Annotated in this window: 56 protein-coding genes and 1 pseudogene (1 of these 57 only partly in view); 21 read left to right on the plus strand and 36 right to left on the minus strand. The window is 69.0% G+C overall.

The genetic code is table 11. The features are described from left to right. The 3 genes and pseudogenes from A5713_RS22460 to A5713_RS22470 all read right to left on the minus strand — a co-directional run. Nucleotides 1–353, minus strand: a pseudogene (locus A5713_RS22460) (hypothetical protein); the annotation flags it as partial. 225 nt (nt 354–578) lie between these two features. Then, complete coding sequence (gene guaA / locus A5713_RS22465; protein ID WP_231980621.1) at nt 579–2,138, minus strand: glutamine-hydrolyzing GMP synthase; 1,560 nt, start codon at nt 2,136–2,138, stop codon at nt 579–581. 10 nt (nt 2,139–2,148) lie between these two features. Continuing rightward, nucleotides 2,149–2,826, minus strand: coding sequence for a helix-turn-helix domain-containing protein (locus A5713_RS22470; protein WP_067928070.1), 678 nt, complete (start codon nt 2,824–2,826; stop codon nt 2,149–2,151). A gap of 78 nt (nt 2,827–2,904) precedes the next feature. On the opposite strand from A5713_RS22470, the gene A5713_RS22475 reads away from it, so the two are divergent. From A5713_RS22475 to A5713_RS22495, 5 genes are all read left to right on the plus strand, one after another. Further along, the gene (locus A5713_RS22475) at nt 2,905–4,440 is read left to right on the plus strand and encodes an MFS transporter (protein ID WP_068098421.1); all 1,536 of its coding nucleotides are present in this window, start codon (nt 2,905–2,907) and stop codon (nt 4,438–4,440) included. Next, complete coding sequence (locus tag A5713_RS22480) at nt 4,437–5,507, plus strand: NmrA family NAD(P)-binding protein (RefSeq protein ID WP_068098422.1); 1,071 nt, start codon at nt 4,437–4,439, stop codon at nt 5,505–5,507. The genes A5713_RS22475 and A5713_RS22480 overlap by 4 nt, the downstream gene beginning before the upstream one ends. Beyond that, on the plus strand, nt 5,504–6,316 hold the full coding sequence (locus A5713_RS22485; RefSeq protein WP_068098423.1) for a class I SAM-dependent methyltransferase: 813 nt from the start codon (nt 5,504–5,506) through the stop codon (nt 6,314–6,316). The genes A5713_RS22480 and A5713_RS22485 overlap by 4 nt, the downstream gene beginning before the upstream one ends. Before the next feature lie 78 nt (nt 6,317–6,394). Then, nucleotides 6,395–7,135 (plus strand): beta-phosphoglucomutase family hydrolase, encoded by a 741-nt coding sequence (locus A5713_RS22490; protein WP_068098424.1) that lies wholly within the window; start codon nt 6,395–6,397, stop codon nt 7,133–7,135. Continuing rightward, nucleotides 7,132–9,498: a glycoside hydrolase family 65 protein gene (locus A5713_RS22495; RefSeq protein ID WP_068098425.1), complete on the plus strand. Its 2,367-nt coding sequence runs from the start codon at nt 7,132–7,134 to the stop codon at nt 9,496–9,498. The genes A5713_RS22490 and A5713_RS22495 overlap by 4 nt, the downstream gene beginning before the upstream one ends. A 3-nt stretch (nt 9,499–9,501) precedes the next feature. Here A5713_RS22495 and A5713_RS22500 read toward each other — a convergent pair whose 3' ends face one another. Next, a complete protein-coding gene (locus A5713_RS22500) occupies nt 9,502–10,068 on the minus strand; it encodes a TetR/AcrR family transcriptional regulator (protein WP_068098426.1) in 567 nt (188 codons plus the stop codon). Between the two features lie 60 nt (nt 10,069–10,128). Here A5713_RS22500 and A5713_RS22505 point away from each other — a divergent pair, with 60 nt between their 5' ends. After that, complete coding sequence (locus tag A5713_RS22505; protein WP_068098457.1) at nt 10,129–11,022, plus strand: TauD/TfdA family dioxygenase; 894 nt, start codon at nt 10,129–10,131, stop codon at nt 11,020–11,022. A 112-nt stretch (nt 11,023–11,134) separates the two neighbouring features. Here A5713_RS22505 and A5713_RS22510 read toward each other — a convergent pair whose 3' ends face one another. From A5713_RS22510 to guaB, 3 genes are read right to left on the minus strand one after another with little or no spacing between them, the layout of a single operon-like run. Beyond that, complete coding sequence (locus A5713_RS22510; RefSeq protein ID WP_068098427.1) at nt 11,135–12,871, minus strand: GMC oxidoreductase; 1,737 nt, start codon at nt 12,869–12,871, stop codon at nt 11,135–11,137. A 52-nt stretch (nt 12,872–12,923) separates the two neighbouring features. After that, nucleotides 12,924–14,051, minus strand: coding sequence for a GuaB3 family IMP dehydrogenase-related protein (locus A5713_RS22515; RefSeq protein WP_067928094.1), 1,128 nt, complete (start codon nt 14,049–14,051; stop codon nt 12,924–12,926). A 7-nt stretch (nt 14,052–14,058) separates the two neighbouring features. Further along, complete coding sequence (gene guaB / locus A5713_RS22520) at nt 14,059–15,657, minus strand: IMP dehydrogenase (RefSeq protein ID WP_067928096.1); 1,599 nt, start codon at nt 15,655–15,657, stop codon at nt 14,059–14,061. 173 nt (nt 15,658–15,830) lie between these two features. Here guaB and A5713_RS22525 point away from each other — a divergent pair, with 173 nt between their 5' ends. Then, nucleotides 15,831–16,238 (plus strand): DUF5319 domain-containing protein, encoded by a 408-nt coding sequence (locus A5713_RS22525; RefSeq protein WP_046186907.1) that lies wholly within the window; start codon nt 15,831–15,833, stop codon nt 16,236–16,238. A gap of 14 nt (nt 16,239–16,252) precedes the next feature. On the opposite strand, the gene A5713_RS22530 is transcribed toward A5713_RS22525, so the two are convergent. From A5713_RS22530 to A5713_RS22540, 3 genes are all read right to left on the minus strand, one after another. Next, complete coding sequence (locus A5713_RS22530; RefSeq protein ID WP_197509463.1) at nt 16,253–17,017, minus strand: anti-sigma-D factor RsdA; 765 nt, start codon at nt 17,015–17,017, stop codon at nt 16,253–16,255. Beyond that, on the minus strand, nt 17,004–17,579 hold the full coding sequence (locus A5713_RS22535; RefSeq protein ID WP_066945594.1) for a sigma-70 family RNA polymerase sigma factor: 576 nt from the start codon (nt 17,577–17,579) through the stop codon (nt 17,004–17,006). The genes A5713_RS22530 and A5713_RS22535 overlap by 14 nt, the downstream gene beginning before the upstream one ends. Before the next feature lie 90 nt (nt 17,580–17,669). Then, complete coding sequence (locus A5713_RS22540) at nt 17,670–18,497, minus strand: hypothetical protein (protein ID WP_068098428.1); 828 nt, start codon at nt 18,495–18,497, stop codon at nt 17,670–17,672. Nucleotides 18,498–18,851: 354 nt separating this feature from the next. Between A5713_RS22540 and whiB3 the strand changes: the two genes are divergently transcribed. The 6 genes from whiB3 (at nt 18,852) to A5713_RS22570 (ending at nt 22,682) form a co-directional block, all read left to right on the plus strand. Next, nucleotides 18,852–19,160: a redox-responsive transcriptional regulator WhiB3 gene (gene whiB3 / locus A5713_RS22545; protein WP_067928104.1), complete on the plus strand. Its 309-nt coding sequence runs from the start codon at nt 18,852–18,854 to the stop codon at nt 19,158–19,160. A gap of 245 nt (nt 19,161–19,405) precedes the next feature. Beyond that, on the plus strand, nt 19,406–20,263 hold the full coding sequence (locus A5713_RS22550; protein ID WP_068098429.1) for a Rieske 2Fe-2S domain-containing protein: 858 nt from the start codon (nt 19,406–19,408) through the stop codon (nt 20,261–20,263). Continuing rightward, a complete protein-coding gene (locus A5713_RS22555; protein ID WP_068098430.1) occupies nt 20,260–20,739 on the plus strand; it encodes a hemerythrin domain-containing protein in 480 nt (159 codons plus the stop codon). Before A5713_RS22550 ends, A5713_RS22555 begins: the two co-directional genes overlap by 4 nt. A 37-nt stretch (nt 20,740–20,776) precedes the next feature. Continuing rightward, nucleotides 20,777–21,514: a superoxide dismutase family protein gene (locus A5713_RS22560; protein ID WP_068098431.1), complete on the plus strand. Its 738-nt coding sequence runs from the start codon at nt 20,777–20,779 to the stop codon at nt 21,512–21,514. A 64-nt stretch (nt 21,515–21,578) separates the two neighbouring features. After that, nucleotides 21,579–21,980: a hydrogenase gene (locus tag A5713_RS22565; RefSeq protein ID WP_067928112.1), complete on the plus strand. Its 402-nt coding sequence runs from the start codon at nt 21,579–21,581 to the stop codon at nt 21,978–21,980. A 51-nt stretch (nt 21,981–22,031) separates the two neighbouring features. Then, entirely contained in the window at nt 22,032–22,682 is a 651-nt protein-coding gene (locus A5713_RS22570) for a DUF1345 domain-containing protein (protein ID WP_068098458.1), read from the plus strand. 33 nt (nt 22,683–22,715) lie between these two features. Here A5713_RS22570 and A5713_RS22575 read toward each other — a convergent pair whose 3' ends face one another. The 3 genes from A5713_RS22575 to A5713_RS22585 form a co-directional block, all read right to left on the minus strand. After that, nucleotides 22,716–23,642: an LLM class F420-dependent oxidoreductase gene (locus A5713_RS22575; protein WP_068098459.1), complete on the minus strand. Its 927-nt coding sequence runs from the start codon at nt 23,640–23,642 to the stop codon at nt 22,716–22,718. 107 nt (nt 23,643–23,749) lie between these two features. Continuing rightward, a complete protein-coding gene (locus tag A5713_RS22580; RefSeq protein WP_142393460.1) occupies nt 23,750–24,064 on the minus strand; it encodes a hypothetical protein in 315 nt (104 codons plus the stop codon). Between the two features lie 249 nt (nt 24,065–24,313). After that, nucleotides 24,314–25,513 carry a cytochrome P450 gene (locus A5713_RS22585; RefSeq protein ID WP_068098432.1) on the minus strand — a complete coding sequence of 400 codons (1,200 nt, stop codon included), beginning with the start codon at nt 25,511–25,513 and terminating at the stop codon, nt 24,314–24,316. 299 nt (nt 25,514–25,812) lie between these two features. On the opposite strand from A5713_RS22585, the gene A5713_RS22590 reads away from it, so the two are divergent. Next, complete coding sequence (locus A5713_RS22590) at nt 25,813–26,496, plus strand: TetR/AcrR family transcriptional regulator (protein WP_068098460.1); 684 nt, start codon at nt 25,813–25,815, stop codon at nt 26,494–26,496. 161 nt (nt 26,497–26,657) lie between these two features. Here the strand turns inward: A5713_RS22590 and groL are convergent, their stop codons facing one another. The 8 genes from groL to alr all read right to left on the minus strand — a co-directional run bounded on the left by groL (nt 26,658) and on the right by alr (nt 33,769). Beyond that, a complete protein-coding gene (gene groL, locus A5713_RS22595; protein ID WP_068098433.1) occupies nt 26,658–28,280 on the minus strand; it encodes a chaperonin GroEL in 1,623 nt (540 codons plus the stop codon). Between the two features lie 88 nt (nt 28,281–28,368). After that, a complete protein-coding gene (groES, locus tag A5713_RS22600; protein WP_007167930.1) occupies nt 28,369–28,671 on the minus strand; it encodes a co-chaperone GroES in 303 nt (100 codons plus the stop codon). Nucleotides 28,672–28,871: 200 nt separating this feature from the next. Continuing rightward, nucleotides 28,872–29,903 carry a tRNA (adenosine(37)-N6)-threonylcarbamoyltransferase complex transferase subunit TsaD gene (gene tsaD, locus A5713_RS22605; RefSeq protein WP_068098434.1) on the minus strand — a complete coding sequence of 344 codons (1,032 nt, stop codon included), beginning with the start codon at nt 29,901–29,903 and terminating at the stop codon, nt 28,872–28,874. Then, complete coding sequence (gene rimI, locus A5713_RS22610; RefSeq protein ID WP_068098435.1) at nt 29,900–30,367, minus strand: ribosomal protein S18-alanine N-acetyltransferase; 468 nt, start codon at nt 30,365–30,367, stop codon at nt 29,900–29,902. Before rimI ends, tsaD begins: the two co-directional genes overlap by 4 nt. Then, entirely contained in the window at nt 30,364–30,987 is a 624-nt protein-coding gene (gene tsaB / locus A5713_RS22615) for a tRNA (adenosine(37)-N6)-threonylcarbamoyltransferase complex dimerization subunit type 1 TsaB (protein ID WP_068098462.1), read from the minus strand. Before tsaB ends, rimI begins: the two co-directional genes overlap by 4 nt. Beyond that, nucleotides 30,984–31,421, minus strand: a complete 438-nt coding sequence (tsaE, locus tag A5713_RS22620; protein ID WP_068098461.1) for a tRNA (adenosine(37)-N6)-threonylcarbamoyltransferase complex ATPase subunit type 1 TsaE — start codon at nt 31,419–31,421, stop codon at nt 30,984–30,986. Before tsaE ends, tsaB begins: the two co-directional genes overlap by 4 nt. A 76-nt stretch (nt 31,422–31,497) precedes the next feature. Next, on the minus strand, nt 31,498–32,553 hold the full coding sequence (locus A5713_RS22625; protein WP_197516450.1) for an alpha/beta fold hydrolase: 1,056 nt from the start codon (nt 32,551–32,553) through the stop codon (nt 31,498–31,500). Between the two features lie 49 nt (nt 32,554–32,602). Then, nucleotides 32,603–33,769, minus strand: a complete 1,167-nt coding sequence (gene alr, locus A5713_RS22630) for an alanine racemase (protein WP_197516451.1) — start codon at nt 33,767–33,769, stop codon at nt 32,603–32,605. Between the two features lie 534 nt (nt 33,770–34,303). On the opposite strand from alr, the gene A5713_RS28490 reads away from it, so the two are divergent. Then, a complete protein-coding gene (locus A5713_RS28490; RefSeq protein ID WP_156751994.1) occupies nt 34,304–34,879 on the plus strand; it encodes a hypothetical protein in 576 nt (191 codons plus the stop codon). Nucleotides 34,880–34,908: 29 nt separating this feature from the next. Here A5713_RS28490 and A5713_RS22635 read toward each other — a convergent pair whose 3' ends face one another. From A5713_RS22635 to glmS, 6 genes are all read right to left on the minus strand, one after another. After that, nucleotides 34,909–36,303, minus strand: coding sequence for a glutamate decarboxylase (locus A5713_RS22635; protein WP_068098438.1), 1,395 nt, complete (start codon nt 36,301–36,303; stop codon nt 34,909–34,911). A gap of 15 nt (nt 36,304–36,318) precedes the next feature. After that, nucleotides 36,319–37,740, minus strand: a complete 1,422-nt coding sequence (locus A5713_RS22640; protein WP_068098463.1) for a bifunctional ADP-dependent NAD(P)H-hydrate dehydratase/NAD(P)H-hydrate epimerase — start codon at nt 37,738–37,740, stop codon at nt 36,319–36,321. 45 nt (nt 37,741–37,785) lie between these two features. Further along, nucleotides 37,786–38,463, minus strand: a complete 678-nt coding sequence (locus A5713_RS22645; RefSeq protein WP_067926499.1) for a rhomboid-like protein — start codon at nt 38,461–38,463, stop codon at nt 37,786–37,788. A 91-nt stretch (nt 38,464–38,554) separates the two neighbouring features. Then, nucleotides 38,555–39,418 carry a DUF4436 domain-containing protein gene (locus tag A5713_RS22650; RefSeq protein ID WP_067926502.1) on the minus strand — a complete coding sequence of 288 codons (864 nt, stop codon included), beginning with the start codon at nt 39,416–39,418 and terminating at the stop codon, nt 38,555–38,557. A gap of 79 nt (nt 39,419–39,497) precedes the next feature. Beyond that, entirely contained in the window at nt 39,498–40,391 is an 894-nt protein-coding gene (locus A5713_RS22655; RefSeq protein ID WP_068098439.1) for a DUF4436 domain-containing protein, read from the minus strand. Between the two features lie 90 nt (nt 40,392–40,481). Continuing rightward, nucleotides 40,482–42,347, minus strand: coding sequence for a glutamine--fructose-6-phosphate transaminase (isomerizing) (gene glmS / locus A5713_RS22660; RefSeq protein ID WP_068098440.1), 1,866 nt, complete (start codon nt 42,345–42,347; stop codon nt 40,482–40,484). A gap of 83 nt (nt 42,348–42,430) precedes the next feature. On the opposite strand from glmS, the gene A5713_RS22665 reads away from it, so the two are divergent. The 4 genes from A5713_RS22665 (at nt 42,431) to A5713_RS22680 (ending at nt 45,299) form a co-directional block, all read left to right on the plus strand. Then, nucleotides 42,431–42,676, plus strand: coding sequence for a DUF2510 domain-containing protein (locus A5713_RS22665; protein WP_068098441.1), 246 nt, complete (start codon nt 42,431–42,433; stop codon nt 42,674–42,676). Nucleotides 42,677–43,128: 452 nt separating this feature from the next. Next, complete coding sequence (locus A5713_RS22670; RefSeq protein ID WP_068098442.1) at nt 43,129–43,350, plus strand: Rv1535 family protein; 222 nt, start codon at nt 43,129–43,131, stop codon at nt 43,348–43,350. A gap of 23 nt (nt 43,351–43,373) precedes the next feature. Beyond that, nucleotides 43,374–44,213 (plus strand): dienelactone hydrolase family protein, encoded by an 840-nt coding sequence (locus A5713_RS22675; RefSeq protein ID WP_068098443.1) that lies wholly within the window; start codon nt 43,374–43,376, stop codon nt 44,211–44,213. Nucleotides 44,214–44,255: 42 nt separating this feature from the next. After that, complete coding sequence (locus tag A5713_RS22680) at nt 44,256–45,299, plus strand: LLM class F420-dependent oxidoreductase (protein ID WP_068098444.1); 1,044 nt, start codon at nt 44,256–44,258, stop codon at nt 45,297–45,299. A 4-nt stretch (nt 45,300–45,303) separates the two neighbouring features. Here A5713_RS22680 and A5713_RS22685 read toward each other — a convergent pair whose 3' ends face one another. From A5713_RS22685 to eccCa, 9 genes are all read right to left on the minus strand, one after another. Then, nucleotides 45,304–46,641 carry a hypothetical protein gene (locus A5713_RS22685; RefSeq protein ID WP_068098445.1) on the minus strand — a complete coding sequence of 446 codons (1,338 nt, stop codon included), beginning with the start codon at nt 46,639–46,641 and terminating at the stop codon, nt 45,304–45,306. A gap of 2 nt (nt 46,642–46,643) precedes the next feature. Further along, a complete protein-coding gene (locus tag A5713_RS22690; RefSeq protein WP_067925467.1) occupies nt 46,644–46,973 on the minus strand; it encodes a hypothetical protein in 330 nt (109 codons plus the stop codon). A gap of 43 nt (nt 46,974–47,016) precedes the next feature. Next, nucleotides 47,017–48,354 (minus strand): phosphoglucosamine mutase, encoded by a 1,338-nt coding sequence (glmM, locus tag A5713_RS22695; protein WP_068098446.1) that lies wholly within the window; start codon nt 48,352–48,354, stop codon nt 47,017–47,019. Nucleotides 48,355–48,503: 149 nt separating this feature from the next. Next, nucleotides 48,504–48,971 carry a 30S ribosomal protein S9 gene (rpsI, locus tag A5713_RS22700; protein WP_369804512.1) on the minus strand — a complete coding sequence of 156 codons (468 nt, stop codon included), beginning with the start codon at nt 48,969–48,971 and terminating at the stop codon, nt 48,504–48,506. Between the two features lie 17 nt (nt 48,972–48,988). After that, nucleotides 48,989–49,432 carry a 50S ribosomal protein L13 gene (gene rplM / locus A5713_RS22705; protein WP_067918384.1) on the minus strand — a complete coding sequence of 148 codons (444 nt, stop codon included), beginning with the start codon at nt 49,430–49,432 and terminating at the stop codon, nt 48,989–48,991. A 233-nt stretch (nt 49,433–49,665) separates the two neighbouring features. Further along, nucleotides 49,666–49,962 (minus strand): WXG100 family type VII secretion target, encoded by a 297-nt coding sequence (locus A5713_RS22710; protein ID WP_067918385.1) that lies wholly within the window; start codon nt 49,960–49,962, stop codon nt 49,666–49,668. 16 nt (nt 49,963–49,978) lie between these two features. Then, complete coding sequence (locus A5713_RS22715; protein WP_067918393.1) at nt 49,979–50,296, minus strand: WXG100 family type VII secretion target; 318 nt, start codon at nt 50,294–50,296, stop codon at nt 49,979–49,981. A gap of 49 nt (nt 50,297–50,345) precedes the next feature. Next, nucleotides 50,346–51,566, minus strand: coding sequence for a type VII secretion-associated protein (locus tag A5713_RS22720; RefSeq protein WP_068098447.1), 1,221 nt, complete (start codon nt 51,564–51,566; stop codon nt 50,346–50,348). Next, entirely contained in the window at nt 51,563–55,252 is a 3,690-nt protein-coding gene (gene eccCa / locus A5713_RS22725) for a type VII secretion protein EccCa (RefSeq protein ID WP_068098448.1), read from the minus strand. The genes A5713_RS22720 and eccCa overlap by 4 nt, the downstream gene beginning before the upstream one ends. Before the next feature lie 92 nt (nt 55,253–55,344). On the opposite strand from eccCa, the gene eccD reads away from it, so the two are divergent. Continuing rightward, the gene (gene eccD / locus A5713_RS22730; protein WP_068098449.1) at nt 55,345–56,754 is read left to right on the plus strand and encodes a type VII secretion integral membrane protein EccD; all 1,410 of its coding nucleotides are present in this window, start codon (nt 55,345–55,347) and stop codon (nt 56,752–56,754) included. Next, on the plus strand, nt 56,706–56,988 hold the 5' portion of the coding sequence (mycP, locus tag A5713_RS22735) for a type VII secretion-associated serine protease mycosin (RefSeq protein WP_082973109.1). It continues 1,073 nt past the right edge of the window; the window shows 283 of its 1,356 coding nt (coding positions 1–283); its start codon is at nt 56,706–56,708; the stop codon falls past the right edge of the window. The genes eccD and mycP overlap by 49 nt, the downstream gene beginning before the upstream one ends.

The raw sequence follows: 56,988 nt of genomic DNA on the forward strand, positions 1-56,988 counted from the left end.
CTGAGGTCCGCACCCATCTCCGCGGCGGCCAGCAGCCCGAGGTCAGGCTGGCCGACGATTGCCGCGTTGCCGCCCGCCGCCGTCACCGCGGCCACCATGCCCAGCAGCAGCGACCGGGCACCCGAGAGCACCGCCACCGTCCCCCTGGGCAACGGCGCGGGAAGCGACTCCGCCAGCCACCCCGGCAGCGTCAGCTGGGCTTCCGACTCCGGCAGCAGGTCGTCGGCGCGGGCGGCGGGGCCGGATGCGGGCCCAGGCGCCTTGCCGGCGATCACGGCCATCCGCCGGCGCAGCGATTCCAGCTGCTCAGCACGTGTTTCCTGCCGGTGATCGGGCGCGAAAGCCGCAGTCATGTCAGCCTCCTAACACCGCTCCCACAACGACTATTTTCGAAAGTATGTTCGACTGAGGGAGAGTAAACACCCGCCCTCCGACAACCGTCAAGAAACGGAAGGGACGCTTTATGCGATCGGTACGGATGGGGTGAATGGGGCGCAAAATGCGGCGAGATTGCCGCTATGGCCGCGGTCGGGGCTACCCCACAACCGTGTCGGCAATCTCGCCGGCGGGCGCGAAGCCTACTCCCACTCGATGGTGCCGGGTGGTTTGCTAGTGATGTCCAGCACCACGCGGTTGACCTCGGCCACCTCGTTGGTGATGCGGGTCGAGATCCGCTCCAGCACCTCGTAGGGCACCCGGGTCCAGTCGGCGGTCATCGCGTCCTCGCTGGACACCGGCCGCAGCACGATCGGGTGTCCGTAGGTGCGGTTGTCGCCCTGCACACCGACCGAGCGGACGTCGGCCAGCAGCACCACCGGGCACTGCCAGATCAGCTTGTCCAAGCCGGCGGCGGTGAGTTCCTCGCGCGCGATCGAGTCGGCGCGACGCAGGGTCTCCAGCCGCGCCGAGGTGACCTCGCCGACGATCCTGATGCCCAGGCCGGGGCCCGGGAAGGGCTGGCGCGCAACGATTTCCTCCGGCAGGCCGAGCTCACGCCCGACCGCGCGCACCTCGTCCTTGAACAGCAGCCGCAGCGGCTCGACGAGCTTGAACTTCAGGTCGTCGGGCAGGCCGCCGACGTTGTGGTGGCTCTTGATGTTGGCGGTCCCGCTGCCCCCGCCGGATTCCACCACGTCCGGGTAAAGCGTGCCCTGCACCAGGAACTCGGCCTCAGACCCGGTGTCACTCAGGATGTCTCGCACCGCGCCCTCGAACGCGCGGATGAACTGGCGGCCGATGATCTTGCGCTTGCCCTCGGGATTGGTCACCCCCGACAGCGCCCGCAGGAAGGTGTCCGCGGCGTCGACGGTGACCAGGTTGGCGCCGGTGGCCGCCACGAAGTCGCGCTGCACCTGATCACGCTCGCCGGCGCGCAGCAGCCCGTGGTCGACGAAGACACAGGTCAGCCTGTCGCCGATGGCGCGCTGCACCAGCGCGGCGGCCACCGCCGAGTCCACGCCGCCGGACAGCCCGCAGATGGCGTGGCCGTCACCGATCTGTTCGCGCACCTGCTCGACGAGCGCGCTGGCGATGTTGGCCGGTGTCCACTCCCCGCCGAGCCCGGCGAAGTCGTGCAGGAAGCGGCTGAGCACCTGCTGCCCGTGCGGGGTGTGCATGACCTCGGGGTGATACTGCACCCCGGCCAGTCGACGGGCCCGGTTTTCGAAGGCGGCCACCGTCGCACCCGAGGTGCTGGCGACCACGTCGAACCCGTCCGGCGCGACCGTGACCGCGTCACCGTGGCTCATCCACACCGGCTGGACGCTCGGCAGCCCCGAATGCAGTTCGCCGCCAACCACTTTCAGCTCGGTGCGGCCGTACTCGCTGGTTCCGGTGTGGGCGACGGTCCCGCCCAGGGCCTGCGCCATGGCCTGGAACCCGTAGCAGATGCCGAACACGGGCACACCGAGGTCGAACACCGCCGGATCGAGCTGCGGGGCGCCCGGTTCGTACACGCTGGACGGTCCCCCGGACAGCACCAGCGCCGCCGGCTCGCGGGCCTTGATCTCGTCGATCGAGGCGGTGTGCGGGATGACCTCGGAGAATACCCGCGCCTCCCGGACGCGCCGGGCGATCAGCTGCGCATATTGGGCGCCGAAGTCGACCACCAACACGGGCCGGGGCGAGGGTGTTTCCACGGCAGCCAGCTTAGTGGCCGGCGCTGCCCCATGAGCGCGGGTCCTCGTCCAGCGCAAACGCCGTCCGCACCGCGTCGACGACGTCGGGGTCGCCAGTGAAGTCGATGCGCCGTAGCGCGGCCTTCCTCCTGGCCTCGTTATCCCCGAGGCGCGCGGTCAGAAGGTCCGCGGCGCGTGCGGTGATCGTCACCGAAGGCTCGCCTTTGGGGGCCGCGAAATAACCGCCCCGAAGGGCGAATTCGAATACCCGTCCGTCGATGTCGGCGTGGCAGGTCAACTCCAGGTCGGCGGCACCGGCCGGGTCGAATGGCAACAGGATGCCGGCGAGAAACCCGTTCAGCGGTGAAACGGGGCCACTGCCGACCGGCTCCAGCCGGTCCAGACCGAGCCAGGCGACACTCCGCAGCACCGGCAGGCACTTCTGCCACCCCAGGTCGCTGAGGCTGTAGACGGTGCGCCCGATCGGTGCCGGCAGTTCGGCGCGGTCCACGAGTCCCGCGTCCTGCAACTCCTTCAGCCGCTCGGCCAGCAGATTGGTTGCAATGCCGGGCAACTCGGCACGAAGGTCACCGTAGCGGCGGGGCCCCCCGACCAGCTCACGCAGGATGAGCAGCGTCCAGCGCTCGCCCAGGACATCGAGACCGAGCGCGATCGGGCAATTCTGGTTGTACGTCCTGCGGGGTGCCACGATGCCAAGCTACCACGCCAGACATGTTTTTCAACCATATACTTGATTTGTTTGTCTAGTAGCTTTAGCGTCTTGTCCATGCGCACCGAGCCCCTCTTCGTGAACCGCCCGATCCCCGCACTCGCAGTCATCTGCCTCGGGGTCTTCGTCATCAGCGTCGACGCCACCATCGTCAACGTCGCCCTGCCCACCCTGTCGCGAGACCTGGACGCCGACACCGCGCAGCTGCAATGGATCGTCGACGCGTACACCCTGGTCATGTCCGGCCTGCTGCTGTCGGTCGGCAGCCTGTCCGACCGATTCGGCAGGCGCGGCTGGCTGAACTGCGGCCTCGCCGTCTTCGCGATCACTTCCGCCGTTGCGGCGCATACCCATTCGGCTGAGCAGCTGATCGCGGCCCGCGCGGCCATGGGGGTTGGCGCGGCGGTGATCTTCCCGACCACGCTGGGTTTGATCACCAACATCTTCACCGACCCGGCCGCACGCGCCAAGGCGATCGGCCTCTGGGCGGCCATGGTCGGCGTCGGGGTGGCCGTCGGACCCATCACCGGCGGCTGGCTGCTCGAGCACTTCTGGTGGGGCGCGATTTTCATGGTGAACATCCCGATCGCCGCGCTGGCCATCGCCGGCGGCGTCCTGTTCGTGCCTACCTCCCGTGACCCGGCGGCGCCGCGCGTCGACCTGCCGGGCCTGCTGCTGTCCGCGGCCGGCATCACGGCGCTGGTCTACACCGTCATCGAGGCGCCCAGCTGGGGATGGACCAACGCGCGAAGCGCGGGCGGCTTCGCCCTGGCCACAACCATTCTCGTCGCCTTCGCGCTCTGGGAGCGGCGCAGCACCCATCCGATGCTGGACGTCTCGGTGTTCACCAACCGCCGGTTCTCCGGCGGCAGCCTGGCCGTGACGGCCGGCTTCCTCACCTTGTTCGGCTTCATCTTCGTCATCACCCAGTACTTCCAATTCATCAAGGACTACACCGCTTTTCAAAGCGGGGTGCGGCTGCTGCCGGTTGCCGCCTCGATCGCGTTGGCCAGCATCGCGGGCCCCCGGCTCGTCGCACGAGTCGGCACCACCGCCGTCGTCGCCTCCGGACTCACCGTGTTCGCCGCCGGGCTGGCCTGGGCATCGACGGCCGACTCGGCCACCCCCTACGGCCAGATCGCCGCGCAGATGCTGCTCCTCGGTGGCGGCCTCGGCATGACCTTCTCACCGGCCACCGAGGCGATCATGGGGTCGCTGCCCATCGACAAGGCCGGCGTCGGCTCCGCGGTCAACGACACCACACGGGAGCTCGGGGGCACGCTCGGCGTCGCCGTCTCCGGCAGCATCTTCGCGTCGGTGTACGCGGGCCACCTCCGCACCCCCGCCCTGGCGGGGCTGCCCGCCGACGCGATGCGCCACTCGATGGCGTTGGCGCACAGGGTGATCCAGCAGTTACCGGTACAACAGGCCGCCTACGTCCGCGGCGCCGTCGACCGCGCCTTCTTGGACGGCTTGCAGGTCAGCTCACTGGTGTGCGCCGGGATTGCGCTCGGCGCCGCGATCGTCGTCGGCTGGTTGTTGCCGGCCCGTCAAATGGAACCCGCCCGTCAACTGGAAAGGGAAATCGCATGAGTACCCGAGTATTGGTCACCGCAGCCACCGGCAGGATCGGCGGCGCGGTCGCCGCGCAACTTCTTGAACACGGCGTCACGACACGGGCCATCGTGCATCGTGAGGACGCGCGCAGCGCCCGATTGCGAGAACTGGGCGCCGAGGTCGTCGTCGCGAATATGTTCGACTTTCAACAGGTTACGGCCGCCCTGGACGGAGTGGACCGGCTGTTCTTCAATCCTCCTTACCATCCCCATGCGCTCGACAGCGCGGTCGCCTTCGCCGTCGGCGCCCAGCGCACCGGCGTAGAAGCGGTGGTGGCGCTCGGGCAGTGGCTGGCCAGCCCGGAGCACCCGTCACTGATGACCCGGCACGCCTGGCTCACGGACAAACTGTTCGGCCTGCTGCCGGACACCGCCCATGTCGCGGTCGATCCCGGCTACTTCGCCGACAACTATCTCCAGGTACTGCCGCTGGCCGCGGCGCTGGGAATCCTGCCGGTCCCAACCGGTAAGGGCCGCAACGCACCTCCCTCCAACGAAGACATCGCCCGGGTCGCGGTGGGTGCGCTGCTCGAGCCGCATCGCCACGACGGGCGCGCGTACCGCCCGACCGGACCGACGCTGCTGTCGGCGGCCGAGATCGCGGAGGCCGTCGGTGAGGCGTTGGGTCGGCGCGTGCGGCACATCGACATTCCGCCGTGGATGTTCATGCGCGCCGTGCGCGTCAACGCCAAGCGGCTCCGCGCCGACCGGTACTTCGAGTCCAGCCTGCGCTACTACCTGCCCGAGCACGCCCTGGGAACCTGGGAGGCGGGCGGGCCGACCACCCACGTCCGAGACGTGGCGGGCGTCGAGCCCGAGGATTTCCTCACCATCGCGCGCCGATACGTCTCCGGCCCGGAAACCCGGCGCACGGCGGGGAATCTCCTGCGCCAGGTCTGGGACTTCACGTTGACCGGGCTGGTGCCGATGCACCGACTGGACCGCTTCGACCGCCTGCAACAGCATCCGGTGCCCGCGCATCCGCGGCTATCCGGGCGGTCCTCCCTGTGGCAGACCGAGCACATGCAGGGAGTCAGCGCATGAACGACACCATCGAAAACCAGTACTCGACCGGCTTGTCCCGACCCAACATCGAACGGGCGTTGAGGTCCGCGGGCAAAGACCTCGACCGCCTGGCGCCCGCCGACCTGGTTCTGGTGGAGGACTTCCACACCATGGGCCGCTTCGCCACCAGCCGGCTGGTGGATCTGGCGGGCATCACCCGGGAAAGCCGGGTGCTCGACGCGGGCAGCGGGATCGGTGGCACCGCCCGCTACGTCGCCGACCGGTGCGGTTGCACGGTGACGGCCGTGGACCTCACCGACGAGTACTGCGAGACAAGCCGTTGGCTCAACCGCCTGGTCGGACTCGGCGACCGGATATCCGTCCGGCAGGCGGACGTCACCGAACTGCCCTTTGCTGCCGACACTTTTGACGTCGCCATCAGCCAGCACGTCCAGATGAACGTCGCGGACAAGGCCCGCCTGTACTCCGAAGCCCGCCGGGTACTGGTGGCCGGAGGCCGGATTACGCTGTGGGACTTGACGATTGGGAATCACGGCGAGCTGGACTATCCGCTGCCGTGGGCCGATCAACCCGAGCGCAGCCACCTGGTCACCCCCGACGGGTTACGCGCGGTCATCGAGTCCGCCGGGTTCGCCGTCGAGCACTGGGACGACCTCACCGACCAGGCGGCCGAGTTCATGCAAGCGTTGCTGGCCCAGCCCTCCAACCCGCTGGGTTTGCACGCCTTCGTCACCGACTTCGACCGCAAAGTCGAGAACCTGACCGCCGCGCTGGCGGACCGGCGCCTGCGAGCCATCCAGGGGGTCGCCACGGCCGCGCCCGGGTGACCGCTTGGCGACAGACATGTCGGCATGGTGGAGTGGGTATCGCTTGACTAGTCCCCTAAGACCAGGAAGCGAGTCCCCATGCTGGGTCTGCCCGAGAAGGTGCACGCCTGCCTGTTCGACCTCGACGGTGTGCTCACCGACACCGCCAGCGTGCACACCAAGGCCTGGAAGGCCATGTTCGACGACTACCTGTCGGAGCGGGCCAAGCGCACCGGGGAAGAATTCGTCCCCTTCGACGCGGCCGCCGACTACCGCAAATACGTGGACGGCAAGAAGCGCGAGGACGGGGTCCGGTCGTTCCTGCAGAGCCGCGGGATCGAGCTGCCCGACGGCAGCCCCGACGACCCGGGAGACGCCGAGACGATCTACGGCCTGGGCAACCGCAAGAACGAGATGTTCCAACAGGTCCTGCGCAAGGACGGCGTCGAGGTTTTCGAGGGATCGCGACGATACCTGGAGGCGGCCTCGGCGGCCGGCCTGGGCATCGCGGTGGTGTCCTCGAGCGCCAACACGCGCGACGTCCTCGAGATCACCGGTCTGGACCGGTTCATCCAGAAGCGGGTGGACGGCGTCACGCTGCGCGACGAGCACATCGCCGGCAAGCCGGCCCCCGACTCCTACCTGCGCGGCGCCGAGATGCTGGGCGTCGGCGCCGACGCCGCGGCCGTGTTCGAGGACGCGATCTCCGGCGTGCAGGCCGGTCACGCAGGAAACTTCGGCTACGTGGTGGGCGTCGATCGAGTGGGCCAGGCCGACGATCTGCGCCGCAACGGCGCCGACGTGGTGGTCACCGACCTCGCCGAGCTGCTGCAGTCATGATCGACGACGACGCCTTTCCCGTCGATCCCTGGCACGTCAGCGAGACCAGGCTCGACCTGAACCTGCTGGCCCAGTCCGAATCCCTGTTCACCCTGTCCAACGGGCACATCGGGCTGCGCGGCAACCTCGACGAGGGCGAGCCCTACGGCCTGCCCGGCACCTACCTGAACTCCTTCTACGAGATCCGGCCGCTGCCCTACGCCGAGGCCGGCTACGGCTACCCGGAAGCCGGGCAGACCATCGTCGACGTCACCAACGGCAAGATCATCCGCCTGCTGGTCGAGGACGAGCCGTTCGACGTCCGCTACGGCGAATTGATCTCGCACGAGCGAACTCTCGACCTGCGCGCCGGGACGATGACCCGCCGCGCGCATTGGCGCTCCCCCGCTGGCAAGGAGATCAGGCTGGTGTCCACCCGGCTGGTGTCGCTGGCCCAGCGCGGCGTGGCCGCCATCGAATACGTCGTGGAGGCGGTCGGCGAGTTCGTGCGCGTGACGGTGCAGTCCGAACTGGTCACCAACGAGGACCAGCCGCAGACCTCGGGCGACCCTCGGGTGTCGGCCATCCTGGAGAGCCCGCTGGTGGCCGTCGACCACGAAAACACCGAAACCGGAGCGCTTCTCATGCACCGCACCCGCAGCAGCGCCCTGATGATGTCGGCCGCGATGGACCACGAGATCGACGTGCCCGGCCGCGTCGAATTCAGCACCGATGCCCGCGACGACCTGGCGCGGACCACGGTGATCTGCGGGCTGCGCGCCGGGCAGAAGCTGCGCATCGTCAAGTACCTGGCGTACGGCTGGTCCAGCATGCGATCGCGCCCCGCGCTGCGCGACCAGGCCGCCGCCGCGATCCACAGCGCCCGTTACAGCGGATGGCAGGGCCTGCTGGACGCGCAACGGAAATACCTCGACGACTTCTGGGACAGCGCCGACGTCGAGGTCGAGGGCGACCCGGAATCGCAGCAAGCGGTGCGGTTCGGGCTTTTTCACCTGTTGCAGGCCAGCGCGCGCGCCGAGCGCCGCGCGATCCCGGCCAAGGGCCTCACCGGGACCGGATACGACGGTCACGCCTTCTGGGACACCGAAAGCTACGTGCTGCCGGTGCTCACCTACACCGCGCCGCACGCGGTGGCCGACGCCCTGCGGTGGCGGGCGTCCACCCTGGACCTGGCCAGGGAGCGGGCGGCCGAGCTCGGCCTCCAGGGCGCCAGCTTCCCGTGGCGGACCATCCGCGGGCAGGAGTGCTCGGCCTACTGGCCCGCCGGCACCGCGGCCTGGCACATCAACGCCGACATCGCCATGGCGTTCGAGCGCTACCGCATCGTCACCGGCGACGAAGAGCTCGAAAAGCATTGCGGGCTGGGGGTACTCGTCGAGACCGCCCGGCTCTGGGTCTCCCTCGGCCACCACGACCGGCACGGGGTGTGGCACCTCGACGGCGTCACCGGCCCCGACGAGTACACCGCGATCGTGCGCGACAACGTCTTCACCAACCTGATGGCCGCGCACAACCTGCGCACCGCCGCCGAGGCCTGCAACCGCCACCCCGAGGCGGCGGAGGCGATGGGCGTCACCACCGAGGAGACGGCGTCGTGGCGCGACGCGGCCGACGCGGCCAACATTCCCTACGACGCCGGCCTGGGGGTCCATCAGCAGTGCGAGGGGTTCACCACCCTCGCCGAGTGGGACTTCAAGGAGAACCACGCCTACCCGTTGCTGCTGCACGACCCGTACGTGCGGCTCTACCCCGCGCAGGTGATCAAGCAGGCCGACCTGGTGCTGGCGATGCAGTGGCAGAGCCACGTGTTCACCCCCGAGCAGAAGGCGCGCAACGTCGACTATTACGAGCGGCGCATGGTGCGCGACTCCTCGCTGTCCGCGTGCACCCAGGCGGTGATGTGTGCCGAGGTCGGGCACTTGGAACTGGCGCACGACTACGCCTACGAGGCCGGGCTGATCGACCTGCGCGATCTGCACCACAACACCCGCGACGGCCTGCACATGGCCTCGCTCGCCGGTGCCTGGACGGCGCTGGTGGGCGGCTTCGGCGGCCTGCGCGACGACGAGGGCATCCTGTCGCTGGATCCCGCGTTGCCCGACGGCATCTCGCGGCTGCGGTTTCGCCTTCGGTGGCGTGATTTCCGGGTGACCGTCGACGTGAACCACTCCGATGTCACCTATACGGTGCGCGACGGCCCGGGCGGCCAGCTCACCATCCGGCACGCGGGCGAAGAGGTCACCCTGACCACCGATGCGCCGAAAACCATTGCGCTGCAACCCCGCAAGCCGCTGTTGCCGCCCCCGCAGCAGCCGCCGGGCCGCGAGCCGCTCCACCGCCGGGCGCTCACCCGGAACAAGTGAGCGTCAGCCCGGACTGAGGATCCGCCCCACCTCGGCGCCGGCCGCCTGGCGTATCTCGGCGTCCGTCAGCGCCTCGATCCCCGTCGCAGACCTCAGGATCGGTGCGAAGAGCCGCCAACCGAATTGCAGCGCAAGAGCGTTGGCTACGGCCAGCCGCCCTTCTGTCTCGTTGTCGTAAAGCGGCAGCACCCACTCGAGTATCGCCGCAATGTTGGGGAAGCGCTTCTGCAGCTGCCCCGCCGGATACCCGTCCAGCACGGTGCGGGCCATCACGCGCATCTGCCGGTCGAGGGCCCGGTCCAGTTCGTCGGCGGGCGCCCCGGCGTTCAGCAGCGCAGTCAGGTTGGCGCCCAGGTGATCGAGCACGGCACCGACGAGGTTCTCCTTGGTGCCGAAGTGCCGAAACACCAGCCCGTGGTTGACGTTGGACCGAGCGGCGATGTCCCGGATCGACGTCGCGGCGGGGCCGCGCTCGGCGAACAGGTCGGTGGCGGCCTCCAGGATGGCCGCGGCCACCTCGGCCCGTCCGGTGGGCATGTTCGAGCGGCCACTTGCGGGCGCTGTAGTCATGTGTCTACACTACTCGATGTAGTCAGTTGACTACACACCTTTACGCAAGGACTGATGAAAATGATTGGTCAGATAACCGTCACCAAGCTGGGCAGCCGTATCGGCGCTCGGGTCGACGGGGTGCGCCTCGGGGGCGACCTCGACGACGAGGTGGTCGAAAAGATCCGCCAGGCGCTGTTGGCCCACAAGGTGATCTTCTTCCGCCACCAGCACCACCTCGACGACGAGGCGCAGCTGGCGTTCGCCGGCCTGCTGGGCACCCCCGTCGGCCACCCGGCCGCGGAGCTGCTCGCCGCCAAGAACGCGCCGGTCATCACCCCGATCAACTCCGAGTACGGCAAGGCCAACCGCTGGCACACCGACGTCACGTTCGTGGCCAACTATCCGGCGGCCTCGATCCTGCGCGCCGTCACCCTGCCCCGCTACGGCGGGTCCACACTGTGGACCAACACCGCGGCGGCATACGACGACCTGCCCGAGCCGCTGACGTGGCTCGTCGACGACCTGTGGGCCCTACACACCAACCGCTATGACTACATCACCCCGCAGGCATTGACCGACGCGCAGCGCTCGTTCCGGCAGGCCTTCGAAAAGCCGGATTTCCGGACCGAGCATCCCGTGGTGCGCGTGCACCCGGAGACCGGCGAGCGCACGCTGCTGCTGGGAGATTTCGTGCGCGGGTTCGTCGGCCTTGACAGCTACGAATCGGCCGTGCTCTTCGAAATGCTGCAACGGCGAATCACCATGCCGGAGAACACCATTCGTTGGAACTGGGCACCGGGCGACGTCGCCATCTGGGACAACCGGGCCACCCAGCACCGGGCGGTCGACGACTACGACGACCAGCCCCGGCTGATGCACCGGGTCACGTTGATGGGCGACGTGCCCTTCAACATCCACCGGGAACGCAGCCGGGTGGTCAGTGGCGCCCCGCTCGAGGCGATCGCAAGCTAGGCGTAGCCGAGCGCTGCGAGTCGCCGACCGACCGAGCAGCGAGGCGATCGCAAGCTAGGCGTAGCCGAGCGCTGCGGGTCGCCGACCGACCGAGCAGCGAGGCGATCGCAAGCTAACCGGTCGAGCTCACCGGGGTGATGGGCAACCAGCGCAGCGCACCCGGTGCGTCGACGGGCACCACCGGGTGCCCGGGCGCGATCGGGTCCAGCCGGCGGTACGGCTGCCCCTGCGGCGGGCGCTGATCGGTCTCGCCCTTATTCGGCCACAGCGACGCGGCCCGTTCGGCCTGTGCGGTGATCGACAGCGACGGGTTGACGCCCAGGTTCGCCGAGATGGCGGCGCCGTCCACGACGAACATCGTGGGGTAGCCATAGACCCGGTGGTACGGGTCGATCACCCCTTGCTCGGGGCCGTCGCCGATCGCCGCGCCGCCGAGGAAGTGCGCGGTCAGCGGGATGTTGAACAGCTCGCCCCAGGTGCCGCCGGCCACGCCGTCGATCTTCTCGGCGATGCGCCGGGTGACCTTGTTGCCGACCGGGTTCCACGCCGGGTTGGGGTCACCGTGGCCCTGCTTGCTGGTGTACCACCGGATGCCCAGCTTCCCGCGTTTGGTGTAGGTGGTGATCGAGTTGTCCAGGTGCTGCATGACCAGGGCGATCAGCGTGCGCTCGCTCCACTGGTGAACGTTGAGCATCCGCATCATCCGCCGCGGGTCCTCGCGGGCCTGGTCCAGCAGCTGCTTCCAGCGCGGCACGTCGGTCCCCTCCGGGCCGGTGCCGTCGGTCATCAGGGTCTGCAACAGGCCCATCGCGTTGGAGCCCTTGCCGTAGCGGCAGGGTTCGACGTGCGTGTCGGCGGTGGGGTGGATCGACGACGTGATGGCCACCCCGTGGGTCAGGTCCAGGTTCGGGTCGACCTCGAGTTTCCCGGCGCCGACGATGGACTCGGAGTTGGTGCGCGTCAGCACACCCAGCTTCTCGGACAGACGCGGCAACTTGCCCTTGTCGCGCATCTTGAACAGCAGGTGCTGCGTCCCCCAGGTGCCCGCCGCCAGGATCAGGTGCGTCGCAGTGTAGGTGCGCCGGTCCCTGCGCAGCCAGCTGCCGGTGCGCACGGTGCGGACCTCCCACGTCCCGTCGGGCCGCTGCTGGAAGCCCTTGACGGTGGTCATGGGGATCACTTGCGCCCCGGCCGATTCGGCGAGGCCGAGGTAGTTCTTCAGCAGCGTGTTCTTGGCGCCGTAGCGGCAGCCCGTCATGCAGCAACCGCACTCCAGGCAGCCGGTGCGCTCCGGTCCCGCGCCGCCGAAGTACGGGTCCGGCACGGTCTTGCCCGGGGTCTTGGAGCCGTCGGGACCGAAGAACACCCCGACCGGGGTGGATACGAAGGTGTCCCCGCAACCCATCTCGTCGGCGACCTCCTTCAGGATGCGGTCCGCGTCGGTGAAGGTGGGGTTCGTGACCACCCCGAGCATCCGTTTCGCCTGCTCGTAGTGGGGCATCAACTCGTCGCGCCAGTCGGTGATGTGCGACCACTGCCGGTCTTTGAAGAACGGCTCCGGCGGAACGTAGAGGGTGTTGGCGTAGTTCAGGGAGCCGCCGCCCACGCCGGCGCCGGCCAGGATCATCACATTGCGCAGCGGGTGGATCCGCTGGATGCCGTAGCAACCGAGCCTCGGGGCCCACAGGAACTTGCGCAGGTCCCAGGACGTCTCGGCGAAGTCCTCGTCGGCGAACCGCCGCCCGGCCTCCAATACGCCTACGCGGTAGCCCTTTTCGGTCAGCCGCAGCGCGCTGACGCTGCCCCCGAACCCCGAACCGATGATCAGAACGTCGTAATCCGGCCTCATCGCACCAGTATGGCCTTACTCACAGGTAACAAGCCAGCGGCCCTCGCCGGGCTCAGCTGCCGACGGCGAGCCCGACCTTCTGGAATTCCTTGAGGTCGCAATAGCCCGCCTTGGCCATAGACCGGCGCAGTCCGCCGACCAGGTTCAGCGAACCGAACGGGTCGTCGGAGGGCCCGTTGAGCACCCGCTCCAGGGGCGGCCGCTCGCCGAGGGCGATCTGCAGCAACGCCCCACGCGGCAGCGACGGGTGCGCCGCCGCGGCGGGCCAGAACCAGCCCTCGCCGAGCGCCTCGGCGGATTCGGCGAGCGGCGTGCCGAGCACCACCGCGTCGGCCCCGCAGGCGATCGCCTTGGCCAGCTCGCCGGAGGTGTGGATGTCGCCGTCGGCAAGCACGTGCACGTAACGGCCGCCGGTCTCGTCGAGGTACTCGCGCCGCGCGGCCGCGGCGTCGGCGATGGCGGTGGCCATCGGCACGCTGATGCCCAGCACCTCGTCGCTGGTGGTCACGCCCCGGGTGGAGCCGTAGCCGACGATCACGCCGGCGGCGCCGGTGCGCATCAGGTGCAGCGCGGTGCGGTGGTCGAGCACCCCGCCGGCCACCACCGGGACGTCGAGCTCGGAGATGAACGTCTTCAGGTTCAGCGGTTCCCCGTCGCTGGCCACCCGCTCGGCGGACACGATGGTGCCCTGGATGACCAGCAGGTCGATGCCGGCCTGTAGCAGCACCGGGGTCAGCGCCTGGGCGTTCTGCGGGCTGACCCGCACCGCCGTGGTCACCCCGGCCTCCCGGATGCGCGCGACCGCGGATCCCAGCAGGTCGGGGTTCAGCGGGGCGGCGTGCAACTCCTGCAGCAGCCGGATCGACGCCGACGGCTCGGGCTCCTTGCTGGCGGCCTCGACCAGCTGGGCGATCTTGCCCTGCACGTCGGCGTGCCGGCCGATCAGCCCCTCGCCGTTGAGGACGCCCAGCCCGCCGAGGCGGCCGAGCTCGATGGCGAACTCCGGGGACACCAGCGCGTCGGTCGGATGGGCCACCACCGGGATCTCGAACCGGTAGGCGTCCAGCTGCCAGGCGGTCGACACGTCCTGCGACGACCGGGTGCGCCGCGACGGCACGATGCTGACTTCGCTCAGCTCATAGGTGCGACGGGCGTTGCGGCCCATCCCGATCTCGACCATCCCGGCCTCAGCGCGCAAAGTAGTTCGGCGCTTCGACGGTCATCGCGACGTCGTGCGGATGGCTTTCGCGCAGTCCGGCCGAGGTGATCCGGACGAACTGCGCCTGTTGCAGCGCCTCAATGGTCGGCGAGCCCGTGTAGCCCATCGCGGCCCGCAGACCGCCGGTGAGCTGGTGGATCACCGAGGACAGCGGGCCGCGGAACGGCACCCGGCCCTCGATTCCCTCCGGCACCAGCTTGTCCTCGCTCAATGCGTCGTCGGCGAAGTAGCGGTCCTTGGAGTACGACTTCGCGCCACCCCGGCCCTGCATGGCGCCCAGCGAACCCATGCCGCGGTAGCTCTTGAACTGCTTGCCGTTGACGAAGATCAGCTCGCCGGGGGCCTCGGCGGTGCCCGCCAGCAGCGAGCCCAGCATGGCCGTCGAGGCACCGGCGGCCAGCGCCTTGGCGATGTCGCCGGAATACTGCAGCCCGCCGTCGGCGATCACCGGCACACCATGCGGATGACAGGCCGCCACTGCTTCCAAAATCGCCGTGATCTGTGGCGCGCCGACCCCGGCCACCACCCGGGTGGTGCAGATCGAGCCCGGCCCCACGCCGACCTTGACCGCGTCGGCACCGGCGTCGATCAGCGCCAGGGCCGCGGAGCGGGTGGCGACGTTGCCGCCGATCACCTCGACCTTCTCGCCCACCTCGGCCTTGAGCTTGCCGACCATGTCGAGCACCAACCGGTTGTGCGCGTGCGCGGTGTCGACGATCAGCACGTCGGCCCCGGCGTCGACCAGCATCATCGCCCGGACCCAGGCGTCGCCGCCGACGCCGACGGCGGCACCCACCAGCAGACGGCCGTCGCTGTCCTTGGTGGCCAGCGGGTGCTGTTCGGTCTTGACGAAGTCCTTGACGGTGATCAGCCCGGTGAGCCGGCCGTGGCCGTCGACGACGGGCAGCTTCTCGATCTTGTGGCGCCGCAACAGCCCCAGGGCGGCGTCGGCGCTCACCCCCTCCTGGGCGGTGATCAGCGGCGCCTTGGTCATCACCTCGGCGACCTTTCGGGTCTGGTCGACCTCGAACCGCATGTCGCGGTTGGTGATGATGCCGACCAGCGCCCCGGTGTCGTCGACCACCGGCAGGCCCGAGATCCGGAAGCGGGCGCACAGCGCGTCGACCTGGGCCAGGGTGTTGTCCGGGCGGCAGGTGACGGGGTCGGTGACCATGCCGGCCTCCGAGCGCTTCACCATCTCGACCTGGCCGGCCTGTTCGGCCACGGGCAGGTTGCGGTGCAGCACGCCCATGCCGCCCGCCCGGGCCATCGCGATGGCCATCCGCGACTCGGTGACCGTGTCCATCGCCGAGCTGACCAGCGGCACCTTGAGCCTGATCTTCTTGGTGAGCTGGCTGGACGTGTCGGCGGTGGCGGGGACCACATCCGAGGCGGCGGGCAGGAGTAAGACGTCGTCGAAGGTGAGGCCCAGCATCGCGACCTTGTGCGGGTTGTCACCCCCGGTGGGCACCGGGTCGTCGATCAGCCCCCCGATGCGTGGATCGCGCACGTAGGGGCTGCCGACGAGGTCGGAGCTGTCTTCCAGGTGGGACATGCCACGGGTCATCGGTGGGGCCCTCCATACGATGCGGCGCGAGAACCCCATCCTATCGGCTCGGCCGGCCCCTCCAACCGCTTGCCGGGGCGCGCCGCGGGGGGCAGCCGGCCCAAACCGGCACGGAAACGACGGGCGGCTTGCCTGCTGGCGTTATCCCGGCCCGGCTGCGTAGGCTAGTGTGCGTGCGCGATCACCTCCCACCGGGTTTGCCGCCCGACCCCTTCGCCGACGACCCCTGCGATCCGTCGGCTGCGCTGGAAGCCGTAGAGCCGGGGCAACCCCTGGACGCCCAGGAGCGGATGGCGGTCGAGGCCGACCTGGCCGACCTGGCGGTTTACGAGGCCCTGTTGGCGCACAAGGGCATTCGCGGACTCGTGGTGTGCTGTGACGAATGCCAGCAGGACCACTATCACGACTGGGACATGCTCCGGGCGAACCTGTTGCAGCTGCTGATCGACGGCACGGTCCGCCCGCACGAGCCGGCCTACGACCCCGAACCGGACGCCTACGTCACGTGGGACTACTGCCGGGGATACGCCGACGCCTCGCTCAACGAGGCCACCTCGGACGCTGACGGTTACCGCCGCTGACGGTTAGCCCGTCGTCAGGGATTGTTCGGCGCCACCGCCGAGGGTGCGGACGTCTGGCCGTGATGCCGGTGCTTGCTCCACGACTGACTCGGTGACGGCGTCGCTGACGGACTCGGGGAGCTCTCGGAGGGCGTGGCCGCCGCCGTGGGGACCGGGGTGGTCGGCGTCGACCAGGCCGACGGGGTGTTCGCCGGGGGCGGCAGCGTCGCGTTCGGGTTGCGCGTGGCCACCCGGAGATTCAGCAGGTTCAGCTGGTTGGTCAGCTCCTGTTTGCTGGCCGGGTCGTCGATCGACTGGACCAGGCTGCTCACCTCGGTCAGCTGATTCCGGGCCTGGTCCCATTGGCCTTGGTCGATCGATTCCTGCACCTTGGCGAGGTCGGCCCTGGCCGACAGCAAGGCCTGATGCTTCTCGTTGACCCGCGGCTGGTCGAAGAACATCGCGTGCAGCCCGTACAGCGTGGTCCCGGGGCGGGCCTCGACCACCATCGCGCCGAAGCCGCTCAGCACCAACAGCGCCGCCGCCACGGATCCGATGGTCGCCAGGGCGCGGCGACCGCGCCGGCGCTCGGCCAACCCGGTGCGCAGGGCGCCGACCGCCTCTTCAGCCGACACCAGCGCGCTGGCCGGCGGCCACCGCAGGTTGTCACGCCAGTCCTCCAGCAGGGTGGCCATCGCGTCCATGTCGGGGTCACCGACGTGCACGGGCCGCCGCTCGGCGAGCGCGTCGAGAAGTAGGTCGGTGCGGGCGAATTCGTCCAGGGATTCAGGCACAGTCACCTGCCGCGATCATCTCGGACTTCAACCGGGACAGCGCGCGGTGCTGGGCCACCCGGACCGCTCCGGTGGTGCTGCCGACGGCGGACGCGGTCTCCTCGGCGGACAGGCCGACGACGACGCGCAGGATCAGGATCTCCCGCTGCTTGGCGGGCAGGATTTCCAGCAGTTCACTCATCCGACTGACCGAATCGGCCTCGATGGCCCGCTGTTCCGGGCCCGCGTCGGATGACCAGCGCTCGGGGATCACCTCGGTCGGGTAGGACAGATCGCGGCCGGCGGCGCGATGGGCGTCCGCGACCTTGTGCGCCGCAATGCCGTACAGGAAAGCGAGGAAGGGACGTCCCCGATCCCGGTAACGCGGCAGCGCCGTGATAGTCGCCAAGCACACCTCCTGTGCCACGTCATCCGCTGACAGGCCACCCCGCTCGACTGTCCCGACCCGCGCGCGGCAATATCGCACGACAATCGGACGGATGGTCTCCAGCACCTCCCGTAGTGCGTTGCTGTCCCCCGCCACGGCCTTGGCCACCACGGCGTCGAGACGATCCCCTTGAATTGTCATCGACGGCGGTATCTCCAACGTTACGAGCGGGGCACATCGCGGGCTAACCGGGCTAACTAACTAAATGACAATAACGGCCGGGAGTCCATTTCAAGCGGAACGCCACGTCGCACCGGCGCGCCGCACTTGGCCTGCGCAGACATCGCGAATTTCGTGTAGCTGCTGTGTCGAATACGTGACGCTGCCGAGATCAATCAGCAAGCACGCCAACGCCCACCGCAGCGGGACCAGCCCAAGCAGCCCCGCGGCGTCCAGGGCCGCATCCGCCACCGCGCGGGCGCCCTCGACGGCCCCGGCGCTGCACAAGGCGGCAGCCAGCACCACCTCGCTCTTGATCGCATGCCGCGCCGACGGGATGGCCATGGCGCCCGCGAGCCGCACCGCTTCGGTGGCCTCGCGGACCGCGCGGGTTCCGTCGCCGCGGGCCATCGCCAGTTCGGCGGCCACCCACGCGCGGCGCACCGGCTGCCGGTCGGGCACCGGTCCGGCGCCGAGCTCCGTGTCCGCGCGGGCCAGCAGTACCGCCGCGGCCGCGAACCGGCCGACGCCCAACGCGTCGGCCGCCAACCCGATCAGGGCGTCGGCCCGCGCGTCGGCCGCCGCGTCGGCGCTGCCGGCCAACGCCAGGGCGCGACCGTCCCAGCCGCGCGCCACGGTGTGCCAGCCGAGCTGGCGCAGAAACGATCCCTGTGTGCTGTGGGCCAGGGAGACCAGCCGTCCGGCGGGGGCGCTGCGCCGCAGCACCGCCAGATCGCGGTAGGCGCTCCCGTAGCGGCCCTGCCCGCCCGCGGCCACGGCGCGCAGCCACAAGTCCTCCGGCGTGACCGCGGACGGCAGCGGCCACGTTCCGGGCTGGTCACCGAAGGCAGCGGCGGCCAGCGTCCGGCCAATCACAAAAGTGTGACGAGTTTCAATCACGGCGATGGGAGTAAACAGTTTGTGCTGTTCGCGTTACCGAACTGTTAATCACGATAGGCCCTGTACTAATCGCGGTTGGCCCTCCCTCGGCCTGTGAGCTGGGAAATCTCGTTCCGGTCAAGTGCCTGGTAGCACGGTGCGTGTTTCGCCATTGGGTAGCAGATGAACGCGACGTTAATTCTTTTATAACCATTACATATTTTGCCGGGCTAAGTGGCTATTGACGCAAATTCGCCGTCCGCCCTAACGTCTACGCATGACGGGTAGTCATCGGTGACGCCGCTTCATTTCAGTTGCACAATCGCTTCGCGATCCTGACCTTACTGGGCGTGCCGTGCAGAGAGGGAAACACCAATGCCACAGCCGGAGCAGCTACCTGGACCCAACGCCGACATCTGGAACTGGCAACTGCAGGGCTTGTGCCGTGGCGTTGACTCGTCGATGTTCTTCCACCCGGACGGTGAGCGCGGCCGCGCCCGCATGCAGCGTGAGCAGCGCGCCAAGGAGATGTGCCGGCGGTGCCCGGTGATCGAGGCCTGCCGTTCTCACGCGCTCGAAGTCGGTGAGCCCTATGGGGTTTGGGGTGGCTTGTCCGAATCCGAGCGCGACATGCTGCTGAAGGGCGACATCGGCCGCACGCGCGGCATCCGCCGCTCGGCCTGAGCGCTTCACGGCACGGTTGAACGAATCGCCGTCGCGGTCCGTCTATCAGTCATGGGCTAGGCCGCAGGCTGGCCGCGTCCATTCGACGCGGCGCTGAAAGCCCCTCCGTCGCGTCGGACTGAATTCGGGCGTTCCGTCGTGTCGGGGGCCCCGCGCCGGTTCGCTCACGCGCACAGGAGGGTGCCGTGACTGAACGACCACGCCGATTTGTCGATCGTGTCTTTAATGGCGGGCATGCCCCGGCGATGGCCCTGGGGCGACAGAAATGGCTCGACCGGCCGAGCTACCGGCTCGAGCATGGCCTGACATTCCTATTCGCGGCCACCGGCCGATATCGAGACCGGGTGAGCAATGCGCTGCACGGCACCTGGCTCGGCCATCCGCTGCACCCGGCGCTCGCGTCGGTGCCGACGGGAGCGGTCACGACGACCGTAGCCATGGATGCGGCCTGCGCGCTGCCGGGGCGTGCCGCTCAACTGCGTGACGCGTCCATGTTCGCGTTGGGCGTCGGACTCGTCGGAAGCCTCGGCGCGGCCGCGACCGGCCTGACCGACTGGCAACACACCCACGAACAGGCGCGACGGGTCGGCCTTGTGCACGGCTTGCTGAACGGGGTCGCGACGAGCCTGTACGCGCTGTCGTGGTGGGATCGCCGGCACGGGCGCCACGCGCGCGGGATGGCGACCAGCGCGCTGGGTTACGGCCTCACCCTGAGCGGCGGCTACCTGGGCGGCGTCCTGGTGTTCGGGTCGGGCACCGGGGTCGACCGCTCCGGTGATCGGCTGCGTCGGGAGCACTGGACGCCGGTGCTGCCGGCCACGGCCCTCGACGGCCAGCCGCAGCGGGTCGAGGTGGACGGCGTCGGCGTGGTTCTGTACCGCACCGACGACCGGGTGCTGGCCGTCGGCGCGCGCTGCCCTCACCTGGGTGCGCCGATGGACGACGGCTGGATCGATCGCGACCGGATCGTCTGCCCGTGGCATGGCTCCCGCTTCGACTGCGAATCGGGAGAAGTGCTGCGCGGGCCCGCGACGGCAGCGCTGCCGCATTACCCGATACGCATCCGCGAAGGATTCGTCGAGGTGCGCGGAGTGACGAAATGAACGCTTACGAAGTGCTTTTCGAACACCACAAAGTCTTGCGCGGGTTCTGCAAGGTGATCACCGCGCTCCCCCCGGATAGCGGCGAACGCCAGGATGCCCTCGACGAATTGTTGATCGAACTCGACATCCACATGCGGATCGAGGACGACCTGTTCTATCCGGCGGTGTCGGAGGCAAGCGCACTGGTCGCGATCGCCCACGCCGAGCACCGCCAGGTCTGGGATCAGCTGGCAGTGCTCCTTCGGACGCCGCCGACCGCGCCGCAATACGAGGACGAATGGCACTCGTTCGTCAGCGTTCTGGACGCCCACGCCAGCGAAGAGGAGCGCGACTTGTGCCCGGCCCCAATAGATTTGAGCGCGGACATGCTCGAAACACTCGGTGAGCGGATGCTCGAGCGCATGGACCGACTACGTCGTTCCACCATCAACACGCTCCGCGTCCGCGGCCGAACGGCCATGCTGAGTTTGCTGTAATCGTTTCGACCGCGACTAATCGGGGTACGACGGGCCCATGAAGAACAAGGGCGTATCCTTCACGACCGCGGTGCTTGCCGTGACCATTGCACCGTTGGCCGCATGCGCAAATCAGCAGGGTGGCCAGGCCACCAGTTCGACGTCCTCGAGCGCGCCGCCCGGCACGGAGCGGATGACCACGCAGTTGAAGAGCGCCGACGGAAACCAGGTCGGCACCGCCACCATCGATTTCGCGAACGGCTACGCGACGGTCACCGTGGAGACCGGAGCCAATCAGGTTCTTAGCCCGGGCTTTCACGGGCTGCAAATCCATTCGGTGGGCAAATGCGACGGTGACTTCGAGTCCGCGGGAAGCGTCTACCAGGCGCCGGACCACACGGGTTTTCCGGCCAGCGGCGACCTGACCGCATTGCAGGTGCGCAACGACGGCTCGGCCAAGCTCGTCACCACCACCAACCTGTTGACGGCCTCGGACCTGCGCAACAGCTCGGGGACCGCGCTCGTCGTGCACCAGACCGCGGACAACCTGAGCACCAGCTCCACCGGTGAATCCGGCAAGCGGGTGGCCTGCGGCGTATTGGCAGCGGCGTCCGCGACGACGACGTCGTCCACGTCGACAACGACCAGCGTCACGACGATCACGACGACGACCGAAGTGCCGCCGCCGTCCACGAGCACGAGCACCGTCACCGTGACCAGCAGCCCCGGCTACACGTCGACACTGCCAACCACGACCGCGACGACGCCGCCGAGCCTTCCACCCGGCACACGCTGACGGCAGGCGGCGCGGATCACGCTAACGGCAGACATGCGCTGCACCGCGCCCCTAGGGTGCTGACATGCAGACGGTGCTGTTCACGCTCGGGCTGGTCCTCTTCCTGATCGGCCTGCTCACCGGATTCGCCGTCGCGGCGCTGAAGAATCCGCGCATGGCGCTGTCGAGCCACCTCGAGGCCGTCCTCAACGGCATGTTCCTCGTGCTGATCGGCCTGCTCTGGCCCCACCTCCACCTGAGTTACGCCTGGGGCGTTACGGCCGTCGTGTTGATCGTGTACGCCGCCTACGCGAACTGGCTCGCGACCCTGCTCGCGGCGGCGTGGGGCGCCGGCCGCAGGCTCGCGCCGATCGCGGCGGCCGACCACGAGGCCGCGGCGGCGAAGGAGCGGGTCGTCAGCTTCCTGTTGCTGTCACTGGCCGTGGCGATCATAGCGGGCGTGGTCATCGTCATCGTCGGGATCTGACGGCCCGGGATTTTGGCGACGGCCGACGAACGCTCGTGCTTAGGTCGGGTGGTGGAAAACCTCGTTCAGTTGTTTCGCGACACGGTCGCGGCCCGGATCGCGGTGGCCGCCCTGCTCGGAGTCGCCGCGGCGCTCGCGGTGGGCAACGCACTGGGGTGGCGATTCGCGCTGGTCGGCTGGATCGTCACCGCGGGTGTCTACGTGGTGTGGACGCGGCTGCTGCTGGGCCGTATGGACGCCGATCAGACATGCAGATACGTGACGAGGGAGGACCCCACTCGGTGGGTGGCCGACGCGGTCATCGTGTCCGCGAGCGTCGCGAGCCTGGGCGGGGTCGGTTACGTGGTGGCCGCTGCATCGCATTCGGGCCCCGAGAAGGTAGCGGCCGCCGTCGTCGGCGTCTTGACCGTTGCGGCGTCCTGGTTCGCCGTACACACCTTGTTCACCGTGCACTACGCGCGCCTCTATTACTCCGACGGGCCCGGGGGAATCAACTTCCACGACCCGGAGCCACCCCGCTTTCGCGACTTTGCCTATGTCGCCTTCACCGTCGGCATGACCTTTCAGGTGTCGGACACCGAGATCGGACTGACATCGATCAGGGCGACGGTGTTGCGCCACGCGTTGCTGTCCTACCTCTTCGGCGCGGTCGTCTTGGCGGTCACCGTCAACTTGATCGCGGGGCTGGGCGCCAAGGCCTGATCATGCCGAGAAGGATGGCGCGTAACCGGCACCTCACCGCGCGTCGACGACCGGCTTCAGCGCCTCGCCCACCGCAGTGACGACACCGGGTGTGTAGCGGTGCGTCGGCAGGTTGACGATCACGCCGTCGATGCCCACGTCAATGATCCGGCGCTTGATCTCGTCGGCGATCCGGTCGATGGTGCCGGTGACCGCCCGCCCACCGCGGGCCTCCCCGATGTCGCTGGGCGCGCCGTAACCGTCGACGACGACGGTCAGCAACGCGCTGGTCTCCAACGTGGACGGATCACGGTCGATTTCCGCGCAGCGCTGCCGCAGCACCTCGAGCTTGCCGGGCAGCTGGTCGATGTCGGCGATGATGTTGAGGTGGTCGGCGTAGCGGGCGGCCAGCCGGAACGTCTTCTTCTCCCCGCTGCCGCCGAGCATGACCGGGATGTGGTCGCGGTAGCGGGGCTCGTTGATCGCGCTTTCCGTGCGATACCACTTGCCGGTGAAGGTGGGACGCTCGCCGTGCAGCATCGGCACGATGATGTCGAGCGCCTCCTGCAGCTTCTCGAATCGCTCGGTGAACGTGCCGAACTCGAAGCCCAGCTGCTGGTGCTCCAACTCGAACCAGCCCGCCCCGATGCCGAGGATCGCCCGGCCTGCGCTCACGACGTCCAGGGTGGTGATCGCCTTCGCGAGCAGGGTCGGGTTGCGGTAGGTGTTGCCGGTCACCAACGTCGACAGCTGCACCCGCTCCACCGAGGCGGCCAGGGCACCGAGCGCGGTGTAGGCCTCCAGCATGGGCTCGTCGGGCTCGCCGAGGCCCGGTAGCTGGTAGAAGTGGTCCATCAACAGGACGGTGTCGAAGCCGGCGCCTTCGGCCTCGCGGGCCTGGGCTTGGACGGCGGGAAACAGTTCGGCGACTGGTGTGCCGTAGGAGAAGTTGGGAATTTGTAGTCCGAGGCGAATGGTCACGCACGACTGCAACACGGCCGCGCGTCGTTTCCATTCCGACCGTCGGGGCTAAATCAGTTACCTGTGCGCGAATTCGGCTCGCTCGGCACTGACCGCCGCGGGATTCGCTAGGGGCACATGAAGCTGATCGGCGGGCAATGCCGGATGGTGATCGCTTCGATCGGCGGGTTGTCGCCGTCCCAGATCGAGGTCGGCCGGCCCTGCATGGTGACGTTGCCCATCCCGTATTGGGTCGGATACCAGGTGTGGCAGACACTCCAATCCCAGTCGATGTACTGGTTCACCACGTAGGGCATCTGCTTCGGGTCGCCCGGGCACCAGCGGTGCGGTTCCATCGTGTCCGCGTGAGCGACGCCCACACCCCACCCGGTTAGCGCGGTACTCCCCGCCAGCACTGCGGAGGCGGTGAGTCGCTTCGTCATGTGGGCAAGCGGCATGATGGCTGTCCTCTCTGGTGTCTTGGTGGAAACCAGTGCACAAGCCCCGCCTGGCTACCGATCCCAACAAACCGAATCCGGGGAATCAACAGCCTTGAGTACGCTCGGGCCCGATCCGGCCGTCTGCATCCGGCGGTGGTACGAGTGCACGCTTATGACTTGGCGCCAAAACAGCCTGCGAATGCGGCCCATCGTCTCGCTGCGGGGCCTGGAATCCTTGCCGATGCGTCTGAGCTAGATGAACGCGGGCATCGATTCCCAGCCTCGGACAGCCGACGCTGATGATAAGTGGGCGTTCTGGGTGTCGATGTCCCATTCGGGGAAGCGCTTGAGGATTTCCTCGAGCGCGATTCGTGCCTCCAGCCCGGCGAGTGCCGCTCCTAGGCAGAAGTGAGCTCCCACGCTGAACGCCAGGTGCTGACGCGGCTGGCGGTGGATGTCGAATCGGTCTCCGTCAGGCGGGAATTGGCGATGGTCGCGGCAAGCTGATGCGATCAGCGGCATCATGACGCTGCCTTCGGGCACTGTGTGGCCGTACCACTCGGTGTCCCGGGTGACGTAGCGGGCGAGGTGCGGTACGGGGGATTCGTAGCGCAGCAGTTCCTCGATCGTCTGTGGAATCAACCGATGATTGGCTGCGATTTCGCGCCGCTGGTCGGGATGGTCGGCGAGAACTTTTCCGGCCCAGCCGAGGAGTCGGGTGGTGGTCTCGTTGCCTGCGGAGGCGACGAGGCTGATGTACAGCAGGATTTCGTCGCGGGTCAGGGTTCGGCGGACTCCTGTCTCGTCGTCGAATTCGACGTTGAGGAGTTCGGTTGTGATGTCGTCGGAGGGATGTTCGGCGCGCCAGTCGAGGTAGGCGGCGAACACCTCGTCGTAGTGGACGCCTTCCGAGGCCAGTGTCATGGGTTGGCCGGCCTCGGTGAGCAACGAGGCATTCGAGCGTTCCCGGATTTGTTCTTGGTCGTCTTCGGGAATGCCGACCAGCATTCCGATGACTCTCATCGGCATCTGAGCGCCAAGATCGGCGATGAAATCGAAACGTCCAGTGCCGACGAGAGGGTCAAGACATTGTGCGCAAAACGCGCGAATCTTGTCCTCGAGCTCGGCGATCTTGCGGGGGGTGAACATCCGCGCGAGCAATTTACGATGGATGTCGTGAACCGGTGGGTCTTCGAAAACGATGATGCCGGGGGGTATTTCGATGTTGGCCTTGATCACTTCGAGGATCATTCCGCGGGCTGAACTGAACGTGCCGGTGTCGACAAGCGCACGACTCACGTCCTGGAAACGACTGAGCGCATAGAAATCGTATTGCTCGTTGTAGTACAGCGGCGACTCCTCGCGCAGCCGCCGGAACATTGGGTAGGGATCGGCGAGAAGTTCCACATCGTAGGGGTCGTACCGAATGTCGTTGACCTCAGTTACGGTCATGGTCCGTCCTCCTGGTGCAGCGGAACCGGCCGCGATTCCTCGATGTATCACAGCAGACCCAGCGCCGACTGACAAGACAAATCAGAGTAAAATGTCGCGTCATCGTTGACTGTTGCGGATTCGCGCGGTGTGGTGAAGAGGAACTCCTGCGCGGCAGGCGCGCACTCGCTCTTGAGATTTCGTACAAACTGGCTCGTTCGAAGCGACAAGATATCGTTGACCTCGGCCCCAGTTCGCAATACCTTTAACTTCAGGTTGTCACGTCATGCCGAACTGGAGCACGATGATGGGCCTTGCCCTTGCGTAGCCATGGATGGTCGGGCCACACGCCGGCCTCCGATGAGGAAGCCGTCAACAGGATTCTGGACGCGGTTGACTCCTTGGTTGCCGAAGGCGGATCGGCCATCCGCGTCAGCGACCTGGCCCGCGTTCTGGGAGTGAGCCGCCAGACCATCTACCGTTACTTTCCTGGGGCTGAAGCGCTTCTGGTCGGCAGTCAGATGCGTTCGGCTGACGGCTTTCTCGATCGTTTAGCCGATCACCTGCGTGGGTGGACAAATCCGGCGGCTGCCGTCGTCGAGGGCGTAGCATTCGCGGCCGAGGAGTTCGCCGACGACCCGCTGATGGCGCGGTTCCTAGAGACACGGTTACCGGGTGGCACGTCAGCCTCGTTCACCGCCGGTGCGGCATTTGCTCTCGGACGAGAAATGTTCCGGCGATATGACGTCGACTGGGCCGCCCACGGCTTCGACGACGCTGCGATGGACGACCTCATCGAACTCGCTGTACGCACACTTCAGTCGGTTCTGCTCGATCCTCCCGAGCGGCCACTCAACCCAGTGGCACTCCGCAGTCTCGTGGGCAGATGGCTTGGACCGGCCGTCCTCTACCACCAGCTGACCCGCGACATCGATGCACTAACCACTCTCACGCATGCCAGGCAACTGACTTCCAGCGCTCGCGGATCAGTCAAATTGGCGTGACCAGAGCGCATTCAGCCACCCGGAGCTACCAACCCCAACCCGCAACGCTGCCACCTGTACCCACTGATGAACGGCTCTCGTTTGAGGCCGCGGCGTAGCCATAGGCAAAGCGAAGGCCCCCGTTCCGAAGCGGATACGGGGGCCTCGCTAGTTCCTACTGACTAGTGGTGGTGATGTCCGTGACCGTGGCCGTGGTCGTCGTGCTCGTCGGCCGGCTTGTCAACGACCGCGGTCTCGGTGGTCAGCACCATGCGCGCCACCGACGCGGCGTTGAGCACCGCGGACCGGGTCACCTTGACGGGGTCGATCACGCCGTCGGCGATCAAGTCGCCGTAGGTGAGCTTGTCGGCGTTGAGCCCGTGCCCGGCCGGCAACTCGCTGACCTTGCTCACCGCGACCGCACCGTCCAGGCCGGCGTTGGTGGCGATCCAGTACAGCGGTGCCGCGAGCGCCCGGGCGAACACCGCGACGCCCGCCGCCTGGTCGCCGGTCAGCGACTCGCGCAGCTCCTTCAGCGCGTTGCGCGCGCCGATGAGCGCCGACCCGCCACCCGCGACGATGCCCTCCTCGACGGCGGCCTTGGCGGCCGCGACGGCATCCTCGACGCTCTCCTTGCGTTCCTTGAGCGCCGTCTCCGTGGCCGCACCCACTTTGATCACGGCCACGCCGCCGGCCAGCTTGGCCAGCCGCTCCTGCAGTTTCTCGCGGTCCCAGTCGGAATCGCTCTTCTCGATCTCGGCGCGCAGCTGCTTGATCCGGTCGGCGACCGCATCCTTGGAGCCGCCCCCGTCGACGATGATGGTGTCGTCCTTGCTCACCACCACGCGGCGGGCCGAGCCCAGCACGTCGGTGCCGACCTCGCGCAGCAGCAGGCCGGCGTCGGGGTTGACCACCTGGCCTCCGGTGACCACGGCCAGGTCCTCGAGGAACGCCTTGCGGCGGTCGCCGAAGAACGGCGCCTTCACGGCAACCGCCTTGAGCGTCTTGCGAATCGAGTTGACCACCAGCGTCGCCAGGGCCTCGCCCTCGATGTCCTCGGCGATGATCAGCAACGGCTTACCCGACTCGGCCACCTTCTCCAGCATGGGCAGCAGGTCGGGCAACGAGCTGATCTTCTCCTGGTGCAACAGGATCAGCGGGTCGTCCAGCACGGCTTCCTGCGAGTCGAAGTCGGTGACGAAATACGCCGACAGGAAACCCTTGTCGAAACCGACGCCCTCGGTGAACTCGAGCTCGGTGCTCAGCGTCGAAGACTCTTCCACGCTGACCACGCCGTCGGCGCCGACCTTGGTCATCGCCTCACCGACCAGCTCGCCGAGGTGCTGGTCGCGCGACGAGACGGTCGCCACCTGAGCGATGCCGTCCTTGCCGGACACCGGGGTGGCCGCCGCCAGCAGCGCCTCGGACGCGGCGTCGGCCGCCTTGGAGATGCCCACGCCGAGCTCGATCGGGTTGGCGCCCGCCGCAACCAGCCGCAGGCCGGCCTTGACCAGCGCCTGCGCCAGCACGGTCGCGGTCGTGGTGCCGTCACCCGCCACGTCGTTGGTCTTGGTCGCCACCGACTTCACCAGCTGGGCACCCAAGTTCTCGAATGGGTCTTCCAGGTCGATCTCACGCGCGACGGTCACGCCGTCGTTGGTGACGGCCGGGCCGCCGAATGCCTTGGCCAGCACCACATGCCGGCCGCGTGGCCCCAATGTCACCCGGACCGCGTCGGCGAGCGCGTTGACGCCGGCCTCGATGGCGCGGCGCGCGGTCTCGTCGTACTCAATGATCTTGCTCATCAGGCTCCTTTAAGAAGGGCGATAACGCGTGCCGCCCCGGAAATCACCCGCGAACATGCGCGGGGATCGCCGGGGCGGGCCACGGTGCTTACTTCGATACGACGGCCAGCACGTCGCGCGCCGACAGGATCAGGTACTCCTCGCCGTTGTACTTGATCTCGGTGCCGCCGTACTTGCTGTAGATGACGGTGTCACCTTCCGAGACGTCGAGCGGGATCCGCTTCTCGCCGTCCTCGTCCCAGCGGCCGGGACCGACGGCGACGACGGTGCCTTCCTGCGGCTTCTCCTTGGCGGTGTCAGGAATGACCAGACCGGACGCGGTCGTGGTCTCGGCCTCGTTGGCCTGCACGAGAATCTTGTCCTCGAGTGGCTTGATGTTCACCTTCGCCACGATTGGAGCCCTCCACTAGTTAGATCGGGTCCGGGGCGGTTGCCCCGGAATTATCAAGGGATTCGGCAGTCGTCCGAGCCCGAGCGCCGTCGTCGCGGGTGCCGGCACAGGGTTTGGCCGATTGCCACCTAGCACTCTATACACGAGAGTGCTAGCACTCAAGGGCACCCCGCTGCGTAGCGGGTATTCGCTACGAGCGATCAGCTCACCTGGGCTTTCACCACCGGCAGGCCCGGGTCGCTGGCCGCATCCAGCGGCGAGGGCGGCGCCCCGGCGGCCACCAGGTGCGCGGCGAAGGAGGCGATCATCGCCCCGTTGTCGGTGCAGAGCCGCGGCCTCGGAATCCGCAGCGTCAGGCCGGCCGCCGCGCAGCGCTGCTCGGCCAACTCCCGCAGCCGTGAATTTGCGGCCACTCCCCCGGCGATCAGCAGCGTCGAGACGCCGAGCCGGGTCGCCGCCCGCACCGCCTTCATGGTCAGCACGTCGGCGACCGCCTCCTGGAAACCCGCGGCCACATCGGCGTTCACCGCGTCGGGGTGACTCTCCAGATAGCGCGCGACGGCCGTTTTGAGCCCGGAAAAGCTGAAGGCGTACGGGTCGTCGGCGGGGCCGGTCATGCCGCGCGGGAAGGCGGGGATCTCTGCGGCCTCCCGGCCGCAGCTGCGGGCCAGCTCGTCGAGCACCCTGCCGCCGGGGTAGCCCAGGCCCAGCAGCCGGGCCACCTTGTCGTAGGCCTCGCCCGCGGCGTCGTCGACCGTGTTGCCCAGCTCGACGATCGGTTCGCCGAGGGAACGCACGTGCAGGAGGTGCGTGTGGCCGCCGGACACCAGTAGCGCCACGCACTCGGGCAGCGGCCCGTGTTCGTAGACGTCGGCGGCCAGGTGGCCGCCCAGGTGGTTCACGGCGTAGAACGGCACCCCCCACGCGGCCGCATACGCCTTGGCCGCGGCCACTCCGACCAGCAGCGCGCCGGCCAGGCCGGGCCCGATCGTGGCGGCGACGATGTCGGGCTTGCCCAGGCCGGCCGCCGCCAGGGCGCGGCGCATGGTGGGGCCGAGGGCCTCCAGATGCGCCCGCGACGCGATCTCGGGGACCACGCCGCCGAAGCGGACGTGTTCGTCGACGCTGGACGCCACCTCGTCGGCCAGTAGCGTCACGGTGCCGTCATCGTCGAGCCGCGCGATGCCGACTCCCGTTTCGTCGCAGGAGCTTTCGATGGCCAGGATGATCATTGGGCGCCCCGGCGCATGGTGTAGGCGTCGGCGCCGCTGGCGCGGTAGTAGCGCCGGCGCAGGCCGATCCGCTCGAACCCGACGCTTTGGTACAGCGCGATGGCCGCCTCGTTGTCGGTGCGGACCTCCAGGAAGACGACGCCTCCCTCGGCGAAGACCAGCAGCTCCTCGAGCAATCGGCGGCCGATGCCCAGCCCTTGATACGCGGCGTCCACGCCGATGGTGTGCACCTCGTACTCGAACGGTGGGGTGCGGCCCAGCCGCGAGATTCCGGCATACCCGACGAGGACGCCGCCGACCCGCGCGGCCACGTAATGGTTGTGCGGGCTGGCCAGTTCCCGGTTGAAGGCCGCGGCCGGCCACGGGTCGTCGCCGTCGAACAGCTGCCTTTCCAGCTCCGCGCAGCGCGCCGCGTCGTCGGGGGTCAGCGCACCGAGCGTCACGGGCTCGCTCGTGGCCGTCATCCGCGCGCCGCCATGGGTTTGGCGTCCGGGCGGCGCAGATACAGCGCCACCAACGGCAATGGGCGTTGCGACCAGTCGGGCACGGCGGCGACGAGCCCGGCCGGGGTGGGGTAGACCGGCCCGCGGTGCGGCAGGCCGAACGGCTCGGCATGCTCCTTGGAGCCGGCCACCGCCTGCGCGCCGCCGGGATCGACGTCGACCGGAGCGTTGACCCCCGGTCCGTCCATGCGGAACCCGTCGCGGTAGCGCGCCCAGTAGACCTCGCGCCTGCGGGCGTCGGTGACCACCAGCACCTCGCCGGTGGTGCGCACCCCGATGGCGTCCAGGCTGCACACGCCGTGCACCGGGATGCCCAGCGCATGGCCGTAGGCGGCGGCGGTGGCCATCCCGACCCGCAGGCCGGTGAAGGGGCCGGGGCCGCAGCCCACCACGACGGCCTCCAGGTCACCCATGGTCAGCCCGGCGTCGGCGAGGGCGGCCACCACGTTCGGGGTGAGCCGTTCGGCGTGCGCCCGGGCGTCGACGGTGACCCGCTCGGCCAGCACGGTCATGTCGTCGCGCCGGACGATCCCGGCGGTCACCGCCGGGGTGGCGGTGTCGAGGGCGAGAACGAGCGTCACGAGCGCACCCACTGCCACGAGGCGATCCGCGCGTCCGAACCGCTCAGGCGTTCCAGGCGGATGTCGAGGTGACGCTCGGCGAGGCGTTCGACGATGCCCTCGCCCCACTCCACGACGACGACCGCGTCGTCGAGGTCGGTGTCGAGGTCGAGTGAGTCGAGCTCGCCGAGCAGGCCGGCGCCGTCGGTGTCCAAGAGCCGGTACATGTCGACATGAATCATCGCCGGTGCGCCGGGGCGCCGCGGCGGGTGCACCCGCGCCAGCACGTACGACGGTGAGGTGACCGGACCGTCGACGTCCATCGCCGCGGCAATTCCCTTGGCCAGCACGGTCTTTCCCGCGCCGAGCGGGCCGGTGAGCACCACCACGTCCCCCGCGCGCAACTGCTCGCCGAGGCGCGACCCCAGCGCGACGGTGTCCTCGACGCGATCCAGGGTGGCCGTGCCCGCGTCTTGCGGCGATCGCGAGCGCGGCGAAGGCGGGCGCGGCGGGTCGCCGCCATCAGACCTTTCAGCGATCACGCCGCCGCAGCCTTTCCCGCATCCACCGGGCCGTCAGCGCGGCGCGGCCGGGGGTGGCCCGCTTGACCAGCCGGACCAGCCCGTCGTTGATCGCCTCGGGCTTGTCCAGCAGCGCGAGGTGGCTGGCCCCCCGAACGATGACCAGCTCGGACTGCGGCAGCGACGCCGCCATCTTGCGGGAGTATTCGTCCGGGGTCAGCAGGTCGTGGTCACCGCAGGCGATCAGGGTGGGGATGCGCAGCAGGGTCCACAGGCCCGCGGTCTCGTCGTGGTGCTCTAAGGCATCCAGGAACTCCACCATGGTCGGGATGGGGGTGCCGTTCATCATTCGCTGCGAGAAGGCGTCCAGGCTCCGGCTGACCTGCAGGTCGCTGAAGGAGGCGGCCCGCAGGACCGGGCCGATCAGCGAGCGCGACACGTTGCGGCCGCGGTGCATCAGCTTCGGCGCGGACCGTGCGGTGAACCGGAACGCTTCCAGCGCCGGGTTTTTCAGGATCTCGCCCAGCGGGGACCGGGCAACGCCTTCCGCCGCCGAGGAGATCAATGCGGCGCCGACGATCCGGCGCCCGTACTGGCCGGGGAATTGGCGGGCGTGCGACAACACCGTCATGCCGCCCATGGAGTGGCCGACCAGCACAACCATCCCGCGCGGCGCGACCACCTCGAGCACACTCTGAAGGTCCTGACCGAGCTGAGTCAGCGTGTAGCTCTCGGGCGCGGCCTCGTCGGATTGCCCGTGCCCGCGCTGGTCGTAGAAGACCATCCGGACGCCCGGGCCCACCTGCTCGGGCAGCCGCGTCCGCTGAAAATGAAAGGCGCCCATCCGCAGACAGAACCCGTGGACGAAGACCATGGTCAACGGGGCGTCCGCCGGACCGGCTTCCCGGATCGCCAGCGACACGCCGTCGGGGGTGGTCACCACGGAGCGGCGATCGTCGTCGATCCTGTCGAAATCCTCGTCGGCGTAAGGATCTTCGATGCCGCGGGTGCGCTGGATCATCGAACGGCGGGCCGAGGCTCCGACGATGGTGGCGAGGGCAGTCACCCCCGCCCCTCCCGCAAGCCAAGCCCCCCTCTGGCGCCTGCGGGCTCCCTCAGGACTCAATGGTTTGCGCCTCGCGATAGGTCCTGGTGATGCGCCCGCGGGGACTGGTCACCACCTCGTAGTGGATGGTGCCGAGGAGGTCGGCCCAGTCCTGCGCGGTGGGTTCCCCACTGCTGCCGGGCCCGAACAGGATCGCCTCGTCGCCCTCGGCCACGTCAGTCGGGCCGGGGCCGAGGTCGACGACGAACTGGTCCATGCAGATCCGGCCGACCCCGGGCCGCCGCCTGCCGTTGATCAACACGTCCAATCGTCCGCCCAGCGAGCGGAAGACGCCGTCGGCGTAGCCGACCGGGAGCAACGCCAGGTTCGTGTCGCGTTCGGCGGTCCAGGTGTGCCCATACGAGACGCTCTCGCCAGCGCAGATCGACTTCACCAACGCCACAGGGCATTTCACCGTCATCGCCGGCACCAGACCCATGTCCCCGAGCTCGGGAACCGGGCTCAGACCGTACACGGCGAGGCCGGGCCGAACCAGGTCGAAGGCCAAATCGGGACGCGACATGGTGGCCGACGAGTTCGCCAGGTGCGCCACCTCGAACCGCACCCCCTGCTCGCGCGCCTGCGTCAGCATGTCGCTGAAGCGTTGGGCCTGAAGGTCGTTGACGGGGTTGGCGGGTTGATCGGCGAACACCATGTGTGACATCAGGCCGCGCAGCCGAACCGCCTCCTCGGCGACGGCCCGGCGCAGCGCGGTCAGCATCGACGGGTACTGGGCGGGGTGGACGCCGTTGCGGTTGAGCCCGGTGTCGACCTTGACGGTGACCGTGGCGGTGCGGCCCGTTCGGCGCGCCGCGTCCAGCAGCTCGTCGAGTTGACGCTCCGACGACACCGCGATCTCCACGTCGGCCAGCAGCGCCGGCCCGAAGTCGATGCCGGGCGGGTGCAACCAGGCGAGCAAGGGCGCGGCGATCCCGTCGGCGCGCAGCGCCAGCGCCTCGGCGACGGTGGCGACCCCCAGCTCGGCCGCGCCACCGGCCAGCGCCGCGCGCGCCGCCTGGGTGGCCCCGTGGCCGTAGCCGTCGGCCTTGACGACGGCCATCACCTGCGCGCGGCCGGCGTGCTCGCACAGCAACCGCACGTTGTGCTCAATGGCGCCCAGGTCCACCAGGGCCTCGGCGACCAGGCCCGGTGTCAGGGATATCGGCGTAACAGCCACGGCCGCCATTGTCCCAGAACCGGCCGCAGGCGCGGCGGACCAACGACGCCACTTTGTCACAACAGCCACAGAAGCCCCACGCGTCCCCGCGTCGGGCGGCACCGCGCGTGCCCGCCTCCGAGCGACAAGCCGGCCGCGACGAGCTGGGGACATGTCCCGCTCAGATCGTCTGGTGACGCCCGAAGTACTTGTGATCTTCGCTATAACCGCCGTAGCCGCTGCCGATCTCGGTGTAGCTGGCCAGGAACTCGATGCCGTTGATCCACTTCACTTGCTTGAATCCGTGCTGCAGTTCATTGCGCAGCAGCGCGGGCTGATGAAGCAGGGTTTATCGGGCAAGTCGCAGATGGCAGAGTAGGTGAACGTGTGCGTTCCTCGACTTTGGAGCGGGTTTTTGGTCGAACCGAATCCTCGACCCAAAGACTCCACGTCCATGCGCACGACACGCCCGACGCAACCACAAGTCACACCCGCATCAGATGTACCGCCGGAGAAACACTCAATGGTCTCGTAAAGCACCGCATTTCAACCACGATGAAATCTGAAGCCATGAATTCCGAAGCCTTTGCCGCAGCGCTCATATCAGCAACACGTTCGCCGGACCTTCCTAAAGATGACGACCTTTTCGATTTCATCATCGGCGACTGGGAACTGGCTGCCCGAGTATATGACGATGACGGCAACGTAAAAGCCAGTCGAGGGGAATTGCTCAGTTCTTGGATACTGGAGGGCCGCGCAATACAGGATCTATTCATCTTTCCCCCTCGTGTCGATCGACGCAGTACACGTCCATCTCGCGGTGACCGGTATGGAACTACCATTCGTGTATACGATAACGAAGACCGGACCTGGCGTGTGTACTGGCTAAATCCCGCGGACGAGAAAACGAGCGGCGAACTCCGGGCGCGTCCCGATGGCGTGGGCATCGTACTAACGGGCACGTTATGGGACGGCGCCGAAGTTCGTTGGTATTACCGAGAAATCACCGCAACATCATTTCGTTATAGTGCTGAGAAATTGACACCCAATCGACGATGGCAGCGCTATCTAGAATTGGACGGTCTGCGGCAGCGGGATGGCCATGCGACTGGGCATTCGCCCAGCCAATGACCTATTCGATAATTATTGAGAAACCTCAATCAGTGCGCGAAATGCTGGGCGTCGTAGTGGCCGCCGGGCTTGAGCTTGTCCAGCGAGGTCAGCGCCGAGACGGCGTCGTCGTGCAGCGCACGGGCCAGGTCGGCCGACAGCCCTTCGCGCACCACGATGCGCAGCACCGAGACGTTGGTGGCGTTGTCGGGCATGGTGTAGGCGGGCACCTGCCAGCCGTAGGTGCGCAGCTCGTGCGACACGTCGAACTCGGTGTATCCGCGGTCCCCGGCGAGCCGGAACGCGACCACGGGGATCGCCGAACCGTCCGAGATCAGCTCGCAGTGGTCGCTGACCCGCAGCTGCTCGCCCAGCCACCGCGCCGTCCCGGACAGCGCCTGCATGACCTTGCTATAACCGTCGCGGCCTAGCCGCAGGAAGTTGTAATACTGGCCGACCACCTGGTTGCCGGGGCGCGAGAAGTTCAGGGTGAAGGTCGGCATGTCGCCGCCCAGGTAGTTGACCCGGAAAACCAGCTCCTCGGGCAGGTATTCCTTGCTGCGCCACACCACGAACCCGACACCGGGATAGGTCAGCCCGTACTTGTGACCGCTGACGTTGATCGAGACCACCCGGGGCAGCCGGAAGTCCCACTTGAGTTCCGGGTGCAGGAAGGGCACCACGAATCCGCCGCTGGCGGCGTCGACGTGGACCGGCACGTCCACCCCACCGCCGGCGGCCAGCTTGTCCAGCGCGCCGCAGATCTCGGCGACCGGTTCGAGTTCACCGGTGTAGGTGGTGCCCAGGATCGCCACCACGCCGATGGTGTCCTCGTCGACGGCGTCCACGACCTGCTCGGGGGTGATGACGTAGCGGCCCTCCTCCATCGGCAGGTAGCGCGGCTCGACGTCGAAGTAGCGGCAGAACTTCTCCCACACCACCTGGACGTTGGAGCCCATCACCAAGTTCGGCCGGCGGCCCTCCCAGCCTCCCCCTTTGCCGGAGCCGACCTTTGCTCGCCACCGCCACTTCATCGCCAGGCCGCCCAGCATGACGGCCTCGCTGGAGCCGATGGTCGACACGCCGCAGGCACTGTAGGGGTCGGCGTCGTCCAGGTCGTCGGCGTGGAACAGGTCGGCCACCATGCACACGCAGCGCTGCTCGATCGCCGCGGTCGCCGGGTACTCGTCCTTGTCGATCATGTTCTTGTCGAACGTCTCGGCCATCAGCTTCCCGGCTTCGGGGTCCATCCACGTCGTCACGAAGGTCGCCAGGTTGAGTCGCGAGCTGCCGTCGAGCATGAGTTCGTCGTGGATGAAGCGGTAGGCCGCCTCGGGGTCCATCGACTCGTCGGGCATCCGCAGCGCCGGCACCGGCGAGGTGAACAGGCGGCCGGTGTACGCGGGGGTGATCGCGTGGGCGGGCAGGGAAGGATGTTGGGGCACTGCGGAGAGTCCTTTCTAGAGGGCGGCCAGCGCCGCCCTGATGTGCGGAACCATGCGCGACGACGACGTCGGCGCGTCCCCCGGCCCCGGGTCGGCGGCCGACAGCGCCGCCGCCCGGGCGTGGACGAACGCCGCCGCCGCGGCCGCCTCGGCCGCCGGCAGCCCCGCGGCCAGCAGCGCGCCGATCATGCCGGACAACACGTCGCCGGAGCCCGCCGTGGCCGCCCAGGATTGCCCGGCCGGGTTGAGGTACACCGGGCCGCCCGGATCGGCGATCACGGTGACGTTCCCCTTGAGCAGCACCGTGGCGCCGAAGGTGTCGGCGAGCTTGCGGCACGCGCCCACCCGGTCGTCCCCGGGGGGATTACCCGCCAGGCGGGCGAATTCACCGGCGTGCGGGGTCAGCACCGTGGGCGCGGTGCGGTTGGCGGCCAGCTCGGGGTGCGCCGCCAGGATGGTCAGCCCGTCGGCGTCGACGATCACCGGCAGGTCGGTCTCCAGCGCGAACCACAGCGCGGCGGCCCCGGTGTCGTCGGTGCCCAATCCCGGCCCGACGACCCAGGATTGGACCCGCCCGGCCGATGCCGGGGTGGGTGAGGCGATCACCTCCGGCCAGTGGGCTAGCACCTCGTGGTGCGCGCTGCCCGCGTACCGGACCATCCCGGACGTCGCCGCGACCGCGGCACCGGTGCACAGCACGGCCGCGCCCGGATACGTCGACGAGCCGGCCATCACTCCGGTCACGCCCTGGGTGTACTTGTCGTCGCGTGGGCCCGGCACCGGCCACCGCGCGGCCACGTCGCCGGCCTCGAAACCCAGCACGTCGGTGTCCGGGAGGTCGAGGCCGATGTCGATCAGCCGCACCCGCCCGCAGTCGGCCAGCGCGTGCACGGGCTTGAGCCCGCCGAAGGTGACGGTCAGGACGGCGTGCACCGCGGGGCCGGTGATGGCGCCTGTCGCGACGTCGATGCCACTGGGGATGTCGACGGCCACCACTGGGACGCCCGCCTGGTCGACCGCCGCGAACACCTCGGCCGCGGCCGGGCGCAGCGGTCCCGAGCCGGAGATGCCCACCACCCCGTCGATGACGAGATCGGTTGTGGGCGAGACGCTTTCCACCACGCGACCGCCGGCCTTGGTGAACGCCGCCAGTGACTTGCGGTGGGTGTGCTCCGGGTTGAGCAACACCGCGTCGGCGGCCGCGCCACGGCGACGCACGAAGGTGGCTGCCCACAGGGCGTCGCCGCCGTTGTCGCCCGAGCCGACGACCGCGCACACCCGGCGGCCGGCCACCCCGCCGGTGCGGGCACGCAACTCGGCGATGATCTCGGCGGCGAGGCCGAAGGCCGCGCGCCGCATCAGGGCCCCGTCGGGCAGGCTGGCCAGCAGCGGTGCCTCTGCCTGGCGGATCGCGTCTACGGAGTAGTAGTGCCGCACCACAGCCACATTACGGGTAGGGGTCGCGCAATTGGCCGCTGCCGCTCAGGCCGACACCTCGGGTGAACCGCGCCGCCGCGCCATGGCCCGCAGTCGCGCGGGAGTCAGCTGTCGGGGGTCCTGGTGGCGGGTCATCGGGTAGAAGCACAGCCCGACGAGGATCGAGGTGAAGTGTCCGATCGCGGTGAAGTTGAGCTCGATCCGGTCCATCGCGATCAACGGGAAGCCGAAGATGACGAACAGCACGCCGAGATAGCCCCAGCGCCACGGTCGCGCGATGTGATAGGCCAGCACCGCCATCACCCCGACCAAAAAGTAGCTCACGCCGATGTCGCGGGCGTGCACCAGCCGTTCCGACGCGTCGTGCTCCTCGATCGCGAAATACAGCAGGCCCTCGCTGAAATAGGTGGACAGGATGTGCGCGCTCAATCCCACTGTGAGCCAACGCAACTGGCCAAGCCAGTGTTCGGCCGGCGCCAGGAACAACGAGAACAGGATCAGGTAGGGCGCCAGGTTGCCGCCGTCGATCCACAGCAGGCTGGAGAACAGCACATCGAGCGGATCGCGGGCCAGCCCGTGGATGTTGGTGGAATGGTGCATCAGCATCGAGTGCAGTTGCCGCTGGGGCAGCCAGTGCTGGATGAGCGTCGTGACGAGCAGCACGAGCAGCCAGCCGTAGGTCAACGGCGCGCTGCTGACGTAATGCCAGACGGCGAGCCCCATGCTGCGCAGTCGGGACCGCACCGGTGCATTCGTCACGTCATCACCTTCGCACGCTGCTCGCTGCGTCGCGCGAATTACCCGTCGGCGGCCCTCACGGGGTCGACGGCGCAGCGACCGGATCCGCCGCTGCCGTCGCGGCGGGCGCGGGAACCTCCGGTCGCAGATGCCGCCACCAGCACAGGATGTAGAGCAGCATCGAGATGACCAAGACGACGAGCACCCACAACACGAGGGTGACGTCGATCCAGCCCCCGAAGGGCGGCGAGCCCGGAAGCGCGTTGCGCAGCGGTACGACCGCGAACAGCATCGCCGCGTACCACGTCGTCATCGGCGGCTGGAACTTCCGTCGGTTGCGCACCGTCTGGACGGCGACGAACAGACCCAGGCCGGCGATGGCGATGAGCACCCCGCAGATCACGATGCCGAACGCCGCCGCGCTGAGCGAGCGGTGCAGGCTCACCCGGTAGGGGCCGGCCCCGTCGACGGACACACGCCAGCCGGAGAGGTGGTTGACGAACGTCACGGGGATGCGTTCGGGCACGTTCCCGGGGCCGTGCATGAGCTCGATCTCGACCGGCCCGGAACCGTAGTGGTCGAAGGGCCAATTCTCGATCTCTCCCGCGATGGTCAGCGGGACCGGGAAGACGCCGGGCAGCATGCCCTTGGTCCAGCTGCGGCGGGTCGGCGTCGCCACGGAACGCACTCGCAGACTGAGGTCTTCGTTGAGGTGCTGGGTCTGCGGATCCAGCAGGGCCGATCCGGGCGAAATGGTCAGATTGGCCATCAGCACGCTGTAGTTCGACTGGACGTCCTCGATGACCAGGGTGGCCGTGCTCCGCTCACCGCCGGCCGGGATCTCCGGGTGGTGATGCCCCCCGCTGCTGGCATAGAGCGCGACCGACGCGACGTATGCCCCGACGACGCCCACGATCAGAGCGATGATCCCGTACCTCACGACCGCCCCCCTACCCGATTCGGCCACCGTGGCCGTCAAAGTCTTGAAACACAAGGAATTCCAAGCGATCGCCGAAGGTTCAGCCCGACGGCGCGGGGACCGGCTCCGCCGGTGGAGTGGCGACGACATCCGGCCGCAGATGCCGCCACCAGCAGGTGATGTAGAGCAGCATCGCGATCACCAGCGCGACGATCACCCAGAGGACGATGGTCACATCGATCCACGCCCCGAACGGGGGCAGTCCGGGAAGCGCGTTGCGCAGCGGTACCACCGCGAAGAGCATCGCCGCGTACCACGTCGTCATCGGGGGCTGAAATTTTCGCCGGTCACGCAGCGTTTGGATCGCCACGACCAGGCCCAGGCCGGCGATGGCGATGAGCACACCGCAAATGACGATGCCGAACACCGCGGTGCTCAGCGCGCGCCGCACGCTCAGCCGGTACGCCTCGTGGCCGGGGATCTTGGTGGCGGAGACCTTGAAGCCGGACAGGTGGTCGATGAGTCGCACCGGGATGAGTTCGGGCGGCTTGGTCGTGTCGCCGCCGGGGAAGAGTTGCACCTCGATCGGTCCGGAGGCGTAGTTGTCGAACGGCCACCGTTCGAGGTGTCCGGCGATGGTCAGCGGGACCGGAAAGACGCCGGGAAGCATGCCCGGTGTGTATTCGCGCCGGCTGGGCTGGGCCGAAGATCTGACGCGCAGCACCAGGTCTTCCTTGAGCCGGTGGGTGACCGGATCCAACAGCGCGGGTCCTGGCGACACGGCCAGGTTGGCGACGACCGCGCTGTAGTTCGACTGCATCTCTTCCACAGTCAACGTCGCCATGCTCTGGGTGACCGACTCCGCGTTGTCGCTCAGGGTGCCGGGAGCCGCCCCTTCGACGGTGTCCTCGTAGAGCTCGATCAACGCGACGTACGTCGCGACGATGAGCACGACAAGACCTGCTATGGCGAATCTTCGGACCGCCGACGGCATGCTGCTCCTAGCCCTGCGGAGTGTCTTGTTTCCCAAGGAAATCTAACGGAACCGCCCGGCTCGCGCGGCGATACGGCCGAAGCGGCGCGGCTATTCCACGGTGACGGACTTCGCGAGGTTTCGCGGTTTGTCGACGTCGTAACCTCGGGCCTGGGCAACCGACGCGGCGAACACCTGCAGCGGGATGGTCGACAGCAGCGGCTGCAAAAGGGTTGACACCGAAGGGATTTCGATCAGGTGGTCCGCATAGGGCCGCACGGTGTCGTCGCCCTCCTCGGCGATGACGATGGTGATCGCGCCGCGCGCCTGGATCTCGCGGATGTTGGACAGCAGCTTGGAGTGCAGCGTGGCCTGCCCCTTGGGCGAGGGCATGACGACGATGACCGGCAGGTCGTCCTCGATCAGCGCGATGGGGCCGTGCTTGAGCTCGCCGGCGGCGAAGCCCTCGGCGTGCATGTAGGCCAGTTCCTTGAGTTTCAGCGCGCCTTCCAGCGCCACCGGGTAGCCGACGTGGCGGCCCAGGAACAGCACGGTCGAGGACTGGGCGAACCGGTGCGCCAGGGCGGCCACCGGCTCGATCATCGCGAGCACCCGCGCGACCAGGTCCGGCATCGATTCCAGCTCGCGGTACTCCCGCTCGACCTCGTCGGGATACTTGGTGCCGCGAGCCTGGGCCAGTGCCAGGCCCACCAGATAGTTGGCGGTGATCTGCGCCAGGAACGTCTTGGTTGAGGCGACGCCGATCTCGGGGCCGGCGCGGGTGTAGAGCACGGCGTCGCATTCGCGCGGGATCTGCGAGCCGTTGGTGTTGCAGATGGCCAGCACCTTGGCCTTCTGCTCCTTGGCGTGGCGGACGGCCTCGAGCGTGTCGGCGGTTTCCCCGGACTGCGAGATGGCGACCACCAGGGTGCTGCGGTCCAGCACCGGGTCGCGGTACCGGAACTCGCTGGCCAGTTCCACCTCGACCGGCAGCCGGGTCCAGTGCTCGATGGCGTATTTCGCGAGCAGCCCGGAGTGATAGGCGGTGCCGCAGGCCACCACGAACACCTTGTCGATCTCGCGCAGCTCCTGATCGGAGAGCCGCTGCTCGTCGAGCAGGATCCGGCCGTCGACGAAATGCCCGAGCAGAGTGTCGGCCACCGCGGCGGGCTGCTCGGCGATCTCCTTGAGCATGAAGTACTCGTAGCCGCCCTTTTCCGCGGCGGCCAGGTCCCAGTCGATGTGGAACTCGCGGTACTCGACGTCGGGGTTGCCGTGGAAGTCGGTGATCCGGTAGCCGTCGGCGGTGAGCACCACGGCCTGGTCCTGGCCGAGTTCGACGGCGTGGCGGGTGTGCGGGATGAACGCGGCCACGTCGGAGCCGACGAACATCTCGCCGTCGCCGATGCCGAGCACCAGCGGCGTCGAGCGGCGAGCGGCCACGATGGTGCCGGGCTCGTCGGCGTTGGTGAACACCAGCGTGAAGTGCCCCTCCAGCCGGCGCAGCACGGCCAGCACCGAGGCGGCGAAGTCACCTGCGGTCGGCCCGTGCCGGTAGGCCTGCGCCACCAGGTGCACCGCCACCTCGGTGTCGGTGTCGCTGGTGAACTCCACGCCGTAGGCCTCCAGCTCGTGGCGCAGGCTCGGGTAGTTCTCGATGATGCCGTTGTGGACGACGGCGATCTTGCCGGCGGCGTCGGGGTGCGGGTGCGCGTTGCGGTCGGTGGGGCGCCCGTGCGTGGCCCAGCGCGTGTGGCCCAGGCCGGTGGTGCCGCCCAGCGACTCCGGCGGCATCTGCGCGACCGCCTCTTCCAGATTGGCCAGCCGGCCCGCGCGGCGGCACACCGTGAGCGCGCCGGCGCCGTTGACGAGTGCGATCCCTGAGGAGTCGTAGCCGCGGTACTCCATCCGGCGCAGCGCATCCATGACGACCTTGCAGGCAGGCTGCTGCCCGACGTAGCCGACGATTCCGCACATTTGAACCAGGGTAGTGCAGGCGGGCAACCGGCCCCGCACTCCGCGGTGATGGCTAGCCCGCCCACCTGCACGAAAGTCCCGTTTTGACCGACCCCTACCGACGTTTCCAACTCCGCCCCAGCGAGCACACCGGCGCGGTCATCTTCTCGCAACACCGCAGCTACACCTTCACCGGAACCGTCGAGCAATGCGAAGCGGCCTACCGCGCCGCGCAGCCGCGCAACCGGGGGGCCGGCCACGCCCGCCGCCGTCGGCCCACCCCGGGGTGGTACGGCGACCCGCCGGGGCCCGGGCTCCGCTTCTGGGACGGGGACCGGTGGACATCGTGAACTAATCCACCCGGTTTGCCGCCGCACGGCCGCTGACCGTCCTGCTCATGCCGTCTACATAAACGATAGAAGCGTTTTCACCTGATGTATTCGTGGCGTTTTCATCGGCGTCATCGCTCCAGCAATTCAGCTACTTAACATTCTGCTTATCGGCTATGACTGGCAATCACGAAGCCAGCAGAAAGGACGGATCGTTGACGCCCGCATGATCGGTCAGCACCTGGGTGATCATGTGGTCGACCAGGATGAATGCGCGCAGCGCGACAGTAATTCTCAGCAATAACCGTTTAAGACAGACATCAATGCCGATCGTCCAGCTACCCGGTAAACGCGTTTCTCGCCGTACCTCTAATTCGGTTCGTTATAAATAGTCCAGGAACGCTTAAGCCGCCGGATAAGTAACCGTTAATAGATGTTAATCCGAAATTTCGCAGACCTTCAAGGGGAGAATCATGACTGCTGTTCTGTTCGACGATGTGGTGACTCTTTCGTCCGCTGCTGCGCCGAGCCTCACGGTGGCTCCGGCACCCAAGCCGGCGCCCAAGCGGCGGCACCGCGAGCCGATCGGCGGTGGCGACCCGATGGTGGACGCCGCCGCCCGGTTGCTCAGCATCCCGCTGCGCCACGTGTATGCGGTGCTCTGGCGGGTCGGCATGATCGAGGTCAGGGCCTAGCGCCGATGCGCTAACGTCGACGCGTGGCCCGCACCCGCAAGCTCGTCGCAGCCCTCAGCCGCCGTGGCCCGCACCGGGTTTTGCGTGGTGACCTGGCCTTCGCCGGTCTACCGGGCGTTGTGTACACCCCGGAGGCGGGGCTGGGATTGCCCGGGATCGCGTTCGGACACGACTGGCTCACCAGGGCCGCCAACTATTCGGGTCTGCTCGAGCATCTGGCGTCGTGGGGCATCGTGGCCGGCGCCCCCGACACCGAACGCGGCCTGGCCCCGTCCGTCCTCAACTTCGCGTTCGACCTCGGCACCGCGCTGGACATCGTGTCCGGTGTCCGGCTCGGGCCGGGCAAGATCAGCGTGCATCCCGCCAAGCTGGGCGTGGTCGGGCACGGATTCGGCGGCTCGGCCGCCGTGTTCGCCGCGGCCGGCATGCCGAAGAAGCTGGCGGCGGCGGCCGCGTTGTTCCCCGCGGTGACCAGTCCCCCGGCCGAACAGCCTGCCGCGACGCTGAAGCTGCCCGGGTTGATCCTCACCGCGCCGGGGGATCCGAGGTCGCTGAACTCCAACGCGCTGTCGCTGTCGCGGGCGTGGGACGCCGCCACGCTGCGCATCGTCAGCAAGGCCCAGCCCGGCGGGCTGGTGGAGGGCCGGCGGCTGACCAAGGTGTTCGGGCTGGCCGGCCCGAACCGGCGCACACAGCGCACCGTACGGGCGCTGCTGACCGGCTACCTGCTCGCCACGCTGGGCGGGGACAAGACGTATCGCGACTTCGCCGATCCGGACGCCCACCTGCCCAAGACCGATCCACTGGACCCCGATGCGCCGCCGGTCGCCCTGGAAGAGAAGATCGTCGCGCTGTTGAAGTGACGGGGTAATCGCCCACTGTCGCCGTCGTGGTATCTGTCGTTGATGCGAATCGGGATCGCCCTGGATTATTCGGGCGGGTTTCATCAGGGCGTGGACCGCGTGCTCGAACTCGAGAAGGCCGGCATCGACATCGCCGTGGTGGCCGAGGCGTACGCCTTCGACGCGGTGAGCCAGCTCGGCTACCTCGCCGCCAAGACGGACACCGTCGAGCTGGCGTCCGGGGTGTTTCCCATCTACATCCGCACGCCCTCGCTGCTGGCGATGACGGCCGCGGGGCTGGACTTCGTGTCCGACGGCCGATTTCAGCTGGGGATCGGCACCTCCGGGCCGCAGGTGATCGAGGGCTTCCACGGCGTGGAGTTCGACGCCCCGCTGGGGCGCACCCGCGAGATCGTGGAGATCTGCCGAAAGGTGTGGCGGCGCGAGCGGCTGCGGCACGACGGCAAGCACTACCAGATCCCGTTGCCCCCGGATCGCGGCACCGGCCTGGGCAAGGCCCTGCAGCTCATCAATCACCCTGTGCGCGAACGGATCCCGATCAGCATCGCCGCGCTGGGCCCGAAGAATGTCGAGCTGACCGCCGAGATCGCCGAGGGCTGGCAGCCCGTCTTCTACCTCCCAGACAAGGCGGCGTCGGTGTGGGGCGAGGCGCTGGCGGCCGGGACCGCCAAGCGTGACCCGGCGCTGGGCCCGCTGGACGTCATGGTGCACGCGTCGGTGGCCATCGGCGACGACGTCGACGAGCGGCTGGCGTGGGTCAAGCCGCAGCTGGGCCTGTACCTGGGTGGGATGGGCGCCAAGGGCCGCAACTTCTACCACGCCCTGGCGACCCGCTACGGGTTCGGCGAGGTCGCCGACCGTATCCAGGAGCTCTACCTGTCGGGCCGCAAGCGCGAGGCCATCGACGCAGTGCCCGACGATCTGGTGCGCGGCATGTCGCTGGTGGGCCCGCGCGGGTACGTCGCCGAACGCCTGGCCGCCTTCGCCGAGGCCGGGGTGACGACGCTGCTGCTCAGCCCGCTGGCCACCGACCGCGCCGAATCCGTCCGCTTCGTCGAGGACGTGCTCCAGCTGCGCCCCGCGTGAGCCGTCACTGCCCGGCCTGCGGAAGCTGGTCCGCGGCGATCTCGCACGGCGTCTTCGGTTCGGTCGCCGCAGGCCCCGGGCCACCCCCCGCGGGAGCGGCAGCCGGTGCGGGTGCGTCTGGCGGTGGGGCGACCGCCGGTGGCGCCGGGTCTGTCAGCGCCGGCGCATCCGCGGGCGGCGGCGCATCCGCGGGCAGCGGCGCGTCGACCGGCTGAGCCACCGCGTCGGGCGTGGCCTCCACCGCGTCGCCGACGTCTTCCGGTTTGGCGGGCTCGTCATCGGTGTCGTCGGCCCCAAACGGGTCCTCGCCGAAGGGGTCTCCCTCGCCGAAAGGATCGGTGGCTTCGGATCCGTTGCCCGCCGAGCCGATCAGCCCACCGACCGCGTCGACGATCCTGCTGGCCAGCCCGAGGAGACCTTCACCCCCGCCGAGCCCACCACCGGCGAGCCCGTCGCCCAGTCCTTCCCCGGGTATGCTGGCCGCGTCACCGAGCGTCGATCCCCAGTCCGGCTGCGGTGTGGGGGGAACAGGAGACGGCGCGACGGTCGCCGCGGTCGGCGCCGGATCCGCCGGCGGGGTGGCGGCAGCGGGAGTGACCGCCACCCGTGCTGCGGCGGGCGGGGCCGGCGGCAGGGGCTGGTAACCGGTCCCGAGGTCCCCGGGAGCTTCGAAGCGGGCGGCCGGCGCGGCGGCCATCCTGTCGGTGACCATGTCGTAGGAGGTCGCCACACCGTCGCGTGTCGAGCGCATCGTCGTCAGCCAGTCGTCGCGGATCTCGTTGTCCACGTAGGGCATTACAAGCTCCCGCACCACCCCTTCAGCGGCTGGCCGATCCCCCGCACCGGTCGTGACCGTCGCTGCCGCGGCCAACCAGGTTGGGCGCAGCGCCTGAGTGCGGTCGTCGATGGCGATGGCGGTCGCGACCTTCGAGTCGACCAGGTACCACAGGTTGTCGCGCAGTGATTCACACCGTTGCGCCGCCGCGCGCAATTCGGTGGTCACCGCGCTGGCGGCGTCGCAGTGGCGCTGAAGGAACCGGACGGCGGCTTCCCCGCCGGGCCCCGTCCACGCCGCGGCCAGCTCGGCCACCTGGGCGCGCTGCATCCGCAGTGCTTCGGAGACCGCGTCGCCCGCCGCCCGCAACTCCGCGCAGTCACGGTCGAGGGCGCGCAGGTCCAGGCCGTCTTCGGTGTCGTACCAGTCGTGGACCTGTGCGGGATGCGCCGTGAGGTCGGGGTGTTGGTAGCCCAGGGCGTGGCACGCCCGCACGTAACTCTGGGTGTGCTCGACCGCGGGCAATCCTTCGGCGAGGCGCGCGGCGACGTCCAACCGGTCGGCCATGATCAGGCGATCCGCGCCGCGGCATACAGTTCGGCGTCCGCGTAACGGTCGGCGCTGCCCCGGAGGGCGGCGGCGATCTCCACGGACCCGCGCGACCACTGCGCCACCTGCAGGGTCAGCCGCTCCAGTTCAGCGCGTAGCGCGTCACCGCGCGTGGTGTGCGCCCGCCCGGCGCAGGCCCCGCCGAAAGCCAGCCGGCCCAGCTGATCGCTGAGGGCGCGGTCGAGGAGGTCGGCGGCGGCGCGGAACTGATCGGCGACGCGGTGCGTCGCCGGGACGTCGATCTCGGTGCGCGCCACGGCGACCGGTCGTACTCCCCTGTCGAATCTCATGCCTAATCCGACGCCCGGACGCGCGCCCGGGTTCCGAGGAGATTCAGTGCGCGGCGCTGACCGCCTCGGCCACCCGGTTCGCCACGCGCTGGGCGACGTCGGCTTCGGGCGCCTCCACCATCACCCGGATCACGGGCTCGGTTCCGGAGGGGCGCAACAGGATTCGGCCGGTGTCGCCAAGTTCGGCCTCGGCGTCGCCGACCGCGGTGCGCACGGCGGGCGCGGCGGCGGCGGTGTCCTTGTCGGCGACGCGGACGTTGATCAGCACCTGGGGCAGCGTCTGCATGGGCGCGGCGAGCTCGGTCAGCGACGAGCCGGTCTGCACCATGCGCGTCATCAGCCGCAGCCCGGTGACGATGCCGTCCCCGGTGGAACCCAGCGCGGGCATCACGATGTGGCCGGATTGCTCGCCGCCCAGGCTGTAGTCGCCGGCCCGCAGCTCCTCGAGGACGTAGCGGTCGCCGACGCCGGTGGTGCGCACGGTGATCCCGGCGGAGCGCATGGCCAGGTGCAGCCCGAGGTTGCTCATCACGGTGGCCACCAGCGTGTCCGAGGCCAACTCGCCGGCCTCGCGCATGGCCAGCGCGAGGACCACCATGATCGCGTCGCCGTCGACGAGCTCGCCGTTGGCGTCGATGGCCAGGCAGCGGTCCGCGTCGCCGTCGTGGGCCAGGCCGAGGTCGGCGCGGTGGGCGATGACGGCGGCGCGCAGCGAATCGAGGTGGGTGGAGCCGCAGTTGTCGTTGATGTTCAGGCCGTTGGGCTCGGCGTTGATCGCGATGACCCGCGCACCGGCCGCGCGGTAGGCGCGCGGCGCCACCGACGACGCCGCGCCGTGGGCGCAGTCGACCACCACGGTCAGGCCGTCGAGGCGCAGCGTGCTGGCCTTGCTCAGGTGGCGCAGATAGCGGTCGTCGGCGTCCTCGGCGTCGATGACCCGACCGATCCCGGCGCCGACGGGGCGCATCCCGACTTCCGCGGTGAGCAGCGCCTCAATTTGATCTTCGGTGTCGTCGTCGAGCTTGCGGCCGCCGGGACCGAAGATCTTGATGCCGTTGTCGGGCATCGGGTTGTGCGACGCCGAGATCATCACGCCGAAGTCGGCGTCATACGCGCCGGTCAGGTAGGCCACCGCGGGGGTGGGCAGCACGTCGACCCGCAGCGCGTCGACGCCCTGGCTGGTCAGCCCGGCGATCACGGCGGCCTCCAGCATCTCGCCGCTGGCCCGGGGGTCGCGCCCGATCACGGCGACCCGCCGGCCGGGCCCGCCCGCGCTGGCCAGGTGCCGCGCGGCGGCGGCGCCCAGCTCGAGTGCCAGCTCCGCGGTCAACTCGCGATTGGCGACCCCGCGGACACCGTCGGTGCCGAATAGTCGACCCATGCGGAAAAACCTCTCACAGTTGGCGGTCGTTCACCTAACGTGCCCGTTCTTTTCTGACCGAAACGGGGCGCGTTTGGGCGCAGACACGCCGACGGAGGCGCGGGACGCCCCAGTTTGAGGCCCCGTTGCGGCCAGAACGTGATGGTTGATCAGCGCTTGCTGTACTGAGGCGCCTTGCGGGCCTTCTTCAGGCCGTACTTCTTGCGCTCGGTGGCACGCGGGTCACGGGTGAGGAAGCCGGCCTTCTTCAGTGCGGGCCGGTCCTCGGGCTGCGCCAGGATCAGCGCCCGGGCGATGCCCAGCCGCAGCGCCCCGGCCTGGCCGGACGGCCCGCCGCCATGGAGCAGGGCGAAGATGTCGAAGCTGTCCACCCGGTCGACCGTGACCAGCGGGGCCTTGATGAGCTGCTGGTGCACCTTGTTGGGGAAGTAGTCCTCCAGGCTGCGGCCGTTGAGGTCGAACTTGCCGGTGCCGGGCACCAGGCGCACCCGCACCACGGCCTCCTTGCGGCGGCCGACGGTCTGGATGGGCCGGTCGAACACGAAGGATTCGGCGGCCGCGGGCGCGGGCGCCTCGGCCGGGACGTCCGGTGTTTCCGGGGTGGCCGTGGTGTCCAGGGCCTCGGTCGTTTCGGTCACTGGGCCACCTGCTTGATCTCGTACGGAACCGGCTGCTGAGCGGCGTGTGGGTGCTCCGGGCCGGCGTAGACGTGGAGTTTGCGCTGGATCTGACGGCTGAGCTTGTTCTTGGGCAGCATGCCGACGATCGCCTTTTCGACGACGCGGTCGGGGTGCTTCTCCATCAGCTCGCCGGTGGTGCGCGAGTGCAGACCGCCGGGATACCCCGAGTGGCGGTAAGCCAGCTTGCTCTGCAGTTTGTCGCCGGAAAGGGCGACCTTGTCGGCGTTGATGACGATGACGAAGTCACCGCCGTCGACATTGGGGGCGAACGTCGGCTTGTGCTTGCCGCGCAGCAGGGTGGCTGCCGCGACGGCAAGGCGGCCAAGCACTACGTCCGTGGCGTCGATGACGTACCACGACCGCGTGGTGTCACCCGCCTTTGGCGCGTAGGTGGGCACAGCGCTTACCTTTTCTTTCTCGAGGTGGATCCCGGGTCGAGCCGGGTGCCGGTCAGGCGTTGGCGGTGGGTCCAGAAGGAGGGGTTCTCGGCGACCGACATTGACCCGAGACCCGGCGTACCGCACGCCAACCGAGCAGCTTACCGATGAGCGTCCCCGCAGGTCAAAATGACTGTGTGGTCCCAGCGGCTCTCCTCCGCCGGGACCACACAGACGATCATGGGTGCGTGCGGCTACCGACCCCAGACGCCGGCCGCCCGCCGATCGGCGTTCGCCACCTCTTCGGCGCCGTCGCGCACCGCGTTTCCGAGCTCGACCAGGATCTCGTTGAGCACCGTCGCGGACTGGTGCCACTTCTGCTGCTCGACCTGGTAGGCGGCGGCCGCTTCGCGGGTCCACAACTGCTGCAACGGGGCGATCTGCGACCTCAGCTCCTCCAGCGCGGCATTGAAACGGGCCGACGTGGTGTGGATCTGCTGGCGCACCGAATATTCGATTTCGCCGAAGTTATAGGACAGCGCCGATTCCACGGGTGAACCCTTTCGACTAGAGGTTTCCGCCCGCGGCGGCGATGTGGGTCGCGTGGTCGTGGCCGGCCTCCTGCAGGGCGGCCGCGTTGTGCCGGATGGTCTCGCCGATCGCATGCAGGACGTGATAAAGCCGCAACGACTCGGCGTTCCAGCGATCCACCACCTCTTTGAACCGCCCTGCGGCGGCCCCGCCCCACACCGACGGCGGCACTTCGCTCATGCGGCCGATGAACGCCTGCAGCATGGCCCGGATCTCCTCGTTGCGGGCGTCCGTGGTCCCGGCGACCGACCGCATCAGGTCGAAGTCAGTGCTCAGTGTGTTCGGTGTAGCCATACTCAATTCGACCGCGTCGACGCCCTTTCGGTTCCATCCGATCCGGAGTTCATCCGATCGCGTGCGCCGACCGCACCGCCTGCTCGCAGACAGCACGGACGGCCTCTTCCTTGCCCGGCCGGCTCTGGCACCCAAGGCTGATCCGCACCGGCCCGTCCAGCAGCACCGTCCACCGCACCTCGTGACCGGCGCGGACTTCGCGGTACGTCACCGCGGGCCTGCCGGCGCTGGTCCCGGTGGGATCGAAGTCGACGAACGATCCCGCGGGCTCCGCGTCGATGGCGCGTCTCAATCGCTCGGCGGTGCCGCTCAACGTTTCGGCGGTGACCGGCGACTGTGTGACGTGCAAGGCCACTTCGGGATCCGACGGCGAGGTGACTTGCACTCGCGCCGATCCCGGCCCGCCGGTCACCCGCTGCGTGGGCCAGCCCGCCGGCACTGTCACCGCCACCCGGCCCTCGACGAGAAACGTGGTCGGCGGCGCGTCCACCTGCGGTGGGGCCGACGCGCCATGCCGGCCAACCAGGGCCGGGGCCGCCGCGGCAAGCACCATGGCGGCCGCGCCGAGGCCGCCCAGGGTCCGCGCGCGGCCCGGGGCACGATCGCCGCGACCGCGTGGCCCGGCCGGCTCGTCCACATCGGACACCGCCGATCGGGCCAGCCGGGCCAGTCCTGCGTCGTCGATGTGCAGCGCCGTCCGTCCGATGCCGCTCGCGCCATGGGCGATCGCCGCGGCCAGAGCCGGCGCCCCGGGGACCTCGCTCGGCGCGTCGATGAGCACGACGTCCCCGGGGATGCGCGCGAGGGCGGCCAGCACCTCGTCGGCTACGGGGCGCGGGGGGCGGCGCGGTATGGCGACGACACGATCACCACCGATCACCACCATCCCGCCGGTGATCTCCACGAGCGTCGGTTCGGCATCGGTATGGGCGGCCCGCCTGAGCAACCACGACCGCGGCCGCACGAGCGCGCCGTCGGACACGGTGGCCGCGGCCGAGCTCAGGATTTTGATGCGCGACGACGGCCACCAGGATGGGTGCAGCACGACGGCACCCTTGCCGTCCTTGCAGATCGCCGACCGCAGGGCGGCGGTCCACAGCGAAGCCACCGCAACCGGACGCTCACCCACCAGCGCCACCGGATCGTCGATCGCGCCAAGCGCCGCGTCGACGACCTCGGATGGCGCGCCGTCGACGACCGCACCTGTGCCGCAACATAATCGACGGATCGTGGCGGGACCGGCCTCGATGACGGCGCGATGCGCTTTCACGGCGCGCTCCAGGCCACCTGGACAAGCTGTTCGTCGCCGTCACCGGTGAGCAGGACACCGCGTCCGGGCGGCAACCGCGTGGGGCGACGGGAGCCGAACGGCACCTCCTCGCCGGGGAATCCGCTCATCATCAGCGTCGTGCAGCCAAAGTCGCGCAATCCGGCCAGCAGAGGCTCGAACATCGCGCGCTCGGCACCGCCGCTCCGCCGGGTTATGACCAGATGCAGGCCCAGATCGGTTGCGTAGGGCAGGTATTCGGTGAGCGGCGCCAACGGGTTACCGGCCAGGGTGGCGACCAGTTCGTAATCGTCGACGACGAAATAGATGTCCGGACCGGACCACCAGGACCCGGTAGCCAGTTGCGCCTGGGTCGCGCCGGGCGGAGGCATACGCCGCCGCAGCAGGTCGAGCAGATCTGGCAGCAGTGCGGCCAGCGCGCCGGGTGACGTGGCGTAGCCGCCGAGATGCTCCGACTCGACGACACCGAGGAGCGAGCGCCGGAAATCGACGATCACGACACGGGCTTGCGTCGGGCTCTGCGTCCGGACGATCTCGCGGCACAGCGTCCGCAGCGCCGCGGTCTTCCCGCACCCTTTGTCGCCGAGCATCAACAAATGAGGCTGCCGGTCGAAGTCACACGTCACCGGCTGCAGCCGACGCTCGTCGATGCCCAGGAGGATACGGTCGCCCGCCCGGTCCGCGACGGTGTCACGCTCCACCCGCTCCGGAAGCAACGGAATCGGCGGCGCAACGGACTCGCTCGGGCCAATCTCGGCCAGCGGCAAGGCGATCATCATGTGCGACCCGTCACCGCAAAGACCGCGGCCCGGTCTGCCATGGGGCACATGTTGGGCCGCTTTGCGGTCCAACTCGGAATCGGCGGGGTCACCCAACCGCAGCTCGATGCGGGTGCCGATCTGGTCCCTCAGGGCCGGCCTGATCTCGGCCCACCGCGACGCCGCCAACACGACATGCACGCCGAACGAAAGCCCTTGACTCGCAATGGCGATGACCGATGCCTCCAGCGTTCCGAATTCCTCACGCATATTCCCCCAGCCGTCGACGACGAGGAACACGTCCCCGAACGGATCGTCCGCGAACGCCTGGTGCTGCACCCGAAGGCGACGGTATTCCGCCATCGAGCCGATTCCGCGGTCGCTGAAAATGGCTTCCCGCGAACGGATGACCGACTCGCATTCGGCAACGATCCGCGTGACGAGCCGCGGTTGGGTCCTGCCGGCAACCGCGCCGACATGCGGGATCGCGCGTGTCGACGTCAGCATTCCGCCGCCGAAGTCCAGGCAGTAGAACTGCACCCGGTCCGCCCCATGAGTGGCCGCCAGCGCCGTGACCAGGGTGCGCAGCGCCGTCGACTTCCCCGATTGGGGCGCTCCGACGACCGCCACATTGCCCGCGGCACCGCGCAAATCGATCAACAGCGGCGTCCGCCGCTGCTCGAAGGGACGGTCGACGATGCCGAGGGGAACCGTCAGCTCGCACCGCGCGGGCATCCCGTCGCGAAGCACCGCATGCAACGCCGGCGCCGCGTCCAGCGGTGGCAGCCAGACGGGGTGCGCGGGCGGCCCGTGACCGGCCAGCCGGTCCAAAACGGCCTGCAGGACCGTCCGCTCCGACGGCACACCGGCCCCTTGGGCGCGGGTGATGGCGCCGACCGTGTGAGTGCCGAACCGCTGCACGGAAGCAGTCGCCACGGGCCCCGCGTCCGGTGCGTGGGCGGCGGTCGGTCCCGATACGTACGCCGAGGAGAAGCGGATCAGCTCGCCCACGCTCGTGCGCAGGTAGCCCGCCCCCGGCTCGTTCCCCAATTCGTACGCATCGAGCGTTCCCAGCACGCCGCGTGATTCGCTGGGCGACAGGGTTTTCAGGCAGATCCGATAGGACAGGTGGGCGTCCAGTCCCCGCAGCCTGCCCTCGTCGAGCCGCTGGCTGGCCAGAAGCAGGTGCATGCCCAGTGACCGGCCGAGCCGCCCGATCGCCACGAACATGTCGGCGAAATCCGGGTGCTGGCTGAGCAACTCGGAGAACTCGTCGACGATGATGAACAGGGTGGGCAGGCCCGGTGCTGCCGCACCCGCACGGCGCCTGGCTTCATACGCCACGGCGCTGACGCAGCCCGATTCGCGCAGCAGCCGTTGCCGGCGATTCATTTCACCGGCCAGGGCGTCGCGCATCCGAGCCACCAGCGGGGCCTCGTCGGCGAGATTGGTGATCACCGCCGCCACGTGCGGAGCACGCGCGTAATCGAGAAACGTTGCGCCTCCTTTGAAATCGATCAACAACAGATTCAGCTCAGCCGGAGGATGGCGCGTCATCATGCCCAGCGCGATCGTGCGCAACAACTCCGACTTGCCCGACCCCGTGGCGCCGACGCAGAGCCCGTGCGGGCCCATGCCGTTTTCGGCGGCTTCCTTGATATCCAGTTCCAGCCGCGCGCCGTCGGCACTGGTCCCGATCGGGACGCGGAGCCGATCGCGGTGGACTCGGCTCCGCCACGTCGCGACAGGATCGAATCGGCTCACGTCGCCGATCCCCAACAGGGCCGGCCAGTCCGCGCCGTCCCCGCCGTGAACGGTCGCGCCGGCCCGGTATCTCGCCAGCCGGCGGGCGCATACCAGCGCGTCCATGGGCTCCATCCGGTCCGGCCGCGACGGCTGATGAGTCTCATCCGCAAGGATCACGGTGACCGGCGTCCCGGCAGGACCGCCGCCGAGTTCGACGACGGTCGCGCCCGCGCACCCGGCGACAGTCTGGTCCACGTCGGCGACCAGCACCGCGTGCGCAGGCCGCGCGCCGGCGAGCGCGTCGTGCGCCTCCCCCACGCTGCGATAGACCATCCGGACCTCGCCCACCGCGTCCGACGCGGCCGGGTGTTGGTTGTGCGGCAGCCATTTCAGCCACTCCCACTCCGAGCGGTTCCGGTCGCTGATCACCGCGACGATCAGTAGCTGATTCGGGGGATGCAGGACGGCGAGTTGGCAGAGCATCGCGCGCAGCAGCCCGCGCGCCGCGGTCACATCACCGTCGATCCTGACGCGCGGACTTCCGCGCAGGCCGACGACGATCGGTGCGACGATCGTGGAATGCGTTGCCAGGAAGCGACGCAAGGCGGCCACGGTGACCGGATCACCGGACTCGGCCACCGGTGGGGCTACCAAAGGGGTGGCGAGCGGCTGGGCTCCGATTCCCACCCGGACGACGCAGAAGTCGGGATCCGCCGCTCGCCGCTCCCACATCCTGGGCCCACCGATCAATGTCCACAGCGCGTCCGGGTCGGGGTGACGCCAGCCCAGCGAGAGACGCTGCGCGGCGGCGGTTTCCATGACCGTGGCGCGCAGCCTACTGAGGTATCCGAGGTAGTCGAGGCGAGCGGCTTCGATGCCACCACTCCGGCGGCTGGTACGCCCGGACAGGACGGTCACGAGCGACGAAGCCAGCATCATGACGGGGAACGCCAACAACATGGGAGGGCGGCCGCCACCCGGCCCTGACCGCAACGCCGCCGCCATGACCCCCACCCCGGCGAGCCCCAGCACGGCCGGCAACAGGAGGGGCAAAAGGCGGGCTGCCGCCAGATGCGGTGGGTCGGGCGGCGCTTCGACGACGAGGTCCGCGGTAGCCACCGCAGGCGGTGGCCGCCGCGCCACCGGCACGAAACCTTGGGTCATCCCGTCCTCCCGTTGGACGCACGGTAGGCAGCACCGGCGACGACGACAATTCACCTGTGCACAGCGGCATACCCGAAGCCCGAAACCTGGCTATGTTCACGGCATTCCAACCGAAGGGGCCACCATTGCGTGCAACCGATTCGGGGCTGTGCCGTGTCTCGATCCACTCCGGCGCCGCCGCCGCCGACCTGGCACTCCCGGCCGGGATTCCCCTCGCCGTGCTGACCCCGTCGATCGTGGACCTCCTGGACGCCGGCGATGCCGGCGGCGACCTGTCCGCCCGGCGCTATCACCTGTCACTCCCCGGGTCCGCCGCTTTGGACCCGTCGAAGACGCTCGCCCAGAGCGGAATTGCTGACGGCGACGTCCTGCTGCTGAGCCGGCCGTCGGCTCCGCCGCCCGCCGCTCGTCACCACGACGTCGCGGAGGCCGTGTCGGAGGCACTGGTGGCGGATCACAAGGCGGACGCGCGGCGTCGACTGGCGGCCCGGATCGCGGGTGCGATGACCGCGGGCGGCCTGACCGTCGTCGGTGCCCTGGCGCTGGCCCGAAACGTTCCCGGCGCCCACGACGCCCACGCCACGGTGGGGGTGACGACGGTCGCGGCGCTGTTCGCCTTGCTCTCCGCCGCGGTCGCCCACCGGGTCTACCGGGACGCGGTCGCCGGGCTGGCTCTCAGCGCGATCGCCACCGCGTTCGCAGGGGTTGCCGGGTTCCTGGCGGTTCCCGGCACCCCGGGTGTCTGCCATGTCCTGCTGGCCGCGACGGCCGCGGCCGCCACCTGCGTACTGGCGACACGATCCGCCGGCCGCTTCGTGGTCGCGGTGACCGCGGCGTCGTGCCTCGCGACGGTTGTCGCGGTGGCCGCGTTGGTGGGCGTGCTCACTGCCGCCCCGCCGCACACCATCGGCGCGGCATCGGCACTGGTGTCGCTCGGCCTGCTCGGGGCTGCGGCACGGGTATCGGTCGTCTTGGCGGGTTTGTCACCCCAGCTCCCGCCGACCCCGGACGCCGACAGGACCGGCGCCGAGGCGCGCCTGGCGGCCCAAACGCTCCGCGCCGACGCCTGGCTGTCGAGTCTCCTCGCGGGGTTTTCGTCATCGGCGGCCGTCGGTGCCGCCGTCACCGTGGCAGCCGGAGCGCCCCGCCTGTCGTGCATGGCGTTCGGCGCCATCACCGGCGCATTGCTACTGATGCGGGCGCACTCCAGTGACAGCAGACGGATGCCGGCGTTCGTCGTGGCCGGGATCGGAGTCGTAGGAACAACCTTCGGCGTTGCCGCCTTCAACACCTCGGGGCGCGGGCCATGGCTTGCCGCGGGGACGGCAACGCTGGCCGCCGCGGCGATGTACCTCGGCTTCGTCGCTCCCGCGATATCGCTGCCGCCGCTTGCCCGACGAAGCGTCCAGGCGCTGGAGTGGCTGGCGCTGGCCGCAATGGTCCCGCTGACCTTATGGGTCTGTGGGCTCTATGGCACCGTCCGGGGATTGAATCTCGCGTGAGGGGGTCGCGCGGCGCGCGCATCCTGTCGGCGTTGGCACTGGTGGCGGTGGTGGCGGTGGTGGCCACCGGGATACCACCGGCGCAGGCGATTTCGCCTCCCAAGGTCGACGACCAGTGGTTACCGAAGCCCGCCCGCCCTGCCCCACCGTGGCCCACGGTGCAACGCGAGACGTGCGCCACGATGACGGCGGGGTCGGCGCCCGACCGGCCGGCATTGCTCCCTGAGCTGGCGC

It is taken from the genome of Mycobacterium sp. E2497, assembly GCF_001668695.1.
Lineage (GTDB): Bacteria > Actinomycetota > Actinomycetes > Mycobacteriales > Mycobacteriaceae > Mycobacterium.

What these genes read in the sequence shown, in the direction of transcription:
- A5713_RS22560 (WP_068098431.1), top strand. Translation starts at nt 20,777, where the DNA reads ATGAAGAACAAGGGCGTATCCTTCACGACCGCGGTGCTTGCCGTGACC.
- glmM (WP_068098446.1), bottom strand. Translation starts at nt 48,354, where the DNA reads ATGGGTCGACTATTCGGCACCGACGGTGTCCGCGGGGTCGCCAATCGC.
- A5713_RS22565 (WP_067928112.1), top strand. Translation starts at nt 21,579, where the DNA reads ATGCAGACGGTGCTGTTCACGCTCGGGCTGGTCCTCTTCCTGATCGGC.
- A5713_RS22585 (WP_068098432.1), bottom strand. Translation starts at nt 25,513, where the DNA reads ATGACCGTAACTGAGGTCAACGACATTCGGTACGACCCCTACGATGTG.
- A5713_RS22515 (WP_067928094.1), bottom strand. Translation starts at nt 14,051, where the DNA reads ATGGTCGAGATCGGGATGGGCCGCAACGCCCGTCGCACCTATGAGCTG.
- A5713_RS22580 (WP_142393460.1), bottom strand. Translation starts at nt 24,064, where the DNA reads ATGACGAAGCGACTCACCGCCTCCGCAGTGCTGGCGGGGAGTACCGCG.
- guaB (WP_067928096.1), bottom strand. Translation starts at nt 15,657, where the DNA reads ATGACCCGTGGCATGTCCCACCTGGAAGACAGCTCCGACCTCGTCGGC.
- groL (WP_068098433.1), bottom strand. Translation starts at nt 28,280, where the DNA reads ATGAGCAAGATCATTGAGTACGACGAGACCGCGCGCCGCGCCATCGAG.
- A5713_RS22505 (WP_068098457.1), top strand. Translation starts at nt 10,129, where the DNA reads ATGATTGGTCAGATAACCGTCACCAAGCTGGGCAGCCGTATCGGCGCT.
- A5713_RS22510 (WP_068098427.1), bottom strand. Translation starts at nt 12,871, where the DNA reads ATGAGGCCGGATTACGACGTTCTGATCATCGGTTCGGGGTTCGGGGGC.
- A5713_RS28490 (WP_156751994.1), top strand. Translation starts at nt 34,304, where the DNA reads ATGAAATCTGAAGCCATGAATTCCGAAGCCTTTGCCGCAGCGCTCATA.
- A5713_RS22550 (WP_068098429.1), top strand. Translation starts at nt 19,406, where the DNA reads ATGGCCCTGGGGCGACAGAAATGGCTCGACCGGCCGAGCTACCGGCTC.
- rimI (WP_068098435.1), bottom strand. Translation starts at nt 30,367, where the DNA reads ATGACGGCCACGAGCGAGCCCGTGACGCTCGGTGCGCTGACCCCCGAC.
- A5713_RS22490 (WP_068098424.1), top strand. Translation starts at nt 6,395, where the DNA reads ATGCTGGGTCTGCCCGAGAAGGTGCACGCCTGCCTGTTCGACCTCGAC.
- A5713_RS22680 (WP_068098444.1), top strand. Translation starts at nt 44,256, where the DNA reads ATGCGAATCGGGATCGCCCTGGATTATTCGGGCGGGTTTCATCAGGGC.
- A5713_RS22535 (WP_066945594.1), bottom strand. Translation starts at nt 17,579, where the DNA reads ATGACAATTCAAGGGGATCGTCTCGACGCCGTGGTGGCCAAGGCCGTG.
- whiB3 (WP_067928104.1), top strand. Translation starts at nt 18,852, where the DNA reads ATGCCACAGCCGGAGCAGCTACCTGGACCCAACGCCGACATCTGGAAC.
- A5713_RS22645 (WP_067926499.1), bottom strand. Translation starts at nt 38,463, where the DNA reads ATGGGGCTCGCCGTCTGGCATTACGTCAGCAGCGCGCCGTTGACCTAC.
- A5713_RS22500 (WP_068098426.1), bottom strand. Translation starts at nt 10,068, where the DNA reads ATGACTACAGCGCCCGCAAGTGGCCGCTCGAACATGCCCACCGGACGG.
- A5713_RS22480 (WP_068098422.1), top strand. Translation starts at nt 4,437, where the DNA reads ATGAGTACCCGAGTATTGGTCACCGCAGCCACCGGCAGGATCGGCGGC.
- eccCa (WP_068098448.1), bottom strand. Translation starts at nt 55,252, where the DNA reads ATGACCCAAGGTTTCGTGCCGGTGGCGCGGCGGCCACCGCCTGCGGTG.
- A5713_RS22475 (WP_068098421.1), top strand. Translation starts at nt 2,905, where the DNA reads ATGCGCACCGAGCCCCTCTTCGTGAACCGCCCGATCCCCGCACTCGCA.
- A5713_RS22555 (WP_068098430.1), top strand. Translation starts at nt 20,260, where the DNA reads ATGAACGCTTACGAAGTGCTTTTCGAACACCACAAAGTCTTGCGCGGG.
- glmS (WP_068098440.1), bottom strand. Translation starts at nt 42,347, where the DNA reads ATGTGCGGAATCGTCGGCTACGTCGGGCAGCAGCCTGCCTGCAAGGTC.
- A5713_RS22685 (WP_068098445.1), bottom strand. Translation starts at nt 46,641, where the DNA reads ATGGCCGACCGGTTGGACGTCGCCGCGCGCCTCGCCGAAGGATTGCCC.
- A5713_RS22715 (WP_067918393.1), bottom strand. Translation starts at nt 50,296, where the DNA reads ATGGCTACACCGAACACACTGAGCACTGACTTCGACCTGATGCGGTCG.
- tsaD (WP_068098434.1), bottom strand. Translation starts at nt 29,903, where the DNA reads ATGATCATCCTGGCCATCGAAAGCTCCTGCGACGAAACGGGAGTCGGC.
- A5713_RS22485 (WP_068098423.1), top strand. Translation starts at nt 5,504, where the DNA reads ATGAACGACACCATCGAAAACCAGTACTCGACCGGCTTGTCCCGACCC.
- eccD (WP_068098449.1), top strand. Translation starts at nt 55,345, where the DNA reads ATGTTCACGGCATTCCAACCGAAGGGGCCACCATTGCGTGCAACCGAT.
- A5713_RS22495 (WP_068098425.1), top strand. Translation starts at nt 7,132, where the DNA reads ATGATCGACGACGACGCCTTTCCCGTCGATCCCTGGCACGTCAGCGAG.
- A5713_RS22670 (WP_068098442.1), top strand. Translation starts at nt 43,129, where the DNA reads ATGACTGCTGTTCTGTTCGACGATGTGGTGACTCTTTCGTCCGCTGCT.
- A5713_RS22655 (WP_068098439.1), bottom strand. Translation starts at nt 40,391, where the DNA reads ATGCCGTCGGCGGTCCGAAGATTCGCCATAGCAGGTCTTGTCGTGCTC.
- A5713_RS22690 (WP_067925467.1), bottom strand. Translation starts at nt 46,973, where the DNA reads ATGAGATTCGACAGGGGAGTACGACCGGTCGCCGTGGCGCGCACCGAG.